The 43,809-nt window shown below is 32.7% G+C and carries 37 protein-coding genes (1 of these 37 running past the window's edge); 9 read left to right on the top strand and 28 right to left on the bottom strand.

All coding sequences use genetic code 11. The features are described 5' to 3' along the window. Positions 1–553: 553 nt before the first annotated feature. Positions 554–1,789, bottom strand: a complete 1,236-nt coding sequence (locus tag ACHRVL_RS05915; protein WP_395411064.1) for an ABC transporter permease — start codon at positions 1,787–1,789, stop codon at positions 554–556. A gap of 111 nt (positions 1,790–1,900) precedes the next feature. Further along, the gene (locus tag ACHRVL_RS05910; protein ID WP_089054237.1) at positions 1,901–2,395 is read right to left on the bottom strand and encodes a YkgJ family cysteine cluster protein; all 495 of its coding nucleotides are present in this window, start codon (positions 2,393–2,395) and stop codon (positions 1,901–1,903) included. Between the two features lie 74 nt (positions 2,396–2,469). Here ACHRVL_RS05910 and ACHRVL_RS05905 point away from each other — a divergent pair, with 74 nt between their 5' ends. Both ACHRVL_RS05905 and ACHRVL_RS05900 read left to right on the top strand, forming a co-directional pair. Next, on the top strand, positions 2,470–3,177 hold the full coding sequence (locus ACHRVL_RS05905) for a class I SAM-dependent methyltransferase (protein WP_395411062.1): 708 nt from the start codon (positions 2,470–2,472) through the stop codon (positions 3,175–3,177). An 18-nt stretch (positions 3,178–3,195) separates the two neighbouring features. Continuing rightward, positions 3,196–3,741, top strand: a complete 546-nt coding sequence (locus ACHRVL_RS05900) for a YfiT family bacillithiol transferase (RefSeq protein ID WP_395411060.1) — start codon at positions 3,196–3,198, stop codon at positions 3,739–3,741. Between the two features lie 81 nt (positions 3,742–3,822). On the opposite strand, the gene ACHRVL_RS05895 is transcribed toward ACHRVL_RS05900, so the two are convergent. The 8 genes from ACHRVL_RS05895 to ACHRVL_RS05860 form a co-directional block, all read right to left on the bottom strand. Then, positions 3,823–4,455 (bottom strand): 7-carboxy-7-deazaguanine synthase QueE, encoded by a 633-nt coding sequence (locus tag ACHRVL_RS05895; protein ID WP_395411058.1) that lies wholly within the window; start codon positions 4,453–4,455, stop codon positions 3,823–3,825. A gap of 102 nt (positions 4,456–4,557) precedes the next feature. Beyond that, entirely contained in the window at positions 4,558–6,225 is a 1,668-nt protein-coding gene (locus ACHRVL_RS05890) for a tetratricopeptide repeat protein (RefSeq protein WP_129052955.1), read from the bottom strand. Positions 6,226–6,241: 16 nt separating this feature from the next. Beyond that, positions 6,242–7,165, bottom strand: a complete 924-nt coding sequence (locus ACHRVL_RS05885; protein WP_395411056.1) for a PstS family phosphate ABC transporter substrate-binding protein — start codon at positions 7,163–7,165, stop codon at positions 6,242–6,244. A gap of 2 nt (positions 7,166–7,167) precedes the next feature. Then, positions 7,168–7,398, bottom strand: coding sequence for a hypothetical protein (locus tag ACHRVL_RS05880; protein ID WP_089054243.1), 231 nt, complete (start codon positions 7,396–7,398; stop codon positions 7,168–7,170). Then, positions 7,398–8,201: an energy transducer TonB gene (locus ACHRVL_RS05875; protein ID WP_370433390.1), complete on the bottom strand. Its 804-nt coding sequence runs from the start codon at positions 8,199–8,201 to the stop codon at positions 7,398–7,400. Before ACHRVL_RS05875 ends, ACHRVL_RS05880 begins: the two co-directional genes overlap by 1 nt. Positions 8,202–8,238: 37 nt before the next feature. Then, complete coding sequence (locus ACHRVL_RS05870) at positions 8,239–8,796, bottom strand: biopolymer transporter ExbD (protein ID WP_089058488.1); 558 nt, start codon at positions 8,794–8,796, stop codon at positions 8,239–8,241. Positions 8,797–8,815: 19 nt separating this feature from the next. Further along, on the bottom strand, positions 8,816–9,442 hold the full coding sequence (locus ACHRVL_RS05865; RefSeq protein WP_370433391.1) for an ExbD/TolR family protein: 627 nt from the start codon (positions 9,440–9,442) through the stop codon (positions 8,816–8,818). A gap of 58 nt (positions 9,443–9,500) precedes the next feature. Continuing rightward, on the bottom strand, positions 9,501–10,325 hold the full coding sequence (locus ACHRVL_RS05860) for a MotA/TolQ/ExbB proton channel family protein (protein WP_089054247.1): 825 nt from the start codon (positions 10,323–10,325) through the stop codon (positions 9,501–9,503). Between the two features lie 379 nt (positions 10,326–10,704). Here ACHRVL_RS05860 and ACHRVL_RS05855 point away from each other — a divergent pair, with 379 nt between their 5' ends. After that, positions 10,705–12,222, top strand: coding sequence for a helicase HerA-like domain-containing protein (locus tag ACHRVL_RS05855; RefSeq protein ID WP_395411052.1), 1,518 nt, complete (start codon positions 10,705–10,707; stop codon positions 12,220–12,222). 93 nt (positions 12,223–12,315) lie between these two features. Here the strand turns inward: ACHRVL_RS05855 and ACHRVL_RS05850 are convergent, their stop codons facing one another. Then, positions 12,316–13,659, bottom strand: coding sequence for an NAD(P)/FAD-dependent oxidoreductase (locus ACHRVL_RS05850; RefSeq protein WP_089054249.1), 1,344 nt, complete (start codon positions 13,657–13,659; stop codon positions 12,316–12,318). A 276-nt stretch (positions 13,660–13,935) separates the two neighbouring features. On the opposite strand from ACHRVL_RS05850, the gene ACHRVL_RS05845 reads away from it, so the two are divergent. The 4 genes from ACHRVL_RS05845 (at position 13,936) to ACHRVL_RS05830 (ending at position 19,027) form a co-directional block, all read left to right on the top strand. Continuing rightward, positions 13,936–14,529 (top strand): GNAT family N-acetyltransferase, encoded by a 594-nt coding sequence (locus ACHRVL_RS05845; protein WP_395411049.1) that lies wholly within the window; start codon positions 13,936–13,938, stop codon positions 14,527–14,529. Positions 14,530–14,607: 78 nt separating this feature from the next. Next, the gene (locus ACHRVL_RS05840; protein WP_395411047.1) at positions 14,608–15,402 is read left to right on the top strand and encodes a helix-turn-helix domain-containing protein; all 795 of its coding nucleotides are present in this window, start codon (positions 14,608–14,610) and stop codon (positions 15,400–15,402) included. A 78-nt stretch (positions 15,403–15,480) separates the two neighbouring features. Then, positions 15,481–16,989, top strand: a complete 1,509-nt coding sequence (locus ACHRVL_RS05835) for a serine hydrolase (RefSeq protein ID WP_395411046.1) — start codon at positions 15,481–15,483, stop codon at positions 16,987–16,989. Between the two features lie 586 nt (positions 16,990–17,575). Beyond that, positions 17,576–19,027: a serine hydrolase gene (locus ACHRVL_RS05830; protein ID WP_395411044.1), complete on the top strand. Its 1,452-nt coding sequence runs from the start codon at positions 17,576–17,578 to the stop codon at positions 19,025–19,027. A gap of 122 nt (positions 19,028–19,149) precedes the next feature. Here the strand turns inward: ACHRVL_RS05830 and ACHRVL_RS05825 are convergent, their stop codons facing one another. Beyond that, entirely contained in the window at positions 19,150–21,540 is a 2,391-nt protein-coding gene (locus ACHRVL_RS05825; RefSeq protein WP_395411043.1) for a penicillin acylase family protein, read from the bottom strand. Positions 21,541–21,658: 118 nt separating this feature from the next. On the opposite strand from ACHRVL_RS05825, the gene ACHRVL_RS05820 reads away from it, so the two are divergent. Then, positions 21,659–23,215, top strand: a complete 1,557-nt coding sequence (locus ACHRVL_RS05820; protein ID WP_395411040.1) for a hypothetical protein — start codon at positions 21,659–21,661, stop codon at positions 23,213–23,215. A 104-nt stretch (positions 23,216–23,319) separates the two neighbouring features. Here the strand turns inward: ACHRVL_RS05820 and ACHRVL_RS05815 are convergent, their stop codons facing one another. Next, positions 23,320–23,634: a GIY-YIG nuclease family protein gene (locus tag ACHRVL_RS05815; protein WP_395411038.1), complete on the bottom strand. Its 315-nt coding sequence runs from the start codon at positions 23,632–23,634 to the stop codon at positions 23,320–23,322. A gap of 253 nt (positions 23,635–23,887) precedes the next feature. Between ACHRVL_RS05815 and ACHRVL_RS05810 the strand changes: the two genes are divergently transcribed. Next, complete coding sequence (locus ACHRVL_RS05810) at positions 23,888–25,699, top strand: hypothetical protein (protein WP_395411036.1); 1,812 nt, start codon at positions 23,888–23,890, stop codon at positions 25,697–25,699. 58 nt (positions 25,700–25,757) lie between these two features. Here ACHRVL_RS05810 and ACHRVL_RS05805 read toward each other — a convergent pair whose 3' ends face one another. The 15 genes from ACHRVL_RS05805 to ACHRVL_RS05735 form a co-directional block, all read right to left on the bottom strand. Continuing rightward, positions 25,758–26,198, bottom strand: coding sequence for a YMGG-like glycine zipper-containing protein (locus ACHRVL_RS05805; protein ID WP_395411034.1), 441 nt, complete (start codon positions 26,196–26,198; stop codon positions 25,758–25,760). 233 nt (positions 26,199–26,431) lie between these two features. Beyond that, complete coding sequence (gene kynU / locus ACHRVL_RS05800; RefSeq protein ID WP_395411033.1) at positions 26,432–27,709, bottom strand: kynureninase; 1,278 nt, start codon at positions 27,707–27,709, stop codon at positions 26,432–26,434. 196 nt (positions 27,710–27,905) lie between these two features. Next, positions 27,906–28,955, bottom strand: coding sequence for a tRNA preQ1(34) S-adenosylmethionine ribosyltransferase-isomerase QueA (queA, locus tag ACHRVL_RS05795; RefSeq protein WP_089054258.1), 1,050 nt, complete (start codon positions 28,953–28,955; stop codon positions 27,906–27,908). Positions 28,956–29,308: 353 nt separating this feature from the next. Further along, positions 29,309–30,538, bottom strand: a complete 1,230-nt coding sequence (locus tag ACHRVL_RS05790) for a 3-phosphoshikimate 1-carboxyvinyltransferase (RefSeq protein WP_395411031.1) — start codon at positions 30,536–30,538, stop codon at positions 29,309–29,311. A 98-nt stretch (positions 30,539–30,636) separates the two neighbouring features. After that, the gene (locus ACHRVL_RS05785) at positions 30,637–30,963 is read right to left on the bottom strand and encodes a nucleotide pyrophosphohydrolase (protein ID WP_012022600.1); all 327 of its coding nucleotides are present in this window, start codon (positions 30,961–30,963) and stop codon (positions 30,637–30,639) included. Positions 30,964–30,965: 2 nt separating this feature from the next. Then, on the bottom strand, positions 30,966–32,957 hold the full coding sequence (locus tag ACHRVL_RS05780) for a DUF3857 domain-containing protein (RefSeq protein ID WP_395411030.1): 1,992 nt from the start codon (positions 32,955–32,957) through the stop codon (positions 30,966–30,968). Position 32,958: 1 nt separating this feature from the next. Next, on the bottom strand, positions 32,959–34,968 hold the full coding sequence (locus tag ACHRVL_RS05775; protein WP_395411028.1) for a DUF3857 domain-containing protein: 2,010 nt from the start codon (positions 34,966–34,968) through the stop codon (positions 32,959–32,961). Positions 34,969–34,989: 21 nt separating this feature from the next. After that, entirely contained in the window at positions 34,990–36,897 is a 1,908-nt protein-coding gene (locus tag ACHRVL_RS05770; protein WP_395411026.1) for a DUF3857 domain-containing protein, read from the bottom strand. 64 nt (positions 36,898–36,961) lie between these two features. Continuing rightward, entirely contained in the window at positions 36,962–37,414 is a 453-nt protein-coding gene (gene dtd / locus ACHRVL_RS05765; protein ID WP_395411024.1) for a D-aminoacyl-tRNA deacylase, read from the bottom strand. Between the two features lie 130 nt (positions 37,415–37,544). Continuing rightward, the gene (rsgA, locus tag ACHRVL_RS05760) at positions 37,545–38,522 is read right to left on the bottom strand and encodes a ribosome small subunit-dependent GTPase A (protein ID WP_129024494.1); all 978 of its coding nucleotides are present in this window, start codon (positions 38,520–38,522) and stop codon (positions 37,545–37,547) included. Between the two features lie 255 nt (positions 38,523–38,777). Continuing rightward, a complete protein-coding gene (locus ACHRVL_RS05755; protein WP_089054266.1) occupies positions 38,778–39,860 on the bottom strand; it encodes a bifunctional 3-deoxy-7-phosphoheptulonate synthase/chorismate mutase type II in 1,083 nt (360 codons plus the stop codon). Between the two features lie 12 nt (positions 39,861–39,872). After that, positions 39,873–40,733, bottom strand: a complete 861-nt coding sequence (locus tag ACHRVL_RS05750) for a prephenate dehydrogenase (protein WP_395411020.1) — start codon at positions 40,731–40,733, stop codon at positions 39,873–39,875. 115 nt (positions 40,734–40,848) lie between these two features. Continuing rightward, on the bottom strand, positions 40,849–41,994 hold the full coding sequence (locus ACHRVL_RS05745; protein ID WP_395411018.1) for a pyridoxal phosphate-dependent aminotransferase: 1,146 nt from the start codon (positions 41,992–41,994) through the stop codon (positions 40,849–40,851). 89 nt (positions 41,995–42,083) lie between these two features. Continuing rightward, the gene (locus ACHRVL_RS05740; protein WP_395411017.1) at positions 42,084–42,923 is read right to left on the bottom strand and encodes a prephenate dehydratase; all 840 of its coding nucleotides are present in this window, start codon (positions 42,921–42,923) and stop codon (positions 42,084–42,086) included. Positions 42,924–43,459: 536 nt separating this feature from the next. After that, a protein-coding gene (locus ACHRVL_RS05735) for a DUF1501 domain-containing protein (RefSeq protein WP_395411015.1) crosses the window boundary here: on the bottom strand, positions 43,460–43,809 show its 3' end. Its footprint extends 820 nt past the window's final position; 350 of the gene's 1,170 nt are visible here — the last part of the coding sequence; the start codon falls outside the window, past its right edge — the gene reads right to left on this strand; it ends in the stop codon at positions 43,460–43,462.

Below are 43,809 nucleotides of genomic sequence, written 5' to 3'. Positions count from 1 at the left end.
CGCTGTTGCGGGTGCAAAAGTACCACCTTTATTCAGTTATACAAGCCTTTTTACCAAGTTTTTTTGATCTTTTTTCAAACTTTTTCTTAACTCACTGATAACAGATTCTTTACAGATCATCTTTTTTTAATATTACGTAAGATTTTTCTACATTACACTGTCTTTCCTCTATTTTTTCATCTTTTACCTCCTCCTATTTTGCAGAGTTTTTAGCCCTTTGAGCTGTTCTTTAATGAAAAATCAAAGTCTGGAAGCACCGCTTCTGCCATTTTTAATCCCAACGAGCATCGTTTTCCTTCTCTGATTTCATTTTTCTTGATATTTTCTTCTGGAAACTCGTGCCCAAGCCCCGATAGAAGCAAAAGATTGAAACGGATAGCGAAAGAAAACTACTTATAAATACTAATACCGAAAGTATTTCAGTTCCCCAAAATAAAACAAACCTTTGCTCTTATATATTATAGTCACATTTTATACTTATATATATGCATAAAAAACAAACCCGGCAAATTCTGAGAATTTGCCGGGTTTGTTTTTCAAAGTCACTTAGAAGCTAATCATAACGAATAGCTTTAACAGGAGAGATCTTTGTTATCAAATACGAAGGTACTATTAAGACTAAAAAACAAACTGAAATCGTCAACAAGTTCAATAATACAATATATCCCCAATTTAAATACACTGGTGCCTGATTCACATAATAGTTCTCGGGATTAAGCTGAACAACCCCGAACTGCTGCTGAATTAACAACAGAGCAATTCCAATTAAATTCCCCCAAAACAATCCTCTCACTATTAAGTAAAATGCATTGTACAGAAAAACTCTTCGAACGACCCAATTATTCGCACCTAAAGCTTTTAAAATTCCAATCATTTGTGTGCGCTCTAAAATAAGGACTAACAATGCTACAACCATATTTATAGTCGCCACCAAAATCATTATACCAAGGATGACAACTATGTTAAAATCGAATAACTGAAGCCAGTCAAAAATATAACTATACTTATCCGTTATTGTTTTCGCATCTAAGTTTGGCGGTATTTGTTCATAGATTTGATTACCGGTTTCTTTAATTTTACCAAAATCTTTTACAAAAACTTCAAATGCTCCTACCTGGTCAGGCGTCCACTTATTAATTCGCTGAATATGTCGAATATCTCCTAATATATAAGTAGCGTCAAAATCCTGAAATCCCGAAGTAAATATACCAACAATTTTAAATCGACGACTGTTTGGCAGTTTTCCCTCTTCTTCTTTAATAAAAAAAGTATTAAAACTATCTCCTAATTTTAAATTAAGCCTATTAGCCAAAAACTTTGATATAATAACATCTTCATTTAATTTTTTTGAAAAATCCGGCAAATGCCCTTCAACTAAATATTCTTTTAGGTTTTCCCATTTAAAATCTGCTCCAACACCTTTAAAAATAATTCCTTCAAAAGCATTTTCTGTTCTAATAATTCCAGCTTTACTAGCCACGGCTTGAATATGACTAACCTCTGGAATCGATTTAAAACTTGGATAAAAACTCTGAGTCTTTAAAATTGGAGTTAAAGTTGCTTCAGAGTTATTATTATCTAAATTAGAAATAATTATCTGCCCATTAAACATTGAAACCTTTTCACGTATCTTTTGCTGTAAACCAATTCCTGTCGCGACAGAAATAATCATCATAATCATTCCAATTGCAATAGCAGAAATAGCAATCTTAATAATAGGCGCCGATATACTGCTTTTATAATCTTTGGCAGTTATGAGCCTTTTGGCTATAAAATATTCTAAATTCAATTTATCAGTTCGTATTTAAACGTTTATTTTTTTCTTATTCTAATTATTCAAAAATACGTTTAAAAAAACGAAAATGAATAATTCAAAAACACTAAAACAACTTCCTATTCTTTACAGCGGAAGTTTTTTCTTCATTTCCTCTACAATATTGTAGGCCGCGGGACAAATCGCAACATTTTTTAATGTAAGATCTGAGATTTGATGAAACTTTTTACGATCTGTATGCGGAAATTCTCTGCATGCTTTTGGTCGCACATCATATATCATACAATAATTTTCATTATCCAAAAAAGTACAGGGAACACTTTTCAAAACATAGTCTTTATCTTCATCAATTCGAAGGTATTGATCTATAAACTGCTGTGGTTTTTGTCTAAATGATTTTGAGATTCTTTCAATATCAGCCAAAGTAAACAATGGCCCCGTTGTTTTGCAACAATTAGCACATTGCAAACAGTCCGTTTTTTTAAACTCTGCATCATGCAAATCCTGCATTACATAATCTAAATTCTTTGGCTGCTTCTTTTTAAGCTTATCAAAATACTTTTTGTTTTCGATATGCTTATCTTTGGCTAACTTATTTAAGTTATTTAAAATTTGTTTCAAGTTTAAAATTTAAAGTTGATCGGCAAAATTAAACAACTTTAAACTTGAAACCTCAAACTTTGAACTAAAATACAATGAAAGATCTTTTTGGGAAAGCGATCTACGATTTCCAAACCAATAATTCTCCGGAAGATATTATAACTGAAACTTCAATTTCTGAAGAAGACGAAATGAGCATTGAATATTTATTCCGTTCTTATAACGAAATGCCAAAATTAGAACAGAAAGCATTGCAATTAGCTCATGGAAAAACATTAGACGTAGGATGCGGTGCCGGAAGCCATAGTTTGTCATTACAAAACGATCGTAATTTAGATGTTACTTCCATTGATATTTCGGAGAAAGCAATTGAGACTTGTAAATTACGCGGATTAAGAAATGCTCATGTTCAAAATATTTTAGATTTTGAAGGAGAAAAATTTGACACGATTATTTTGTTAATGAATGGAACTGGTATTTTTGGAAAATTAGAAAATTGCAATAATTACTTAAACAAGTTAAAATCTCTCTTAAACCCGTCTGGACAAATTTTACTTGACAGTTCGGATATTATATATATGTTTGACGAAGATGAGGACGGAGGAAAATGGATCCCTTCAAATAATGATTATTATGGAGAACTAACTTTTAATATATCCTACAAAGGAGAAAAAGAAGATACTTTTGATTGGCTGTACTTAGATTACAACACGCTTCAAAATGCCGCCAATGCAAATGGACTAAAATGCGAATTAGTTTTGGAAGGAGATCATTATGACTATTTAGCTAAACTTACTCTATAACTTAAAAGATTATGACCAATGGAAAATTTAGATCTAGAAAAATTAAAATATCCTATAGGTAAATTTACAATTCCCGACACTTATACACCTGAATACATTTCTCATAAAATTGAGGAAATTGCAACTTTTCCTGAAAGATTAAAACAAGAAACGATTCACTTAAACAACGAACAACTGGATACACCATATCGCCTTGATGGATGGACTGTTCGCCAAGTAATTCATCATTGTGCAGAAAGCCATATGAATTGCTATATTAGGATCAAATGGGCTTTAACCGAAAACAATCCTGTTATAAAAGCTTATGACGAAACGCTATGGTCTGATCTGCCCGACAGCAAAATGATGCCTATCGAACCATCATTAAATTTACTGCTAGCATTACATTATAGATTGACCTATATCATGAAAAACTTATCGGAACTTGATCTTGAGAAATCCTTCATTCATCCTGAAAACAATTCCGAATATAGGATCAAGCAAATTATTGGAATGTATGCCTGGCACGGAAATCATCATTTAAACCATATCATAGCATTAAAAAAACACAAAAACTGGAATTAAGTAATCATTTACTTTTTCAACAGACAAAACAATAATCATTATAAAGCAAAAAAATCTCTTCATGCGAAGAGATTTTTCTATTTATGGTATATTTAGATACTTATGTGTTTGTAATGAAACTCTCCATTTTGGATTATTCATAACATAATCTACAATAAGAGGCGTCATTTCTTCTTTCTTACTCCACTCTGGCTGTAAAAACAGGATTGCATTATCATTTACCAGCTCAGCTTGTTCTTCTGCAAAAATAAAATCATGCCTGTTATAAATAATCACCTTTAACTCATGAGCATTTTCATAAACATCTTGAGTTGGCAGTTTATTCTTTTTAGGCGAAAGACAAATCCAATCCCAAGTTCCTGATAAAGGATACGCTCCAGAAGTTTCAATATGAACTCTAAGATTTTTCTCTTTTAGTTTACCCGTCAACAAAGTCATATCCCAAGTCAAAGGCTCTCCACCTGTCACAACAACAGTGTTCGCATATGTCGAAGCATTATCAACAATTACATCAATACCTGTTGGAGGATGTAATTCTGCATTCCAACTTTCTTTTACATCACACCAATGACACCCAACATCGCAACCTCCAATTCTGATGAAGTAAGCAGCAGTACCAGTATGAAATCCTTCTCCTTGAATGGTATAAAATTCTTCCATCAAAGGCAGCATTGCTCCTTTATTTACTTCTAATTGTATTTCTTTTGATAACATTATTCTAATTTAAAGTGCAAAGATAGTCAATTAAATACGGAACAAAAAAACCCGATAGTTCTCTTTGAACCATCGGGTTTTATAAATTAGTTTAAAGCTATATTATTTCAAAGCTTTCACTGATTGCGAAGCGTAAGCGTTTGCAGGATCTAAAACTAAAGTTTTATTGAAATATTCAACCGCTTTTACTTTATCAGTATTAGCATAACTTGCACCAATACTATTGTAAGCCTCAATCATTTTTTTCACTGTAGCAGGTTTAGCCAATTCTTCAGCTCCTTTTGCAGTAGTTCTTGTGATATATTCTTCGTAGTTTTTGATAATTAAATCATCTTTCTCTAACAAGTTATTGATTCTACCTTTATATAGGTAAGCTTCATCATAAGTTGGAGAAGCAACTAAAATTCTATCAAAAGCTTCTTCCGCTTTAGCTAATTGCGCTGCGTCTGCTGCTCCATTAGTTTTATTTGCGTTTGCATAGTAAACAGAAATACCATAGTACACATTATCATCTAAATAATTTTTAGATTCTTTATTAAGAGCTCCAAATTCAAAAATAGCTGCTGCTTGTGCAAATTGTTTTTTACCAAACAATCCTTTTCCTAATTCATTAAGTTCTTCAACTACTAATGGCTCTAATTCAACTGCCTTTTTAATATCAGCAATACCTGCATCAAACGAAGCCTGATCTACTGCACCTTCAGCATTTGTTCCTTTTTTTATTTTAGACAGACCTAAATACATATAATCACTTCCAATAACTTTATTAGTAGGAACTTTAACGTAGTCTTCTAGAGATTTAATTGCTACTTCAACATTACCGTTCTCGTAAGCTGCATAACCTAAATATCTAAAAATTCTAGGATTAACTTTGTCTTCAGCAATCATTTTATTAGCAACAGTTTCTAAGCTTTTATAATCTTTTACCAAGATTAAGAAATCTGCATGACGCATTTTAGAATCTAAAGAATAATCTGTTAAGCTTAAGTATTTCTCGTAGTTTGTGATTGCATGCTGTAAGTTAACTTTTGCTGTAGAAGGTTTGTTTCTTCCCCATTTGTAGTAAGTCTCTGCTAACTCTCTATAAACTGGACCATAATTTGGATTCAAAGCGATAACTTCATTAAAAGATTTAATCGCTTCATCGTATGATTTTGCTCCTTTTAATAAAACTCCTAATTGCATTTTAGCTCTCAGAAGTGTAGGATCTGCTGTAAAAGCATCACGGTAAGCTTTGTAAGCTTCATTTTGATTATTAGCTCCATAATAAGCATCACCAATAGCCAAAAGCGCACTTGCATTTTGAGGATCGATCAACAATGCTTTTTTCAAACTAGCAACAGCATTTGTATAATCAGGATTAACTGAATTAGTATATGCTTTACCAATGTAGATAAATTCATCTACATCTTTACGTTTCATATCTTTAGTAGCCAAAGTAAAATTAGCTTGAGCTCCAGCAGTATTTTTATTATCTAATTCTAATTGTCCTAAACCAATATAGTTTAAGTTTTTCTTATCTGATGCTTCAATTCCTTTTGAATAATAAATTTTAGCAGAATCAGCAACTCCTTGATTTAAGTATACGTTTCCTAAAATGAAATCTGCTTCACCATCAGACGGTTTATCTTTGATAATTGATTTAAGCAATGATTTTGCTTTTTGAAATTGCTCAGCATCAACTGCCTTCTTAGCTTCTTTAACATCTTGCGCTTTTACAACAGAAGCTGATGCAACAAATGCAAGACTGAAAATTTTAAATTTATTCATCTTTAGTGTAATTAATTTATTCGTTATCTTTTAAAAGTTCATTTCTTATTTGAAGTTTTCTACCAGGCGTTTTTATTGGTAATAAACCTGATTTTAAAACTATACGCTGTCCAATATCTCCGGCAATAAACGAACCAAAGCCCATTCCTAAACCATTATATCCTTGACAGTTTATAATAAACAATTCACGTGCCAAAGGATACTTTACTTCAGCAAGATCATTTTGTGTTGGACTGTAATACTCATTACTATTTAATCCTTTTACACTTAAAACATTAATTTTTTTCACAATGTCAACCATATTTGGAGACGGCTGTGACAACCAATTAACTCCAACCACGCCAATCATTCCGTCATTTTCAGAAACAAACTTAATTACTTCTTCATTTGTTTTGAATGAAAAAACGTTTTGTGAAGGAACATTTTTAACTTTAGCCAATTCTTTCATAAATCGAACTGTACTAGAATTTGGGTTATCAAATACAAGACCTTTAATCCCCGTATTAGAATTACCCTGCATAAAATCAATTACCGTTTTCAACGCAATTAATGTATCATTATTGTTTTTACTCTTAATAAAAGCGATTGCATCAGTTGCAAAAGGAGTTACACGAGGTTTTATTTTACTTTTTTCAAACCTTGCAAGTTCTTCTTGAGACAAATTTCTTGCCGTTACTGCCACTTTAGTTTTCTGATTTAACAAATCATTTATTACCTCTGCTTCAGATTCTGGCTTAACATTAATTTTAGCGCCATAATAAGTACCCTCAAAAACAGCCACCTGATCATCAACGATCGGCTTCACCGTTTCGTCAACTGCAATATCTAACGACCCTTTCAAAATTGTTTCTTTACCAGATTCATTCTTACTTTTTTGGTTACACATGGCAAACAAAAAAACAAAAACCACCAGACCTAAAAACTTACTATATTTCAGCATAATTATTCTGCATTTGAATTAATTAATCTTAAAAAACGTATTGCTGAATAAACAATAAGCAATCCGCCAAAAGCATATCTGTATTTTGGCTCCATGTCTAATGGAAGTTTTTCCCAAAACATGATCATTAAACCAAGCACAAGATATATTAAAAAAAACAGTATTCCTAAAACAAGAAGAAATCGCTCTTTGAGCGATTTCTTCTGAATATTATTAAGCATATCTTTTAACATTATTCTGCAGATTGAATAGTAATAGGCAGAGAGTAAAGAACCCTAACTTTCTTACCATTTTGCTCGCCAGGAGTCCATTTTGGACATTTTTTAAGAACACGAATTGCTTCTGCTCCTGTACCGTAACCGATATCCCTTAAAACTTTAATGTCGGTTAATGAACCGTCTTTTTCAACTACAAAAGTAACGTAAACTTTACCTTTTAAACCTTCTTCTTCTGGAGTTTTATAATTGTTTCCTACGAATTTGTAGAATTTCTCCATCCCTCCAGGGAAATCAGGTTTTACTTCGATACCAGCTGTGTTATATACACTGTTATCTTCTTCTACTACCTGAGAAACAGGCCCTTTACCTACTGGCTCATCAACAGTTAAAACTGCATCTGGATCTCCTTTAATAGTTTCAGAACCCACTTTTTTATCTTTAAGTTCTTCAATTTTAGGAGGATCTTCGGTAACTTCATTTGCCTTAGCAACAACCGGCTTCACAAATTTTACCTGATCCACTTTTGGTGGCGGAGGTGGCGGTGGCGGTTGATTTGGCTTAATTTCCTCTTTTGGCTTGGGAGGTAATTTTACTGTAGCGATTTTAATATCGTTATTTACGTCCTCATCAGATGAGTCCGGTAATAGGCTAACAATAAGAGGAGCCGCAACTGCTAAGCTAAAAATAACAGAACCTATGATAAGTGCTTTTACCGTAGTCTTTCCATTCGCTTTTCTTAACTCATATGCGCCATATATCTTATTACGACCTTCGAATACGATATCAAGCCACTGATTTTTAATAATATCTAATTTCATTTTTCTTGATTATTAGGATGTTAAAACAAGACAACTCTTATTTTTTATCTATCAATTTTGTTTCCTCTGGTGAAAATTCAGGAACAATTGCATAAGTATCAACCCCAGTAATTGCCATCTCATCCAACATATCAACTAAATTACGATAAGTTGATTTTTTAGTTGGTTTAATAATAACGATAATTCCATTTTTAGGTTTCCCTTTAGCAGCAGAATATTCTAAAACTGATTTTTTTCTTTTAAGAACTTCTCTACGTATCCCATCTTTACCATATGCAATATCCTTAGGTCCAGCTATAGGAGACTCTAACAATCCCATATAATAAGTCAATTTATTATTCTCTCCTAATATCACCGTCATCGTACGATTTTCATCTACTTTGATATCTTTATTCTTAGTAGGATCATCGTCTTTATCTGGCAATGACAAATCCATCGATTGAGGTTTTGACAACGATGTGGTTAACATAAAGAATGTGATCAATAAGAATGCCAAATCCACCATTGCCGTTAAATCGACTTTTGAATTCTGCTTTTTACTTCTTACTTTACCACCTTTTCCGCCACCACCGTCGCCGGTATTTAATTCAGCCATTTTAGTGTATCTTTTTTAATTAAAAGTCTTTTCCTCTCATACCTGTAACTAAGTTAAAGGAATTGATTTTTTGATCTTGTAAAATATCCATAATCTTTTTGATTTGTGGATACTCTTCTTTTGCATCTCCTTTAATTGCAATCTGCAATTCTTTATCATCAAGATCAATTGCAGCTCTTCTTGAAACAAGAAGCCACTCTTTTAATTGATTATCCAAAGAATCGATTGGAATTCCAGGTTGATTTGCTTTAGTTCTATCAGCAGCTTTCATGTCGATGATTTGCTTTAAACTTGCTAAAGGAACACCAAAGTCATCCATTAAAGCAAATTTCTCTTTATCATCTTCTGAAAAAGTCACGCCTAATTTTGCACCCATACCTTCAAGACTTCTTTTACGAAGCTCTCTTCCTTTGATATCAAAGAACACTTTGCTCTTTCCGTCTGCTCCTTTACCAATGGTAATAATTGCCAAATCAGAATCTGGTAATTTACTTTGTACAGTAGAAGAAGGCATATCAACAGGCAATGCTTCAGGCACCTTAGCAGTAGCGGTCAAAATAAAGAACGTAAGCAAAAGGAACGCAACATCACACATGGCAGTCATATCTGTCGATGATGACTTTTTTTTCATTTTTATTTTAGCCATTCTCTTTTATTTTATTGTGAAATAATTAATTGTAATTATAGTAATAATTAAAAACTAATTATTGCTTCAAGCTTCCTCTGAATTTTCTGTAAGTGTTTACGATTGTAGTACCTGCCTCATCGATAGAGTAAGTTAAATCGTCAATTTTAGCTGTAAAGAAGTTGTAAGAAACAATTGCAAAGATAGAAGTCGAGATACCTGTTGCAGTGTTGATAAGTGCCTCAGAGATACCTGTTGCAAGAGCAGCTTGATCTGGAGTTCCAGCAGAAGCTAACGCACCAAACGCTTTAATCATACCTGATACTGTTCCTAATAATCCTCCTAAAGTTCCTAATGATACTAAAGTAGAGATGATAGTCATGTTTTTCTCTAACATTGGCATTTCTAATGAAGTTGCCTCTTCGATTTCTTTGTGGATTACTTCTGAAGCTTCTTCGCTGTTGAATCCTTCTTTTTTAACATCTTGATATTTAATCAAAGCAGATTTAATTGCATTTGCAACTGAACCTTGTTGTTTGTCACATGAAGCGATAGCAGCCTCAATGTTTCCTTCTTTAATACTTCCTTGAACGCTTTTCATAAATTTATCTAAGTTAGCTTTTCCAGCTGCTTTACCGATAACAATGAATCTTTCAATAGAAAAAACAACAACCATTAAAAGCATACCTAATAATACTGGTACAATGAAACCTCCTTTGTATACCATACCTAGAGTATTGATTGGGTGACCTGTCTCTGGGTTACCTCCCTCGAAGTTAGCTGGGCTACCCATGATTACTTTCCAAATAAACACCCCAACTAAAATACACGCTACAATAATGATTCCAGTAATCATTCCTCCTCCGTTTGAAGTGCTTTCTTTTTTAACTTTAACGTTTGCCATTTTTTTTAATTTTAATAGTTTTAAATAATTTTTATTTTTTAGTTATATTTAACTTGTAGAGGAGCAAATTTATATTTTTAGTTTAAATAAAAAAACTTTTTTTAATTTTATTGAAGCAAATTTAACGTCAAAACAAAAAATATCGCATTAATTTGCAGGCATTGTTTTTATGATAAAACAAAAAAAAGGGCGAATTATAAAAAAATTACAACGTTTTAGTAAATATTCAAACATTCCTTTAAAATCTTCTTAAAAAACTGCGAAATTATTTTTTATGTACTTTTCAATCAAAAACCGCTTTTTCTTACTAAAAAAACAGCGTTTAAACTGTTAAAACACAAACAAAACCTTTATAATCATCTAAATTACAAATAAAAACATGAATAAAAAAGATAATTTCATTCAAGAAATAAATAGCGGTTATTCAGCAAAAGGCGATACAATCACACTTGGCGGCGCCATTTTAGACGGAGAAGCCATAGCGGAAGCCCATGTCAAGATCCCTTTAAAGACTTTAAATCGCCACGGACTTATTGCAGGTGCAACCGGAACAGGAAAAACTAAAACAATCCAGGTTTTCTCTGAACAGTTATCAAATGCTGGAATACCTGTTTTAATGATGGATATTAAAGGGGATTTCAGCGGTATTGCAAAAGAAGGAAAAGAAGAAGGTTTTATTACTGAGCGCCATGCCAAAATAAATGTACCTTATAATGTAGCGGCATTTCCTGTTGAATTAATGTCATTATCGAAACAAGATGGAGTTCGTTTACGTGCTACGGTTTCTGAATTTGGGCCCGTTTTATTCTCAAGGATTTTAGATTTAAATGATACTCAGGCAGGCGTTGTCGCGGTAATCTTTAAATATTGCGATGATAACCAAATGCCTTTATTGGATTTAAAGGACATCAAAAAAGTAATCAATTATATTACGGAAGAGGGTAAAGATGAAATCGCAGCAAACTATGGCAAGATTTCAACGGCAACAACTGGAACGATTCTACGCAAGATAATTGAACTGGAACAACAAGGCGGTGATTTGTTTTTTGGTGAGTTGTCTTTTGATACTGACGATTTAATGCGAATTGACGAAAATGGTAAAGGCTACGTAAACATTATACGTTTAACAGATATTCAGGATAAACCAAAATTATTCTCGACTTTCATGTTAAGTCTTTTAGCCGAAATTTATCAAAAAATGCCAGAAAAAGGAGATTCAGGACAACCTGAATTAGTGATTTTTATTGATGAAGCTCATTTAATTTTCAATGAAGCAAGCAAAGCACTTCTAGAACAAATTGAAACTATTGTAAAGTTAATTCGTTCTAAAGGTGTTGGTGTTTATTTTGTAACTCAAAACCCAATGGATGTTCCAAGCGGCGTTTTGGCACAATTAGGATTAAAGATTCAGCATGCCCTTAGAGCTTTTACAGCAAATGATCGTCAAGCAATAAAAAAGACTGCCGATAATTATCCAACTTCTGAGTATTATAAAACAGATGAATTATTAACAAGTTTAGGAATTGGAGAGGCTTTAGTTACCGCTCTGAACGAAAAAGGTATTCCGACGCCGCTTGTTGCAACTATGATGCGTGCACCAATGAGCCGAATGGATATATTATCTGCAGAGGAAATCGAAGAAATAAACGGCAAATCTAAACTCGTTAAAAAATATAGTGAAGAAATTGACCGCGAAAGTGCTTATGAAATTCTAACTAAAAAAATTGAAGACGCAACTCAAGCTGCTGCCGAGCAAGAAGAACAAACACCAACAAGATCTTCAAAAGCAGGACCAAGCACTACAGAAGTAGTTACAAAATCTGTTTTGAAAGTTGTAACCAGCGCTACCTTTATAAGAGGTGTTTTTGGAGTTTTGAGTAAAATCTTTAAAAAGTAGAAAAAAAACAAAACCATATAAGTTATATAAGTTCATTTAAATTTATGCGCAAAGCATTTTATATAGACTTATATAACTTATATGGTTTAAAAATTATTCGTTTTGCAGCAACTCCAGAATTTTATTCTCAACCTCAGGAGTGTTCCAGATATTTTCGATATTATCAAGTTTTAAAACTTCTTCCATAATTCCGTTTTGGAAATCTCCTATTGCCAAAGCTTCAGCATAAGGACGATCACTAAAAGTAACTCGGCTGTAAAGCGGAATCCATTTTTCTGGATGTTTATCTGAAAAGACTTTTTCAATCTTCTTTTGCAACAAGAATTTTTCATCTGCCGTTTTGGTACTCATCTCCATGAAATTTCGGTATGAAAGTTCGGCAATGGCATCTGCATTTGGTTTTCTTGAAATTTGATATTCTGAGAAAATCTTTTTCCAGTCGTCTCCAAATTTCTCCATCATCTCATTCAAAACCGTAATATCTTCAAAACCGGCATTCATTCCTTGTCCGTAAAACGGAACAATAGCATGACAGGCATCTCCAATCAAAGCGATTTTATCTTCGTATGTCCACGGAAAACATTTCATCGTCACCAAAGTACTGGTTGGATTTTTAAAGAAATCATTTGCCAGTTCTGGAATTACTTCGATAGAATCTGGAAAGTTCTTCTCAAAAAAATCTTCTACCATTTTGCGATCTGTTAATGATGCAAAAGAATTTTCGCCTTCAAAAGGCATAAATAATGTACAGGTAAAACTTCCGTCAAGATTAGGAAGCGCAATTAACATATACTCGCCTCTTGGCCAAATATGAAACGAATTTTTATCTAACTTATGTGTTCCATCAGCATTTGCTGGAATATTCAACTCTTTATAACCCATATTTAAAAATTCCTGCGAATAATTAAACATGCTCTGACGCTGCATTCTGTGGCGGATTCTCGAAAAAGCACCATCGGCACCAAAAACCATATCATATTTTCGCTCTTCCCACTCGCCTCTTTCGCTTTCACCAATATGCAAAGTTGCATCACTCAGTGTTACATCCCATATTTTTTGCTCAAAATGAAATTCAGCTCCAGCATTTTCGGCCAAATCAATCATTTCTCGATTTAGTTTCCCTCTTGAAATCGAATAAATCGATTCTCCTTCTTGACCGTAATTCTGAAAATTGAGTTTATCAACCAAATGAATCGCACGTTTGTCCATCGGAATTGCAATTTCTCGAACTGCATCACCAACTCCAACTGCATCCAGCGCTTTCCAGCCACGGTTAGACATTGCCAGATTAATAGAACGACCAGAGAAATTTATTTTACGAATGTCAGGGCTTCGATCATAAACATGAACGGTGTGACCTGCTTTTTTAAGATAAATTGCCAACAGCGATCCTACAAGTCCAGAACCTACAACAGCAATTTTTAGTGAAGTTTGCATCAGGGAAAATCTAATATATAAGGCCGTAAAAATAAGTAATAATTGTACATAAGCTTTAAAATAAATGAATTATTTGCTCTTGTACCACTTGACAAGAGCTTTTATAATCTTTTATTTTAAAAAAGCGAATCTATCCATTTAATTATGTCATTATAAAAACCTCATCTCTGATGGTTTTAAAAAATATAACAAAATGTTATTTTACTTGATTTATTAGAAAAAATTAAACAATTACTTTAGCTCTTGCTTTTTAACATCAATCTTTAAATTAAAATCATGAACAGCGAAATTTTACAATCAGAAATTATTCTAGAAAACGAAAGCGTATTATTAATTCCGTTTGAAAATGATAGAAACATCGAGCTCAAAGAGATTATTTTTAATGATGAAATATGGAAATACATGGGAATGTATATTCGAAACGATCAAGATTTCGAAAGTTACATTCAAAATACATTAAAACAAAAAGCTGACGGAATTTGTTATCCATTCCTTATTATAGACAAAGCAACAAATCGAGTTGTCGGAAGTACACGTTACGGTTATTTAAACTATGCGAGCCAAAAATGTGAAATTGGCTGGACTTGGTACGGAGCAGCTTTTCAGGGAACTGGTTTAAACAAAGCCTGCAAATATGAACTACTAAATTTTGGCTTTGAAAAAATTCAATTTAAAAGAATACAATTCAGTGCAGATCTAGAAAACGAAAAGTCGCAAAGAGCGATTGAAAAACTAGGTGCTTTAAAAGAAGGTTTGTTTAGAAATAATTATATCGATTCTGAAGGAAACAGCAAAGACGATGTTTATTACAGTATAATTTTGGAGGAATGGAAAAATACTAAACGAGATTATTTTGGGGAGTTTATTTAAAATATTATGGTAATAGAAAAAATCTTATTTTAGTCTGCGATTTTTAAGGTGATAAATACCAAATAGACAAATCCTAAAATGCAGTTATACTCCGAACATTACGTAAGTCAAAAAGCTGAAAGGTTTGTCAATAAAGTTTGGTGTTTGGATAACAGCATCGGCGAAAACCTGATCGAGAACAAACTTGTTTTACCCAACGGCTGTTTTAATCTTGCATTTGTAGCCGGAAATGTAATTGAGGTTCACACTAGTAAAAACAAATACGAAATGAGCGAAGGAATTTACTTTTGCTCGCAAATGACCAATAAAGTTCTGGTTCACATTCAGCCTAAAACAAAAGTTACCATTGTTCAGCTTCATACTTGGGCGCTTTCGATGTTTCCTAAATATGATTTAACTGATTCTGCCGATTCTATTGTCAAAATTAATGCAGAAGAATTGCCTTTTGAAGTTAAAGCAAATTTTGATATTGACGGATTTTTAAACGTTTTAAATCTTTATTTTGAAGAATTAGATGCTTTGCATCCTAACAAAAATGCAATTGAAAAAATATGCAAATTTGTAAAAAGCAAAGAAGAAGATATTTCGGTTTCAGAAATCAGTCAAGAGTTAAAATCTTCTCAGCGTTTATTACAAATTAAGTTTAAAACTGCGACAGGACTTACTATTAAAAAATACATTCAGATTTTGAAGTTCAGAAAATCAGTAGATCAAATGATAAATACTGATGTAGAAAAACTAAGTCTGACAGAAGTTGCGCTTTATAATAAATACTTTGATCAGTCGCATTTTATAAAAAAATTCAAGGATGTAACTAAAACAACTCCAAAAATGTTTAAGCCCGATTCTTATTTTTTATCACAAAAAAGATAAGTTTTCGCATTTGTACAATTTTGTGAACTCGAGTTTGAATTATTTTTGCCAAATCATTAATCATCAATCAATCACAAAATGAAAATCAAACGCACTTTATTTCAATTAAAAATTCTTTTAGTTGGAATTTTACTTTTTCAAATCCAAATTGGGCTTTCACAAGAAGATAAAACCTCAGCCTTGTACAAAACTATTATGTCAAAAGACAGTCTTTTGTTTAATGTTGGTTTTAATACTTGCGATGTAAAACAGTTTGAAAATCTTTATACTGAAGATTTTGAGTTTTATCATGACAAAGACAGCATTTCGGATAAAGCACGATTTTTAAAAACTTTTAAAAATGGAATCTGTTCCCCAACAAGAAAATACAATTATCGAAGAGAGTTAATTGACGGAAGTACTGAGGTTTATCCATTGTATAAAAATGGCATTTTATATGGCGCTATACAAATGGGAACGCATCGCTTTTATGAATATACTGCAGGAAAACCAGAGCAAGCAGGTAGTTTTGCAAAATTTACACATCTTTGGCTGTTAAAAAATAAAGAATGGAAACTAGCAAGATCATTGAGTTACAATCATCAAATGACAAGCTCTACAGCAGGTAAAACAAATCTTTTTGATAGTGAACAGGAAACAGAAAAATGGCTCAAAGAAAATAATATTCCAGCTTTAGGAATTGGAGTTATTACGGATGGAAAACTGAAGCAGATTAAGGTTTTTGGCGAACTTAAAAAAGACATTTCAGCACCTTATAATACCATTTGGAATGTTGCCTCCTTAACTAAACCTATAACTGCAATTGTAACTCTAAAATTAGTAAGTTCTGGCAAATGGGATTTAGATGAACCGCTTTATAAATATTGGACTGATCCGGATATTGCAAAGGATCCTAATGCTAAATTATTAACTACAAGAATTATCTTAAGCCATCAAACGGGTTTTCCGAATTGGAGATTTATGAACGAATCTGGTAAGTTGGATTTTAAGTTTAAGCCTGGAACTAAATACCAATATTCTGGCGAAGGATTAGAGTATTTGCGAAAAGCACTTGAAAAAAAGTTTCACAAAACACTGGACCAGTTAGCGGATGAATTAATTTTTCAGCCTCTAAAAATGACAGACACCCAATTGGTTTGGAATGATAAAGCAGATCTTTCCAGATATGCTATTGGCTATGATAATAAAGGAAATGCTTACGAACCCACCAAAAACAAAACAGCAAACGCTGCCGATGATTTATTAACGACTATTGAAGATTATGGCAAATTTTTATGCAGCGTAATGAATAGTGAGGGTTTGAGTAAAAAAGTCTTTGACGCCATGACTTCACATCAGGTTGAAACAAAGAAAAATAAATACTTCGGACTTGGTTTTGAAATCTACGATTTAGGGAATAATGATTATGCTTTATCACATGGCGGCGCTGACAAAGGTGTTCAGACTATTTTTATTCTGCTTCCAAAAACAAAACAAGGTTTAATCATTTTTACCAATGTTGATGATGGTTACAAAGTTTATGAGAAAATAGTAAATCATTATTTGGGTGAAAATGGTCAAAAAATAATTGATATCGAAACGAAGTAATGCTTTAATACTTGAATATTATGATCAAACTACTTATTCTTATAGTACTGCTGATAAGCAAAATCATATAGTTAGAATCCTTTGGATGTAATTACCCTCGTCTGATCCTAAATGTTTTTTTTAAACACCTAGAAACATAGATTTTCTGCCTAGAAAAAGAATACAAAAAAGAAATACATTTCTTTCACATAAACATGCTATGTTCATTTCAATTAAGTGAAACGCCTTTTAAGAGAAGCCAAAATCTATATTTCTATGTGTTAAAATTAATTACACTCAACAGGTCAATTTAAATAAGTTCAAAATAATTAATGGAAGGTAAAACGAATTGTTAGTTACGAGCATAAACCTCTAATAGCATCTTTATGTTTATGCTCAAAATTCGTCTTGATTTGAAAAAAAATGAAAAAAAATGATTGATGTTGAAACCAAAATCTAAATCAATCGTCTAACCTTTTAACGGCATCTATTTTTTTTGAAAAACGTTGTAATAAAAAATACAACTTACTAAAATAAAATACGTTACAAAATTTCAATCATCAATCAAAAACGAATTATTCATTAATCTTAATCCTTATCATTAATTATGAAACAATCAATCAAATCAATCGCAGTCTTTGCTTTGCTGCTTCTTTTTACAGTAAGCCTTTTTGCTCAGAATAAAGCACAGCAAATCGAACAGCTTTTAGCAAAATATAATGAATACGGGCAATTTAACGGTTCGGCTTTGGTAGCTGAAAACGGGAAAGTAATCTTTAAAAAAGGTTTTGGTTCTGCGAATATGGAATGGAATATTCCAAATCAAACCGACACTAAATTTAGACTGGGTTCTATCAGTAAACAGTTTACGGCACTTTTAATTGTAAAACTAGCTGAAGAGGGAAAAATAAAACTAGATGTTCCTATTACAACCTATTTGCCAGATTACCCAAAAGCAAATGGCGACAAAATAACGATTCATCATTTACTCACACACACTTCTGGAATTCCTAATTATACATCGGCTCCAAATTTCTTTAAAGACAAAAGCCGAAATCCATACACTCCTGAAGAATTTGTAAAAACGTTTTCCAGCCTTCCGCTTGAATTTACTCCTGGTGAAAAATTCAATTACAGTAATTCCGGCTATTTTTTATTGGGTTATATTATCGAGAAAATTTCAGGTAAAACATACGAGCAATATTTACAAGAAATTATTTTTACGCCCTTAAAAATGGTTAACTCTGGTTACGATCACAGCGATATTATTCTAAAAAACAGAGCAGCTGGTTACGAAAAACAAGGAAAAGCAATTAGAAATGCGGCTTATCTTGACATGAGTCTTCCGTACGCTGCTGGGTCTTTGTACTCAACTGTAGAAGATTTATTTTTATGGGATCAGGCACTTTATACTAATAAACTGCTTACAGAAAAAAGTATGGAATCTTTATTTAAACCTTATATTAAAGCTTGGAATGGTTTTTACGGATACGGATGGTCTACTTATGAAGTGCCAAATGGAGAGAGCAATAAACTAAGTATTATTGAGCATGGCGGCGGAATTAATGGGTTTAACACTATCATTTCGCGCATTCCTGCAGATAAAAATTTGGTTGTTTTATTGAATAATACGGGAGGAACTGCTTTGGGCGAAATGAATAAAGCTATTCGTTCTATTTTGTACAATCAGTCCTTTAATCAGCCTAAAAAATCACTGGCACTAGATTTATTAGATATTTATAATGAAAAGGGAGCTGCGAGTGGAACTGAAACTTATAAAAAGCTGAAAAATGATCCTTCGTATGCTGTTAAAGAAGGAGAGATGAACCAAGTTGGATATGAATTGTTACAATCTGGAAAAAAGAAAGAAGCGATAGAAGTTTTTAAAATCAACGCAGAAACTTTTCCAAAATCAGGAAATACTTATGATAGTTTAGGCGAAGCTTATTTAGCCGATGGCGATAAAAAAGCAGCCATTGCAAATTATAAAAAAGCGGTAGAGCTTGACCCAACAAACGAAAACGGAAAAAAGATATTAGCAGATCTTTTAAAAAAATAGAATTATAAAAAAAATCTTCCCATAAAAACTGTTTTTTTTTATGGGAAGATTTTTTTTTAGATTCAAAGATGCATAGAGGCAAAGGAACAAAGTTTTTAAAGCTTACAACTTGAAACCTGAAACTATTTTTCTTTTGGTTTCAAAACTAGTTTTGTTGACGTTTTTATGATTTCGTCTTTGTTCAGCTTCATTTTTCTAAACTTTCCTTCGTTGTACATTTCTGCCTGATCGCTATAATGTTTACTAAATGGATTTCCAGATTGTCCTGTTGGCAAAATACTCCAGCTGTTTTCAATATCCGAAAAATCAACAATTCGTCTCGTTGATGGGCCGCCTTTTACGTAATACTTTCCTTCATTAGTTAAACCAAAAAACAAGTTATTAATTACTTCATTTGATCCCGGAGATCCAAAAGGCCCCACATTAAATAAACCTCGAAGTGCAGCAACTTTTCCAAGCGGATGTTCGTGTTCAACCGTATGCACTTTCTCCCATTTCCAATCAGCAATAGTATTTCCTAATTGTTTTTGAAGCGCTCTAACAGTCTCATGAAATGATTTTGCAACAATATCCTTTCTGGTTTCTTTTACATTTTTAGTTTTGACATTATCCCACCAAACTGAATTTTCATTTTTAATTTGATTGGCAATAACTTGTTTTCCTATCGAAATTCCTAAAAACAAATTAAAATTGTCCTCTCCCATTTCATCTTCAAAAGTATTCTTCAAATACAAATACACCCATTTGTTATAAATCGTTGGTGCAACATCTTCAAGATTTGTAGTTCCCTTCCATGACTTTAAAACATTTACAGCTTCTTTTTCTTCTGCTGAAATAGTATTAAGATCAATATTTGAAATCAGATTTTTAACCGTTTCAACCGCAACATCAGAAGTATTATCGTAAATCATTTTGCTGATTGCTTCTTTATCCCAATCTGATTTTGCGTCCATTAACCCCGAAATTCTTTTAGCACGATCTTCTGGCAGATAATATCCCGGATACAAGTAATCATCGATTGCTTCAGGCTGATTATTGGCAGAATAAACATATCCCCATTTTGGATTTTCGGCAGATGGATTCTTTGAAAAATCTAAATATTCTACAATATCCTCTTTTCCTGTTGAGCCGTCTAAAATTAAATGCGTATTCACACCTTTATTATGTTTATACAATTTTCCCGTTGCCCACCAAGCCACATTTCCTTTAGCGTCGCCGTACATAACATTTAATCCCGGTGCAGCGACCAACTCAGTCGCTTTTCTAAACTCCTCTTTATTTTTAGCATGCGAAAGTCCATAAACGGCATCAAGAATCTGAATAGGCTGCTGTGTATACGTCCACAACATCGCAATTGGACTTTTCTTATCCAAACGATCCAGTAAATCATTCATTATTGGCCCGTGTCGGCTTGATTTAATAGTTAGAATAACATCCGAAGTATCTTTTACCTTAATGGTCTTTTTTCTAACTTCATAAGCAGCAAAACCAGTTGGCGTTTGATATTGATTTAAATCTCCTGTTTTGTTCTTTTCTTGATAAAAATCGATATCATCATTTTCAAACATAGTCAAGCCATACGCATATTCACGATTGTGTGCCAATAACGGAAACGGAGTTCCTGCCAAATAACAACCATACAATTCATGTTCAGGCGTAACTATATGTGCTTCGTACCAAGTAGCAGGCTGTGAAAACCCAATATGCGGATCATTCGCAAAAATTACTTTTCCGCTCTTCGTTTTATTTGGACCAGCAACCCAGCTGTTACTTCCTACAAATGGCGGAATTGGCGATTGGTCTAATAAAGCTGTAATCGATTTTGAAATTGCTGTATACTCTTCAATATTCTCTTTCGAACTTTTAATTTGTGTAGTATTAAATTCGCCTTCAATTCCTAAATCCTTCAAATAAGCGACGCCGTATCTATTGCGAATATCTGTTAATAATGGATCTGTTTTTTGTGCCATTGCAAAACTAAAAGACATATATCCAAAAATATTATAGACATCATTTATAGTAAATTTTTGCTTTTTAACACCAACAAGAGTAAATTCAATTGGCGTAGTTCCTTCATCCAAATATTGATTAATTCCGTCTAAATAAGCCTGCGTTAGTTTATAACTCACACTATTCTTGTCTAATTTTGAAATGGCTTTGGCCGAAGCTTCTTCAATACCAATTCCAGAGAAAAACTTATCATTTTTAAGCGCAACAGATCCAAATATTTCTGATAACCTGCCCGGAGCAATTCTGCGAAGCAATTCCATCTGCCATAATCTTTCCTGCGCATGAACATATCCAAGAGCAGTCATAGCATCTTTTTCAGAATCGGCATAAATATGAGGAACACCATATTCGTCAAAATAAACAGTCGTTTCTTTTTGAAGATTTTTCAATTGCAACTCCCCTTCATATTTGGGTTTTAAATGAAAAATATAGGCACATAAACCTATTCCAATTACAACAACAAGTACTAATAAAACCAGCAGAAATTTTTTAAATCTTCTCATATTTCGCAAAAAGTATAAATAAATAAGGTTTGTAAAATGATGTAACCAAAAAATAGAATAATGTAAAATACATTCTCTTTTAAAGTCTAAATTTATGTATTTAAAATCAATACTATAAATGTCTGTCTATAAAAAAATAGCTATTGGGGTAATTTCTCTTTTTATTCTTGTAATTCTAATCAACATTGGTCTGAATTACTGGATCAAAAAACAGCTTCCAATAATTATTCACGAGAAGAACAAAACGGCTTACAACATCAATTACGAAAAAATTGAAGTTTCTCTTTTTTCTCGAAATATCTATGCCCAAACATTATTAGTAAGTCCGAAAAACGAACCAAAAGACAGTAAAAATGGGCTTTTTTCTAAAATTGAATCCATCACCATTAAACATTTTAATATTTGGGATTTGGCATTTAGAGATATTATCCAGGCCGAAAGTATCATCATCAATAAACCACGAATTATTTTATACAAAAAAGGCGAGAAACTGTTGAACAACAACAAAAGTATCAAAACCGAAATCATTGAACCTTTTCGAAAAATAATTGCTGTTTCAAATATTTATCTTAATAACGGAACGGTAGATGTCGTTTCTTTAGATACTGAAAAACCAATTTTCAGCATCAAAAAAATCATTCTGAAATTAGAAGGAATACTGCTGACAGATGCAACTTTAAAACAAAAAATTCCACTGCAGTATAAAACGTATGCATTGGTTATTGACAGCTTGTTTTATAGACCAAACGCTTTTTATCATATCAATATTGGTAAAATAAGCTCAGAAAAGAACTTTTTAAAAATCAACAACTTCTCTCACCTTCCTCAATTTAACCGACGAGAATTTATTAAACGATTAGATCAAGAAAAAGATATTTACACCTTAAAATTCGATTCGGCACAAGTGCAAAAAATGAATTGGGGTTTTAAAAACGATCGTTTTTTCTTTAAAGCAAATTCAATTGTAATCAATCATTTTGATGCCAATATCTATCGCGGAAAAATGCCAAAAGATGATCTGAGCAAAAAATATCTATACAATCATTTACTGCGAAATATTAAATTCCCCCTTCAAATTGACACTTTACAGGTGCTGAAATCGAAATTGGTTTATGAAGAAGAAATTGATTTTACCAAAGGTCCCGGAGTTTTAAATTTCGACAAATTTAACTTGCAGGCCGTCAATCTAAAAAGTGGTTTTGGATTGAAAAAAACCGATGATATCAAAATTAAAGTGAAATGTCTTTTCATGAAAAACTCTCCGCTGGATGTTGATTGGAGTTTTAATATTTTAGATAAAAAAGATAGTTTTCATATTCAAGGCGTTATTTCAAACTTTGATGTTGCTGCCATGGGGCAATTCAGTAAACCTTATATGAACGCTTCCTTTACAGGAAACTTTAATAAATATCGTTTTGATTTCTATGGAAATGACAATATCTCAAAAGGAAATGCATCTCTAGATTATGATGATTTAAAAGTGAAATTATATAAAAAGGAAAAACCTGAAAAAGAAGCCAAACTCAAATCTGCTATTGCCAATTTATTGGTTAAAAATGATTCAAAAGACAAAGCAAAAACTGCTGATGTCGAAATTGAACGGATTCAGGAAAAATCATTTTACAATTTTTTATGGCGAAGCATCGCAGAGTCATTGAAGAAGATTCTGATTTAGTTTTGTTTAAACTCAAGTTATTTACCACAATTTTGTCATTCCGAGGAACGAGGAATCTTCGTAAGAAGCTCCACAAAGTATTTCATATTAGTAAATCAATAATCTTAAGAAAAAATATGATTCAAAAAATCTAAGTCTGGATTAATTGTTTTAATCAATTCTATTTTCTTATCTCTAGTCCAGCCTTTTATCTCCTTTTCTCGACTAATTGCCTCTTGAATCCAAGTAAATTTTTCATAGTATAATAAAAATTCAACTTTATATTTTGAAGCAAAAGTTTTATTTTCTCCAGTGATATTTTCTTTATGCTGACATAAACGAACCCTTAAGTTGTTTGTTACTCCAGTATAAAATACGGTTTTAAACTTATTTGTTATAATGTAGATATAATAAGTGTGATAGCCTTGTAATGATTCCATTCAATCAAATTAATTATTTGTTCCAATCCCAGAAACAAAAATAAACGATTATTCTTACTTTTTATACATAAAGATAAACAATTGTGAATTAGCATGCGGAGTTACTTACGAAGATTCCTCGTTCCTCGGAATGACAAAATTGAGAGTAATCTACTTGCAAAAAAACTTTCTTAACAATCTTTGAACCTGATAATTATCAGGTTTTTAAAAAATATTTTTTTTTTCATTTGCTTTTATTTTAACCTGAAAACAAATGACAAAAACACCATTGCATACTTTCCATATTCCGGTAATGGGACTTGCCTATACGATAGACAGCCCGATAAGAGTGGCTCAATACGGGATTTCGTCTGTGGTTTCAATCGCTGATGACGATCTAATTGAAAAGATGCGTAATTTCTACAGCACTAAATTCAACATTCCATACGAAGAAATAAGTCAGAAATTTCACGACTATCGCGCTGAAAGAATTACTTCTTACTTAAATTTAGTTGACAAAATTGTAAAAGAAAAATTTGAAACTTTTAAAACTGAATTAGCAGAAAGCAAAACGGCTCTTGAAAATTTCATGTCGATGCTGCCAAATACTTCTGATATCAAAAAAGGTTTCCAAAATTTATTGGATGATGGTATTTCTTTTAAAGAAAACATTCAAAGTTATATTGAATCACATCTTTTTCCAGGAGAAATTGACGTTAACATTATGACAAAACTGGACAAAGATAATTTTATTAAAAACGAACAGCTTCCAATTGAATTTAATGACGCTCATGCGGCTTTAAGAGGTTTTGCAAATAGTAATTTAGAATCGTCTGTTGTACTATCTGCGGGAATGAATCCGAGATTGTACAGTTATTTTGAAAACTTCAAAGATTTCTTTCCAAATGAAAAGAACGAACTGAAAAAGAAAATCATTCTAAAAGTAAGTGATTTTCGATCGGCTATGATTCAAGGTAATTTCCTTGCTAAAAAGGGACTTTGGGTTTCTGAATATCGAATTGAATCTGGATTAAACTGCGGCGGTCATGCTTTTGCAACTGACGGACTCTTATTAGGGACCATTTTAGAAGAATTCAGGCAGAAAAAAGAGCAATTGGTACAATCTGCTCACTATTTAATGATTAAGGCGCTACAGCTAAAAAATCAAGCTTTTCCAGAAAATCCTTTAGAGTTAAAAATTACAGTTCAAGGCGGTGTTGGAACTGCTGAAGAACATGAATTTTTATTAGATCAATACAAAGTTGATTCTGTGGGCTGGGGAACTCCATTTTTATTAGTTCCAGAAGCTACTTCTGTCGATCAGGAAACACGAAATTTACTAATGAAAGCCAAAGAAGATGATTTGTATTTAAGTCATATTTCGCCTTTGGGAGTTCCGTTTAATACTTTGCGCGGCACTTCAAACGAAATCTTAAAACAAAAACGTATTCATGAAAACAAAGCGGGAAGTTCATGCCCGAAGAAATTTTTAGCGTTAAGTAAGGAATATGATCCTCACGGAATTTGTACGGCTTCAAAAAAATATCAGGATATAAAATTGGCAGAATTAGAAAATGTAAAAGATACTTTATCTGCTGATGCATTTGAAAAAAGCAAAATCAAAATTACAGAAAAATCATGTTTATGTGTTGGTTTAGCAAATGCTTCTTATCTTGAAAATGATATTAAAATAAAAGGTCAAGCACAAGGCGTTGTAATTTGTCCTGGACCAAATATGGCTTATTTTGATCATGAAGTTTCATTAAAAGAAATGTTACAGCATATTTATCAAGGCAAAACAATTTTAACAACAAATGACCGTCCAAATTTATTTGTGAAAGAATTGAAAATGTATGTTGATTATTTTAGAAATGAAATTGAAACAATTTCTGGTGAAGTAAGCGCAAATCAGCTTAAAAAATGGAATTCTTTTAAAACAAACATTTTAGATGGAATTGAATATTATCAAAATCTATTTTCATCTACTTTTTATTTTAAAGCCGAGGAAGAAAAAATCAAAAAACAATTCGATTTTTATAAATCTGAATTAAACGCAATTTCAATACCAACTTTACAATTAGCTTAAAACAAAACCCCGATCAAGATTTCTTAATCGGGGTTATTTATTTAAACAGAAAAAGCAGTTACTCCTTTTTCTTTTTGCTATCGATAATTGCACCTGTTCCGGCTCCAACTCCTGCTCCCGCTAATCCGCCTATAATCGCGCCTTGCCCTTTTTTCTTGCTGACAATTGCTCCAGTTGCTGCACCAACTCCTGCACCAATTACAGCTCCTTTAGCTGCAGAACTCCAACCTTTCTTTTTAGCTGCTGCAGCTGTTGTCGCCGCTGCAGTTCCATTTGCTTGCTGATGTACAACAACAACTTTTTCTTTTTCAGATTCAATTTTTTGTTCTTCTTTAATCTTAGCCATTTCAGTCTTCATTGAATCGATAACGCGCTGCTTGTTAATCTCAACTTTCATTGAATCAATACTGGCTTGTTTGGCTTTATTTATATCTTCTTTATTTTGATTCTGACAAGAAGTTAAAAGTATTACCGCTAATAATATATATAAGCCTTTCATGATTGTAGTTTTTAATAATTATACACTACAAAATAAAGAATATCTGCTATAATGCTTATTACAGAATTTTTTGGAAAGTTTATAAAATTAGAAGATCATGAATTTTATTTACTATTTTATGTCATTTCGAGGAACGAGAAATCACACTAAGGAATCTACAAAGATTGGCGACGTACTTTGCGGAATTTCTAGTGCGATTTCTCGTTCCTCGAAATGACAAACAATAACGAATATTACTTCCCTAAAATTCCTTTTTTCAAAATTTGCCCAAAGTCATACATATCCTCATAAGAGCAATATAATGGAACTGGTGCCAGACGGATTACGTTTGGTTCACGCCAATCTGTAATAACTCCGTTCTTCATTAAATAATCAAACAAACTTCTTCCTTCTCCATGTAGAAAAACGGACAATTGAGAAGCTCTTTCTTCTGGATTTGCTGGTGTAATAATTTCAAAAGTACTTTCAACTTCTTTATCAATTTCGTGTAAAATAAATTCTAAATAAGAAGTAATGTGATCCCGTTTTGCGATTAAAGCATCCATTCCAACCTCGGCAAACATTTCTACAGAGGCTAAATAGGGTGCTAAAGACAGAACTGGAAGATTACTAATCTGCCATCCTCCTGCGCCTTGAACAGGGTCAAAATTTGGTTCCATTTTAAAACGACGTTCTTTATTATGTCCCCACCAACCCGCAAATCGTGGTAAATCTGGATCGCTGTGATGTCTTTCATGAACAAAAACTCCAGAAGCATTTCCAGGTCCTGAATTCATATATTTATAACTGCACCAAGCAGCAAAATCTACATTCCAATCGTGAAGTTCTAATTTGATGTTTCCAGCAGCGTGTGCCAAATCCCAACCAACTTTTGCTCCGGCTTTTTGTCCAGCTGCAGTAATAGTTTTTATATCGAAAACCTGTCCGGTATAATAATTTACGCCTCCAATTAAAACTAAAGCCAATTCGTCGCCAACTTCTTCGATTTTTGCTAAAACATCTTCAAGACTAATATTATGCTCTCCTTCGCGGCGTTTGATTTCTACAATGGCATCTTCTGGTTTATGTCCATGAAAATGAACTTGACTCTGAAACATATATTGATCTGATGGAAATGCTTTTTCTTCGCAGATAATTTTATAACGCTTCCCTTTTGGCTGATAAAAAGAAACCATCAATAAATGAAGATTTACGGTTAAAGTATTCATAACGGTAACTTCTGACGGAAGTGCTCCTACAATTTTACTCAATGGTTCTGCAAATCTTTCCTGATAATCCCACCAAGGTTTCTCTGCATAAAAATGACCTTCGACAGCTAATTCTGCCCAATCATTCATTACTTCATCTATATAAGCTTTTGTGCGTTTTGGTTGTAATCCTAAAGAATTTCCTGTGAAATAAATCACACGTTTGTCATTAACCTTTGGAAAAATAAATTCTTGTTGATAGTGACTCAACGCATCTTGTGCATCAAGTTGTTTCGCGAATTCGCGTGTATTTTGAAAAGTCATTGTCGTTTATTTTGATTGCTAAAATAACAAATTTTGTTTGTTTTGTTTCAGATTTCATATCTCATGTTTCACGTTGACATGCTTTGTGTGGTTTAACCGCATAACTAACGTCAAACTTGAAACTTGAAACCATTAAAAACAGAAAACCCGACAGGTTATAAAACTTGTCGGGTCTTCTTTATGAGATAAATTCTAATTAAAGAATTAACATTGCGTCTCCATAAGAATAGAATTTGTATCCTTCTTTGATTGCTTCGTCGTATGCTTTTTTCATTAAGTCATGACCACAGAAAGCAGAAATCATCATTAATAATGTTGATTTTGGTGTGTGGAAATTAGTAATCATACAGTTTGCAATACTAAAATCGTGAGGAGGAAAAATAAACTTATTTGTCCATCCTTCATAAGGATTTAAAGTATTTGCAGAAGAAACAGAACTTTCAATTGCACGCATAGAAGTTGTTCCTACAGCACAAATACGTTTTTTCTTTGCTTTTGCTTCATTTACAATGTCGCAAGCCTCTTGTCTGATGATTAATTCTTCTGAATCCATTTTGTGTTTAGATAAATCTTCAACCTCAACTGGATTAAAAGTTCCTAACCCTACGTGAAGTGTAACCTCAGCAAAGTTTACTCCTTTGATTTCTAATTTTTTCAAAAGGTGTTTTGAGAAGTGTAAACCAGCAGTTGGTGCCGCTACAGCTCCTTCTTCTTTTGCATAAATTGTTTGGTATCTTTCAGCATCTTCGGCAGTAACCTCTCTGCTGATATATTTAGGAATTGGAGTTTCTCCAAGTTCCGTCAATTTGTTTCTAAATTCTTCGTAAGAACCGTCATATAAAAAACGTAATGTTCTACCACGAGAAGTTGTATTATCAATTACTTCGGCAACTAATGAATCATCATCGCCAAAATAAAGTTTATTACCAATACGGATTTTTCTAGCTGGATCAACTAATACATCCCATAAACGCTGCTCAGAATTTAATTCTCTTAATAAGAAAACCTCAATTCTTGCCCCCGTTTTTTCTTTGTTTCCGTACAAACGCGCAGGGAAAACTTTTGTATTGTTAAGAATTAAAACGTCTCCGTCATCAAAGTAATTGATAACATCTTTAAACATTTTGTGTTCTATTGTTTGTTTTTGACGGTCAATTACCATTAAACGAGATTCATCTCTATTTTCTGCCGGAAATTCAGCCAAAAGTTCTTTCGGTAAATTGAAATTGAAGTGTGATAATTTCATATTTGAAGTTAGATTTTAAAATATCAATCTTAGACTTTTTTATCTAAAATTTTAAATCGCTTGCAAATATACGATTGTGAGATAGGCGTTGTCAAGTGTTTTGACGTTTATTTTCAAAAGCCCTTGATTTAGTGAGGGTTTGGAAACAATTAAAACTGCTTTTTTACCATATAAGAAATATAAGTTCCTGTTAATTGAAATTTTTACACACTGTTTAAACCCTACAGGTTTTGAAAACTTATCGGATTTACTTTCGAATGCGCATAAAAAAACCTCCAGTAAAAACTAGAGGTTATTCAAATTATGTTCATTTTATTTAAATGAACTTATATTTCTTAAATGGTTCAAAAATTTTACAATTCTGAAATCTGAAAGTTTAAAGCTTTTAAATCATTCCAAAAATCTGGGTATGATTTTGAAACTACTTCGGCATCGTCTATAATAATTGGCACTTTTATAGCAAGCGGCGCAAATGCCATTGCCATACGGTGATCGTTGTAAGTTGCAATATGAACATCGTGATTAATTTCTCCAGATCGCAATAAAGTCAAACTATCATTAGTTACAGAAATATTGGCTCCTAATTTTGTAAGCTCGATTCTTAAAGCCTCAAGTCTATCCGTTTCTTTAATTTTTAAAGTATGAAGACCTGTTAAATGACATCCGATTCCTAAACCTAAACAAGTTACTACAATTGTTTGTGCAATATCTGGTGTATTATTCAATTCAAAATTTACATCTTCGTATTTAAAGCCAGCCTGTTTTTCCAAAGTCATTTGATTATTTTGGAAAGTAGTTTTTACACCCATTTTTTCATAAAGAGAAACTAATTCTGAATCTCCCTGAAGACTGTTTTCTTTATAACTGCTTAAAGTAATTTTTGCAGCATCGGACAAAGCCACAAGGCTGAAGAAATACGAGGCAGAACTCCAATCAGATTCTACAACCATTTCTTTCGATTCAACAGATTCTTTAGGATAAACTTTTATTACATTTCCCTCAAAACTAGTTTGAATATCCAAATCTTTTAGCAAAGCTAAAGTCATTTTGATATACGGAATCGAAGTAATTTCTCCTTCTAAAATCAACTCTAAACCATTCTCTAATTTTGCCGCTACTAACAATAACGCCGAAATATATTGGCTGCTAACATTTGCTGCTAAAGTAACTTTTGAAGCAGTTACTTTTTTTCCTTTGATTCGAATTGGTGGATAACCAACTTCTTTTTCATATGAAATTTCAACTCCTAATTGTGCCAAAGCTTCAACTAAAATTTTAATCGGACGCTCTTGCATTCTGCTTGAACCTGTCATTACTACTTCTCTGCCTTCGTTAACTGCAAAATATGCTGTTAAGAAACGCATTGCTGTTCCGGCATGATGAATATCTACAATTTCGTCATTTCCAGCCAGAGCTTTCTGCATTACTTCGCTGTCATCAGAGTTAGAAGTATTGGCTAATGTAATATTTGGGAATAAAGCTTTTAGTAATAATAAACGATTTGTTTCGCTTTTAGAACCCGTGATATTTAGTTGCGAATTTTCAATCTTAAATTGTGAATTCGTGCTTAATTTTAAATTCATGATTTTAGTTATGTGTTGCGAATTGTGAGTGACATAATTCGAGTGCGCAATTTACCACTCCTCGCCCGTAAATCAAAATCTGAGTTAAAATTTCACAATTATTTCAATTTATCGTTGTTTTTGTGACGATCTTTATCTCTAACTGATTTTAAGTCCATTTTTTTATCAAAAGCGGCTTGTAAATCGATTCCGGTTTGATTCGCCAAACATAAAACAACAAAAACAACATCGGCTAATTCTTCGCCTAAATCTTTATTTTTATCACTTTCTTTTTCTGATTGTTCTCCATAACGACGAGCAATAATTCTAGCCACTTCGCCTACTTCTTCTGTAAGCTGAGCCATATTTGTTAGTTCGTTAAAATAACGAACGCCGTGTTCTTTTATCCAAGTATCAACATCTAGTTGTGCATTTTTCAAATCCATCTTTAAGCTTTTTTTAGAACAATTTTTTCATTTTGACTAGCAATCATTTTTTGAAACAAAGTTTTCAATGCGTTGTAGTCTTCAGCTGCAAAAATACTATTGTTAATCTCTTTTGAAAAGCTAAATTGGATTTTGTTTCCTTCGTTTAAAATATTTAATGATAAACTGATAGACCTATCTTCGAGCGAAAGTCTGGTTGATTTTGGAAGCATTTCTACAATATAACCTTGCGGAATTTCTAAAATTGCAAAAACTTTCTCTTGTGTAGGATATCCAAAATAAACTCCCATTTGTCTATCTTCCTGTACAAAAGGATTTTTTGACTGTGTATAGAACAACATCGGACTTACATATAATTTCCCTCCTATTCTTTCCACAAAATTATCAGTTTCAAAAGTAAAAGTTTCTACAAGCGGATCGGAAATATTGGAAATCTTATTAGTTACTAAATAATCAGAAATCTTTAAATCGCCAAGCTGCTGCTCCAATTTTTCAAGATAATTCTCTTGATTTTGTTTTCCGTTTTCGACTCTAAATCTATAAGCTTTATAATCTGTTCTTTGAATTCTAATTTTTCCATCTATTTTTCCCTTTTCATTAATTCTAAAACTTATATTAACGTTTTCTCTTGAAGGTTGTAATGGAACTAAATCAATTTCTTTAGAAGTTCCGTCACTCTTAATTAATCTTCCTTTCCAATTTAAAACATTTAAAGGAAGTATATCGGGTGATGTGAATTTTCTAGATGCATCTAATAAAATTTGCTTTCCATCGATTTCAACTGCTGCAATTACATAATTAAATCCGGTTCTTGTAGGATAAATTGGGATTCCATTTTCAATTGTACTCACCAAAACGGGATTTGCTTCTATTCCTGCCCACTTCAACATATTTAACAGTATGAAATTGATTTCTACAATATTTCCAGTTTGATCTTTATATGCTTTTTCAATTCCTTTATCAGTGTATAAGCCATTAATTTCATTCCAGTTCATTTTATTCTGGACGAACTGAAAAATAACATTCATTCTGTCTTTTTGAGACGGAACATTTGCAACTATCTTTTTTACGTCTTCCAACAAAAAACTATTATTATTGAGCTCTTTCCCAAAACGATCATCCTTAAAAATAGTAGAAGCTACACCTTCCCATGTTATTGTATAATCCTTTACAGGCTGATCCGGCATTCGAACACGTTCTAATTCATGTTTGATTGAGCCTCGGTAATTCTCTATATTATTGACATAAGGTTCTTCTTTTAGCGCAGAAATATTTTTCCCAGAATAAAATGCATTAATCTGCTTATAAGTCATCGTAAGACTTTGACCATATTTATTTGCAAAACTCTGACTTCCCGTCACAATTTTAGAATTGTTTTCTAAGGCATGATTACCTACTAAAAGAGTTTTATAAACATAATATTCGGGAAACTCTGTTTTATATTCAAAATAATTTAACGGAATACTATATTGAAAATCAAAATCGGGAAATTGAACAATGTTTTCAGTCTTTAAAATGTATTTATACTCTATTATAGACCCAACTTTTACATTTGGAAATGTAATTGATTTTTCATTCCAGTATTCATTAATTTTCTTCTTGAATTGTGCTTGATTTTCAAGCTTTGTTTTTTCAATTTTACCATTTTCGAGGTTGTATGTTGCCACATTTGAAAATGCTAACAAGTCTTCATTTAAATTCTGATATCCAACATAATACTGCACCTTCTGATTTGCCCATTTGAGACCTTCTTTTTTGTATATTTTGATTTTAAATTCATAAGTATGAATTGCAGAAAAACCGATTTTCTCATTATAAGTAAAGACCGTTTTCCCTTTTTTAAATAAAACTGCAGCCGCAGCTGAAGAATCTGCAGGATGTATTTTTTCCTGCAATTCATCAACAGTAACTTTTCCAAGCTCATAATTTTGAGCGTTGGTTTTCACAATTCCAAAGATTAAAAAAGCAATTATTACTAAGCTTTTAAAATTCATATTATATTCTTTTTAAAACTATTTTCTCTGTTTCTTTAGCAATCATTCCTTTATAGTATTCTTTCAGCATTTCGTATTGATCAGTTGAAACAATTGCTTCATTTATTTGGTGCTGAATATTTAATTGCAATGTACTGCCATCTGAAGCAATATTAAATTTAAAGCTTCCTAAATTATCCTCCATATTAATAATGGCAGGTTTTGGAAGAGTCTCAACTGCAAAACCTTCTGGAATCCTAATAATAATATTATATTTATCTAAAAACGGATACCCAAAATCTACCGGATACTCTCGTACTTCTTGTTTAAATGGATTTTTTTCGTTTGTAAAAAACAACATTGGGCTAACGTATATTTTACCCCCTATAACTTCGCATAAATTATTCCCTGCAAACGAATATGATTCTGTAATTGGCAGCAAGAGATCTTTTTCGTTTGTTTTTGAGTAATCAGAAATTTCTATTTTATTATTCTCATTCTCAAGTTTTTCTAAATATTCTTCTTCTTTTAGACTAAAAATATTTTCTCTGGTAATCATCGCATTATAGTCTGTAAATTGTCTTCTGGTTTTTCCTGTAACCTTACCTTCTGGATCAATACTATAATTTATAAAAACAATATCATTTGAAGCTTTTTTAGGCATTAAATCTACCTCTTCAGAACTGCCGTCTTTTCTAATTAATCTTCCTAGCCAATTTAGAGTTCTAAAAGGCAAAACATTTGGAGTCGAAAACTTATCAGATGCATCTAACAGAACATTTCCGTTTGGAGTTTCGACCGCAGCAATTACATAATCAAAAGCGTTTCGATTAGGAAAAAATGAAATCCCATTAGAACGTGTACTCACCAATACTGGGTTTGCAGTTAAACCAGCATAACGCAGCATTGCGGTTAACATCAAGTTGATATCGGCAATATTTCCTGTTTTTTCTTTGTATGCTTTTTTTACTCCGTTATCACAGGTATAGCCTGTGTAATTATTCCATTTTACATTCGATTTCACATGATTCAAAATCGCTAATATTTTTTCATCTGCACTTTTTTTATCTCCCAAAAGTGTTTTTAAATCCTCCTCAAAATAACCTGTTTTATTTAATTCAGGACCAAAATCATCATAGTTATAAATCGTTGTTACTACTGAATTCCAATCTGTTGAAAAAGTTTTCATTGGTGCATTTGGAAATCTAGTCAACGATAATTCATGTGTAACACTTGATGTGTAATTATCAATATTATTAACATAAGCTTCTTCTTTCATTGCTGGAAAATCTGTAGCAATATAAGTAGTTTGTGTTTCCAAATAAGTTACTTTCTCTTGCGAAAAACTAGTTCGCGAAACACCATCAGATCGTTCTTTGCTGCTGAAAATAATATCTTTTGAGTTCTTCTCAGTTGTAATTTTCGGAAAAACATATCCTTTTTGTTTTGTATTAAAAACATAATACTCAGGAATATACGTTTTAAATTCTGAATAATTCACTGGTATACTGCTCTGAAAATCCCATTCTCTAATTGCCTGAGCACTAGGACTTCTTACCAAATAACTAAATTCGATAACTGATCCTTCTTTTACATTAGGCATCGTAATCTTTTTTTGTCCTTTAAATTTATTAAAGACTTCATCAAAAGCTCCATCGCTTTTTAGCTTTGTTTTTTCAATTTTACCGTCTACCAAATTATAAGTCACCGCATCAGAAAAAATAACTTTTTCTTTAAAAGCACTATTGTTATAATACCAAACTTTTTGATTGGCCCAATCATAACCTTCTTTTTTATAGATTTTTATTCTAGTTTCAACTTCTGTCAAAGTAATAAAACCATCATTCATATCGTATTCAATTCTGGTTTTCCCTTTTTTATACAATACAGCTGCCACTGCCGATGAGTCTTTAGGATGAACTTTTTGCTCCAGTTCTGCAATTGACACTTTTCCTAATTTAAATTCCTGCGCGTTTATTTTTGAAACAAACAACAACAGAATCGATAAACATAATGGTTTACTAAATTTCATTTTGGTTATGGTTTATTTGGGTTAGTTTTTGGTTAATATAATTTTTGCGTTATCGTTTCGCGAAACTTGCTCCATAAAAAGTCTATACTCATCATATTCTTTATTAGAGTACTTTCCGTTATTTAGAAGCATAGATCTTTTATAGATTAGTTTGTTATTATCTTTTTTAATTATCTCCGTTTTGTATTCTCCGAATTTTCCTTTAAGCTCATAATTTTGAGGAAGAAATTCGATACTGAAACCTGCAGGAAGATTTATTTCAATTTCATCTGTATCTAAATAGCCACGTTGAATTTGAAATGGATTTTTACGGTTTCTTATTCGCTTAACATTTCCTGTATATTGGTTAAAAGCATCTAAAACAAAAATTATTTTGTTCCCTGAAATCTGACCATAATTTGACGCGCTTATTTGAACATCTTCTATAAAACGAATATTTTCTTTATCATTAGTAAAAGTTATTTTATCCAATTTCAAATTGTTGATATTATCCCAATACTCTTTGTAGTGTTTTTCTTTTTCATTTGGCTGTAAGGTTTCGACTCTGGATTTAGCATCATATTGACTTCCTTGCGAATCTATTTTTAAAACCCCTGAGAAATCCCCGTTTTCATTAACAGTATATGTCCCTTTTCCTATTTGAGTATTTCCTTTATCCTCATAAATTTTAGTTCTAACAATTTCTCCGCCTTCAGGTTTAACTACCAAAACATCTCTATCATCTGTAAAAGTACCTTGGTAACCAAACGGGGCATCTTGACTTGTACATTCCAGCCAAGTATAAGTATCACCATTTGGAATTGCCAATATCATATGATTTCCCTGCATTGAAACAAAATCAGATTGGATATTTGCCTTATCAGCATCACCGTATAAAATTGTATTGTAAGACGGCACATCAACTGCCTGCAAAAGTGCTTTGGTATAATTTGACAAAGCCTTGCAGTCGCCATAACCTAAACGATCAACATCGCCGGCGAGCATTGGTTTCCAACCACCAATTCCAACCGCAATATTTACATATCTTGATTTCTTCTGCACGTAATCATAAATGATTTTTGCTTTCTTGATTGGGTCTTTTTCATCGCCAACAAGCACTTTCATTTTCGCTTTAGTTTCTTCTGGCAAAGTGGTTGTTCCTGTTAAAACCTTCTCTTCATACCATTTTCCAAATGCTTCCCAAGTTGTTGCCGTACCATCAACGCCTTCTAAATGAAATTTTTCAAGTCCCATCATGACTCTTGGCAATAAATCTCCTGAAGATGGACTTAAATCTTCTGATTTCTGTGCTAAAATATTCTGTGCTATGTAACCGAGTTTTGTAGTTGACTCTTCTGTTTTTTTTATATTATATCCAGAAAACTGAAATTCCTTTTTTTTGAATCCCAAATCACTTGGGTAAGAAACATTCAGCACACATTTTTCGACGCTTACATTGTAACCGCCCAAGAAATACCATCGTGGTATAAAAGCCGTATTTGAAGTTTCTGTTTCACAGCTGTACGCAATTGTAAATGGATATGAAATTGGAGTGTAACTTAAATAAACAACACGGCTGTCTGAGAAAAGCGTGCTCCCACTTACAGCGCTTTGATCTTTAAAATCTTTTCGTTTGATTTTTTTTATTTCATTTCCGGCTGCATCATAAACAACAGCTTCGATACTGCTGATTGAAGTGGTTTTATCATAATGCTGATAAGCATCAATATGACCAAGTCCTTTTTCATTTAAAACCGTTACAACTCTTTGTGTTTTAATATTCATGCTTCGTTGCGAAGCAATCGTAATATCCATTTGATCTAATCGAACAACTGCATTGGCATTTTGTTTTAAACTATCTGGAATTGAGGCAATATTGTAATTAACCTTTTGTGCAAATGAAATAAGGGTAAATAAGAAAAAAACTAACGATAATCTGGAGCTTCTCATTGGTAAGTAATTTCTTCAAATATATATTTTTTTTAGAAATTCTTAACATTTGTCTAATGATTTTTTAATCTCTGTTTTTACTGTCTATTAAAATAGTTACAGGACCATCATTTATAAGACTTACCTTCATATCAGCGCCAAAAATTCCAGTTTGTACTTTTTTATTAAACTCTTTTTCTAAAGATTTTACAAAGTTCTCATACATAGGAATCGCAAATTCAGGTTTTGCGGCTTTTATGTAAGATGGACGATTTCCTTTTTTTGTAGAAGCATGTAGTGTAAATTGACTAACAACAATTATATCACCGTCGATGTCTTGAACCGAGCAGTTCATGACATCATTTTCGTCTCCAAAAATTCTCATTTTAATGATTTTACCAGCAAGCCAGTCAATGTCTTCCTGATTATCTGCATCTTCAATTCCAACTAAAATCAATAACCCTTTTTTTATGTCGGCTGTTTTTTGACCATCGACTGTTACAGATGCTTCGGAAACTCTTTGGACAACTACTCTCATTCTTTGCTTTTATTTTTAGCCACAGATTAAAAGGATTAAAAAGATTTCAAAATTAATATGTTAGATACACTTCGGTACATCTCTACAATAAAATCACTTTCGTATTCTGTTTTGGAATTTGGAATTTTAATTACTTTCTCGTTTCATCACTTGCAGCACGATCATCACCATAAATATCAGTTCGGTAATGTTCCTCATCGCCTTCTAATATTTTAAGATAACTATTGTAGCGTGACCAGGCGATTTCGTCTTTTTCTAAAGCAGCTTTTATGGCGCAATGCGGCTCTTCTTTATGCAAACAGTTATTGAATTTACATTGATCTTTAAGCTTAAAAAATTCTGGAAAATAACCGCTGATTTCTGTTGGTTCCATATCAACAATTCCGAAACCTTTAATTCCTGGAGTATCAATAATTCGGGCATCAAAAGACAAATCATACATTTCAGCAAAAGTTGTTGTATGCTGCCCTTGTTTACTTTGTTCTGAAATTACAGTTGTTTTTAAATGAAGGCTTGGTTCCATCGCATTCACTAAAGTTGATTTTCCAACTCCAGAATGTCCTGAAAACATACTTACTTTACCTATCATCATTTCTTTCAATTTATCAACTCCTTTATTTTCTGTTGAAGAAATTCTTAAGCATTTATATCCTATTTCAGTATAAATATGCTGCAGATAAAGCTGATCATCTAAAGTCTGCTCGTTTAAAGTATCGATTTTATTAAAAATTAGAACAGCTTCAATTCCGTAGGCCTCGGCAGTAACCAAAAAACGGTCGATAAAACTGGTTGTTGTTGGAGGATTATCAATTGTAACTAACAAAAACACCTGATCGATATTCGAAGCTATAATATGAATCTGCTTTGACAAATTAACCGATTTACGAACGATGTAATTTTTTCTTTCGTGAATATTATGAATTGTTCCCGTTAAAGCATCCGAAGTTTCTTCTAATTCATAATCGACAATATCGCCTACAGCAATAGGATTGGTACTTTTAATTCCTTTCATCCTAAACTTCCCTTTCATACGGCATTCGATAAAATCGCCTTTTTCAGATTTTACGGTATACCAACTTCCTGTAGACTTATAAACGGTTCCTGTCATTCTTTAATTTTAGATTGCTGATTTAGATTAAACCTAAATCCTTGCAAAGATAAATGAATAATTTTAACCATATAAGTAATATAAGTGAATATCAACATACCCACACTCTAAACAAAAATCCCCGCCACTTCTTTCAAAGTAACGGGGATTTTAAAAAAAACAATCTATTTTTAAACTCGTGATATAATAAAACTTAAGAACAGATTTTTAGCTAAACTCAAATTATATTATATCACTTATAGGATTTAAAGAAAATTATGCATTAAAAATTTTCTCTTGGTGACCAATACTTTCTTGGTGAATTGCTTTGAACATTCTCAAAACAAACTCTTCAGTAAGACCTTTTTTCTCTCCTTCAAGAATCATTTTTCCTAAGATTTCGTTCCAACGGTTGTTTTGAAGAATTGCAACGTTTGCATCTTTTTTCACCTGACCAATTTCGTCAGCCACTTTCATACGTTTTCCTAAAAGTTCTAATAAGTTAGCATCAAGAACATCGATGTTAGCTCTTAGTTTTGTCATTTTTTGGCTGTACTCATCTGTAGTATCATCTGTTTTTCTGATAGTCAAATCTTTAATGATTTGTTTCAAAACGTCTGGAGTTACTTGCTGTGCAGCATCAGACCAAGCGTTGTCTGGATCGATGTGTGTTTCGATAATCATACCATCGTAATTCAAATCTAAAGCCTCTTGAGTTACTTCAAAAATCATTTTACGATCTCCTGTAATATGAGATGGATCGATGATTAATGGTAAATCAGGGAATTTATTTTGCAATTCGATAGCGATTTGCCATTCTGGAATGTTTCTGTATTTTGTTTTTTCGTAAGTAGAGAAACCTCTGTGGATAACTCCTAATTTCTCGATTCCAGCCATGTGTAAACGCTCAACACCACCTAACCATAAAGCTAAATCTGGGTTTACTGGGTTTTTAACCAAAACGATTTTATCAGTTCCTTTTAAAGTATCAGCAATTTCTTGAACCGCAAAAGGGTTTGCAGTTGTACGAGCACCAACCCATAAAACGTCGATATCATGTTCTAAAGCTAGTTTACAGTGAGCCGCAGTCGCAACCTCAGTTCCCATTAATAAACCAGTTTCAGCTTTTGCTTTTTGCAACCATTTTAATCCAATTTCTCCAACACCTTCAAATCCTCCTGGACGTGTTCTTGGTTTCCAGATTCCTGCTCTGAAAACACTTACTTTTGAATCTTTCAATTCATGAGCAATTTTCAATACTTGATCTTCAGTTTCTGCACTACATGGTCCAGCTATCACAAGTGGGTGATTTAAATTGAAATCTTCTAACCACTTTCTCATTTCTTTCTTATTTTCCATCTTTATTCTAATTTACTTTTTAGTTGTTGTTAATCCGTTTAGTATTTCTTTTATTTTATTTGTGCTTTCCATTTCTTCAAAAATGGCATTATAATTTTCGTCTTTCAACAAATCCCTAAACCGACTGAGATTTGAAATATATTCTTCTAATGTTTCCAGAACGTGTTCTTTATTCTGCTTAAAAATCGGTGTCCACATGGCTGGCGAACTTTTGGCTAAACGAACGGTGCTTTCAAATCCACTTCCCGCCATATCAAAAATATCCTGCTCGTCTTTTTCCTTATTCATTACCGTTTTTCCGAGCATAAACGAACTAATGTGTGACAAATGCGAAACGTAAGCAATGTGTTTGTCGTGCGAAATTGGGTCCATATATCGAATCCTCATTCCGATTTCGCTGAAAAGCTTTAATGCCTTTTCCTGCAATTTAAAAGTGGTTTTTTCCACTTCGCAAATAATGTTTGTTTTTCCTTTAAACAAACCTTTTATCGCCGCCGAAGGTCCAGAAAACTCCGTTCCCGCTATCGGGTGTGTGGCAATAAAATTTCTTCTTTTCGGATGATTCGCGACTGCATCACAAATTGGTTTTTTCGTTGATCCAACTTCAAAAACAATTGTTTTATCTCCAACCGAATCCAGAACTTTAGGCAAAACAACCAACGCCACATCTACCGGAACTGAGACGATTACAAAATCGGCTTCAGCCAAATCCTCAAAACTTCCTGCTTCGTCGATAACTCCTAAATCAATAGCTTCCTGCAAGTGTTTTTCATTGCTGTCGATTCCAAAAATCGTCGAATCCGGATGTTGGTCTTTGATGTCCAGCACCATCGAACCGCCTATTAATCCTATTCCTATTACGTATACTTTCATATTTCTTTTTAAATTCCAAGTTTTAAAATTCCAAATTCCAACTAAAAAGGCTTCGACTTCGCTCAGCCTGACATATAGTTAAAAAGTCTTGGCTCTTGGTTCTATAATCTTAATACTAAAATCGATCAATCGCTTCTTGTACTTTTTCTTCTTTCACACACAATGAGAATCTGATATAACCTTCGCCGTTACTTCCAAAAATGGTTCCCGGTGTAATGAAAATATGTTTCTCATATAATATTTCGTCAATGAACTTCTCTGCTGATTCGATTCCTTCCGGAAGTTTTGCCCAGACAAAAAGCCCGACTCCTTCTTTATATACTTTACAGCCTAATTTTTCTGCCAGTTTTTCGGTTAATTCTCTTCGGCGCCTATAAATTTTGTTTTGGTCTTCGAACCATGATTTATCACAATTTAATGCTGCAATTGCTCCTTTCTGAATTCCGTAAAACATCCCACTGTCCATGTTACTTTTTACTTTTAGAACCGCATCGATAATTTCAGGATTTCCTAAAACCATCCCAACTCTCCAGCCGGCCATGTTAAAAGTTTTACTTAACGAATTCAATTCTAAAGCTACATCCTTCGCACCTTCAACCTGCAATAAACTCATCGGATTATCATTCAAAACAAAACTATACGGGTTGTCGTTGATCAATAATATATTGTGTTTTTTAGCAAAAGCAACCAATTTTTCAAATAACGCTAAACTTCCTCTCGCTCCTGTTGGCATGTGCGGATAACCCAACCACATAATTTTTACTTTCGAAAGATCCAGTTTTTCCAGAGCTTCAAAATCCGGTTCCCAGGCATTTTCTTCTTTCAGATCATAATAAACCGGAACTGCCTGAACCAAATTGGTTACCGAAGTATAAGTTGGATAACCCGGATTCGGAATTAAAACGTGATCGCCTTCATTTAAAAAGGCTAACGAAATGTGCATAATTCCTTCTTTTGAACCCATCAATGGTAAAATCTCATTATTCGGATTCACTTCAACACCAAACTGATCACGATAAAAATCGGCCATCGCTTGTCTCATTTCTGGCAATCCCTGATAGCTTTGATAACCATGTCCGTTTTCGTCTTGAATTGCCGCAGCGACTGCTTCAATTACTGCTTTTGACGGACTCAAATCAGGGCTTCCAATTCCCATATTGATGATCGATTTTCCTTCAGACATCAACTGACGAACTTCTCTTAATTTTGATGAGAAGTAGTATTCTTCAACTGTGTCTAATCGTTTTGCTGTTGTAATCATTTTTTTTATTGCTTTAGGCCGTAAGCTTTAGGCTTTAGGCTCTTTTTAAACTTTCTATTTTGGACTTTAAGACTTTCGACTTTCCAACCTTATGACTCACTAAGAGGTTTTGTGTTTTTATATTCTCCCAACACTTTGAAATATTCTGCCATTATATTTAATAACGCTTTGGCTTTTGCAAAATCTTCGTATTTCTCGAATGTTACATCTACGAAGAATGAATATTTCCAAGGTGTTTCAATTTTTGGAAGCGACTGGATTTTTGTCAAATTCAGTTTGCAGTCGCTCATTACATTTAAAACCGCCGCTAAACTCCCTCTTTTATGATCTAATTCAAATTTTACAGAGGCTCTGTTGATCTCGCTTTCTGGCAAAAATGAATTTTGCTTTTTAATGATTACAAAACGAGTCATATTATTTTTAATCGTTTGAATTGATGATGCAATAATATCCAAATCGTACATTTCAGAAGCCGTTACACTTGCAATTGCTGCAATTCCAGTTAATTGTTTTTCCTGAATTCTTCTTGCTGTTTCAGCTGTATCTTTATCCTCAACCAATTTGATATTTGGATATTGTTTCAAAAAATCCATACACTGCAAAAGTGCCATTGGGTGCGAATGAACTTCTTTTATATCTTCAATTTTCTGACCTTTTAAAGCCATTAAATTCTGCTGAATATTTAAATAATGCTCTCCAATGATGTGTAAATTATTCTTATCAATCAAAGCATAATTCGGAATAATTGGCCCAGCAATCGAATTTTCAATTGCCATAACTGCCTGATCAGATTTTCCTGAAAGCAGACTGTCGATCAATTCTTCAAAAGACAAACATTCATCAATTTCCACATTTTCAGAGAAATACTCCTTTACAACCTGATGATGAAAAGAACCTTTGATACCTTGTATTGCAATTTTCGTTGTCATATATTCAAAAAAAAATCCTGATTTGCATCAGGATTGTATATTAGTTTTATTTGTCTTAAAATTTTCTCAAATAACCATAGCACAATCCTCACTTCTACTAAAGAAGAAATAAAAAGAGTTGCTAAAATAAAAACGGTTACTTGCCATTTTGTTTGTGTTTTTAAATAAATTCTCTGCGAATGTATAAATTATTTTTACTGCACCAAAAAAAAGATTGCATTTTATGAAACAAAAAGGAATTTCTTAACAAATTTATGATGTTTTGTATGATAATATAAAAATATCCGTTTAAAATGAGAATATTAAATTGAGGTTTTGAGGTTCTGAGATGCTAAGGTTCTAAGGTTTTCTGCCTCGAATTTCACAAATTAGCACAAATATTTGTGGTTCTAAAATCTAATTTCACAGATTACTGAGTGTTTTTGTCATTTCGACTGAAAGGAGAAATCACACTAGTTTGTCGACAAAGATTGGCGAATTTCTATACGGAGTTCCGCGTGTGATTTCTCCTTTCAGTCGAAATGACAAGATTGCGATTACGTAAACAATCCCGAAACTGGTTTATTCGAAATCCCAATTTTAGAATAATCGAAATTCATTTTTTGTTGTAATAATGATGCATAAACACTTCTAAAATCAATCTCATATTTTAAATCGCCATTATCCAAATTAAACAAATCGGGATTATTCCCTAAAATCGTTCCTTTATTATTTCCTCCAATTATAAACATCGGCGCAGCGGTTCCATGATCTGTTCCGTTTCCATTATCTTTTACTCGTCTTCCAAATTCCGAAAAAACAACTACTGTAACATTTTGCAATAATTGTGCTTGTTTCAAATCTTGATAAAAACTATATAACGAATCATTTAAATCAGTTAATTTTT

The sequence above is a fragment of the Flavobacterium sp. FlaQc-28 genome (assembly GCF_044007415.1).
Lineage (GTDB): Bacteria > Bacteroidota > Bacteroidia > Flavobacteriales > Flavobacteriaceae > Flavobacterium.
Note: the sequence above shows the minus strand (reverse complement) of the source record. Positions and strands in the feature narration are given on the sequence as shown.

Coding starts and splice junctions, on each gene's coding strand:
- ACHRVL_RS05905 (WP_395411062.1), top strand. CDS start 2,470: ATGAAAGATCTTTTTGGGAAAGCGATCTACGATTTCCAAACCAATAAT.
- ACHRVL_RS05900 (WP_395411060.1), top strand. CDS start 3,196: ATGGAAAATTTAGATCTAGAAAAATTAAAATATCCTATAGGTAAATTT.
- ACHRVL_RS05895 (WP_395411058.1), bottom strand. CDS start 4,455: ATGTTATCAAAAGAAATACAATTAGAAGTAAATAAAGGAGCAATGCTG.
- ACHRVL_RS05890 (WP_129052955.1), bottom strand. CDS start 6,225: ATGAATAAATTTAAAATTTTCAGTCTTGCATTTGTTGCATCAGCTTCT.
- ACHRVL_RS05885 (WP_395411056.1), bottom strand. CDS start 7,165: ATGCTGAAATATAGTAAGTTTTTAGGTCTGGTGGTTTTTGTTTTTTTG.
- ACHRVL_RS05880 (WP_089054243.1), bottom strand. CDS start 7,398: ATGTTAAAAGATATGCTTAATAATATTCAGAAGAAATCGCTCAAAGAG.
- ACHRVL_RS05875 (WP_370433390.1), bottom strand. CDS start 8,201: ATGAAATTAGATATTATTAAAAATCAGTGGCTTGATATCGTATTCGAA.
- ACHRVL_RS05870 (WP_089058488.1), bottom strand. CDS start 8,796: ATGGCTGAATTAAATACCGGCGACGGTGGTGGCGGAAAAGGTGGTAAA.
- ACHRVL_RS05865 (WP_370433391.1), bottom strand. CDS start 9,442: ATGGCTAAAATAAAAATGAAAAAAAAGTCATCATCGACAGATATGACT.
- ACHRVL_RS05860 (WP_089054247.1), bottom strand. CDS start 10,325: ATGGCAAACGTTAAAGTTAAAAAAGAAAGCACTTCAAACGGAGGAGGA.
- ACHRVL_RS05855 (WP_395411052.1), top strand. CDS start 10,705: ATGAATAAAAAAGATAATTTCATTCAAGAAATAAATAGCGGTTATTCA.
- ACHRVL_RS05850 (WP_089054249.1), bottom strand. CDS start 13,659: ATGCAAACTTCACTAAAAATTGCTGTTGTAGGTTCTGGACTTGTAGGA.
- ACHRVL_RS05845 (WP_395411049.1), top strand. CDS start 13,936: ATGAACAGCGAAATTTTACAATCAGAAATTATTCTAGAAAACGAAAGC.
- ACHRVL_RS05840 (WP_395411047.1), top strand. CDS start 14,608: ATGCAGTTATACTCCGAACATTACGTAAGTCAAAAAGCTGAAAGGTTT.
- ACHRVL_RS05835 (WP_395411046.1), top strand. CDS start 15,481: ATGAAAATCAAACGCACTTTATTTCAATTAAAAATTCTTTTAGTTGGA.
- ACHRVL_RS05830 (WP_395411044.1), top strand. CDS start 17,576: ATGAAACAATCAATCAAATCAATCGCAGTCTTTGCTTTGCTGCTTCTT.
- ACHRVL_RS05825 (WP_395411043.1), bottom strand. CDS start 21,540: ATGAGAAGATTTAAAAAATTTCTGCTGGTTTTATTAGTACTTGTTGTT.
- ACHRVL_RS05820 (WP_395411040.1), top strand. CDS start 21,659: ATGTCTGTCTATAAAAAAATAGCTATTGGGGTAATTTCTCTTTTTATT.
- ACHRVL_RS05815 (WP_395411038.1), bottom strand. CDS start 23,634: ATGGAATCATTACAAGGCTATCACACTTATTATATCTACATTATAACA.
- ACHRVL_RS05810 (WP_395411036.1), top strand. CDS start 23,888: ATGACAAAAACACCATTGCATACTTTCCATATTCCGGTAATGGGACTT.
- ACHRVL_RS05805 (WP_395411034.1), bottom strand. CDS start 26,198: ATGAAAGGCTTATATATATTATTAGCGGTAATACTTTTAACTTCTTGT.
- kynU (WP_395411033.1), bottom strand. CDS start 27,709: ATGACTTTTCAAAATACACGCGAATTCGCGAAACAACTTGATGCACAA.
- queA (WP_089054258.1), bottom strand. CDS start 28,955: ATGAAATTATCACACTTCAATTTCAATTTACCGAAAGAACTTTTGGCT.
- ACHRVL_RS05790 (WP_395411031.1), bottom strand. CDS start 30,538: ATGAATTTAAAATTAAGCACGAATTCACAATTTAAGATTGAAAATTCG.
- ACHRVL_RS05785 (WP_012022600.1), bottom strand. CDS start 30,963: ATGGATTTGAAAAATGCACAACTAGATGTTGATACTTGGATAAAAGAA.
- ACHRVL_RS05780 (WP_395411030.1), bottom strand. CDS start 32,957: ATGAATTTTAAAAGCTTAGTAATAATTGCTTTTTTAATCTTTGGAATT.
- ACHRVL_RS05775 (WP_395411028.1), bottom strand. CDS start 34,968: ATGAAATTTAGTAAACCATTATGTTTATCGATTCTGTTGTTGTTTGTT.
- ACHRVL_RS05770 (WP_395411026.1), bottom strand. CDS start 36,897: ATGAGAAGCTCCAGATTATCGTTAGTTTTTTTCTTATTTACCCTTATT.
- dtd (WP_395411024.1), bottom strand. CDS start 37,414: ATGAGAGTAGTTGTCCAAAGAGTTTCCGAAGCATCTGTAACAGTCGAT.
- rsgA (WP_129024494.1), bottom strand. CDS start 38,522: ATGACAGGAACCGTTTATAAGTCTACAGGAAGTTGGTATACCGTAAAA.
- ACHRVL_RS05755 (WP_089054266.1), bottom strand. CDS start 39,860: ATGGAAAATAAGAAAGAAATGAGAAAGTGGTTAGAAGATTTCAATTTA.
- ACHRVL_RS05750 (WP_395411020.1), bottom strand. CDS start 40,733: ATGAAAGTATACGTAATAGGAATAGGATTAATAGGCGGTTCGATGGTG.
- ACHRVL_RS05745 (WP_395411018.1), bottom strand. CDS start 41,994: ATGATTACAACAGCAAAACGATTAGACACAGTTGAAGAATACTACTTC.
- ACHRVL_RS05740 (WP_395411017.1), bottom strand. CDS start 42,923: ATGACAACGAAAATTGCAATACAAGGTATCAAAGGTTCTTTTCATCAT.